The 55,413-nt window shown below is 70.2% G+C and carries 57 protein-coding genes (2 of these 57 running past the window's edge); 29 read left to right on the plus strand and 28 right to left on the minus strand.

The window, feature by feature from the left end; translation table 11 throughout:
• The 3 genes from VPH61_RS03550 to VPH61_RS03560 form a co-directional block, all read right to left on the minus strand.
• On the minus strand, positions 1-702 hold the 5' portion of the coding sequence (locus VPH61_RS03550; protein ID WP_332062133.1) for a polyprenol monophosphomannose synthase. The gene continues 78 nt to the left of window position 1, outside the view; the window shows 702 of its 780 coding nt (coding positions 1-702); it begins with the start codon at positions 700-702; the stop codon falls past the left edge of the window.
• Positions 703-764: 62 nt separating this feature from the next.
• Positions 765-2,288, minus strand: a complete 1,524-nt coding sequence (locus VPH61_RS03555) for a peptide MFS transporter (protein ID WP_332062134.1) — start codon at positions 2,286-2,288, stop codon at positions 765-767.
• 10 nt (positions 2,289-2,298) lie between these two features.
• Positions 2,299-2,814: a CGNR zinc finger domain-containing protein gene (locus tag VPH61_RS03560; RefSeq protein ID WP_332062135.1), complete on the minus strand. Its 516-nt coding sequence runs from the start codon at positions 2,812-2,814 to the stop codon at positions 2,299-2,301.
• A gap of 133 nt (positions 2,815-2,947) precedes the next feature.
• Here VPH61_RS03560 and VPH61_RS03565 point away from each other — a divergent pair, with 133 nt between their 5' ends.
• Both VPH61_RS03565 and VPH61_RS03570 read left to right on the plus strand, forming a co-directional pair.
• Positions 2,948-3,781 (plus strand): alpha/beta fold hydrolase, encoded by an 834-nt coding sequence (locus tag VPH61_RS03565; RefSeq protein WP_332062136.1) that lies wholly within the window; start codon positions 2,948-2,950, stop codon positions 3,779-3,781.
• 120 nt (positions 3,782-3,901) lie between these two features.
• The gene (locus tag VPH61_RS03570) at positions 3,902-4,642 is read left to right on the plus strand and encodes a DUF4097 family beta strand repeat-containing protein (protein ID WP_332062137.1); all 741 of its coding nucleotides are present in this window, start codon (positions 3,902-3,904) and stop codon (positions 4,640-4,642) included.
• Here the strand turns inward: VPH61_RS03570 and rocD are convergent.
• Positions 4,629-5,885 carry an ornithine--oxo-acid transaminase gene (gene rocD / locus VPH61_RS03575; RefSeq protein ID WP_332062138.1) on the minus strand — a complete coding sequence of 419 codons (1,257 nt, stop codon included), beginning with the start codon at positions 5,883-5,885 and terminating at the stop codon, positions 4,629-4,631. The two genes, VPH61_RS03570 and rocD, sit on opposite strands and share 14 nt — an antisense overlap.
• Positions 5,882-6,667, minus strand: coding sequence for a dimethylargininase (gene ddaH, locus VPH61_RS03580; protein ID WP_332062527.1), 786 nt, complete (start codon positions 6,665-6,667; stop codon positions 5,882-5,884). The genes rocD and ddaH overlap by 4 nt, the downstream gene beginning before the upstream one ends.
• A 455-nt stretch (positions 6,668-7,122) precedes the next feature.
• Here ddaH and VPH61_RS03585 point away from each other — a divergent pair, with 455 nt between their 5' ends.
• On the plus strand, positions 7,123-8,001 hold the full coding sequence (locus VPH61_RS03585) for a hypothetical protein (RefSeq protein WP_332062139.1): 879 nt from the start codon (positions 7,123-7,125) through the stop codon (positions 7,999-8,001).
• A complete protein-coding gene (locus VPH61_RS03590) occupies positions 7,998-8,756 on the plus strand; it encodes a hypothetical protein (protein ID WP_332062140.1) in 759 nt (252 codons plus the stop codon). Before VPH61_RS03585 ends, VPH61_RS03590 begins: the two co-directional genes overlap by 4 nt.
• Before the next feature lie 28 nt (positions 8,757-8,784).
• Here VPH61_RS03590 and VPH61_RS03595 read toward each other — a convergent pair whose 3' ends face one another.
• Positions 8,785-9,585: an LLM class F420-dependent oxidoreductase gene (locus tag VPH61_RS03595; protein WP_332062141.1), complete on the minus strand. Its 801-nt coding sequence runs from the start codon at positions 9,583-9,585 to the stop codon at positions 8,785-8,787.
• 125 nt (positions 9,586-9,710) lie between these two features.
• Here VPH61_RS03595 and VPH61_RS03600 point away from each other — a divergent pair, with 125 nt between their 5' ends.
• From VPH61_RS03600 to VPH61_RS03610, 3 genes are all read left to right on the plus strand, one after another.
• Positions 9,711-10,148, plus strand: a complete 438-nt coding sequence (locus VPH61_RS03600) for an Lrp/AsnC family transcriptional regulator (RefSeq protein ID WP_056655238.1) — start codon at positions 9,711-9,713, stop codon at positions 10,146-10,148.
• 64 nt (positions 10,149-10,212) lie between these two features.
• Positions 10,213-11,181 (plus strand): hypothetical protein, encoded by a 969-nt coding sequence (locus VPH61_RS03605; protein WP_332062142.1) that lies wholly within the window; start codon positions 10,213-10,215, stop codon positions 11,179-11,181.
• Complete coding sequence (locus VPH61_RS03610) at positions 11,181-11,543, plus strand: GntR family transcriptional regulator (protein ID WP_332062143.1); 363 nt, start codon at positions 11,181-11,183, stop codon at positions 11,541-11,543. The genes VPH61_RS03605 and VPH61_RS03610 overlap by 1 nt, the downstream gene beginning before the upstream one ends.
• A gap of 22 nt (positions 11,544-11,565) precedes the next feature.
• Here the strand turns inward: VPH61_RS03610 and rimK are convergent, their stop codons facing one another.
• Positions 11,566-12,756, minus strand: a complete 1,191-nt coding sequence (rimK, locus tag VPH61_RS03615) for a 30S ribosomal protein S6--L-glutamate ligase (protein ID WP_332062144.1) — start codon at positions 12,754-12,756, stop codon at positions 11,566-11,568.
• A gap of 25 nt (positions 12,757-12,781) precedes the next feature.
• Between rimK and VPH61_RS03620 the strand changes: the two genes are divergently transcribed.
• Together VPH61_RS03620 and VPH61_RS03625 are read left to right on the plus strand one after the other, a co-directional pair.
• On the plus strand, positions 12,782-13,273 hold the full coding sequence (locus tag VPH61_RS03620) for an ATP-dependent zinc protease family protein (RefSeq protein WP_332062145.1): 492 nt from the start codon (positions 12,782-12,784) through the stop codon (positions 13,271-13,273).
• Between the two features lie 3 nt (positions 13,274-13,276).
• Complete coding sequence (locus VPH61_RS03625; RefSeq protein ID WP_332062146.1) at positions 13,277-14,287, plus strand: hypothetical protein; 1,011 nt, start codon at positions 13,277-13,279, stop codon at positions 14,285-14,287.
• 68 nt (positions 14,288-14,355) lie between these two features.
• On the opposite strand, the gene VPH61_RS03630 is transcribed toward VPH61_RS03625, so the two are convergent.
• Positions 14,356-17,370, minus strand: coding sequence for an alpha-N-acetylglucosaminidase TIM-barrel domain-containing protein (locus VPH61_RS03630; protein ID WP_332062147.1), 3,015 nt, complete (start codon positions 17,368-17,370; stop codon positions 14,356-14,358).
• 169 nt (positions 17,371-17,539) lie between these two features.
• Here VPH61_RS03630 and VPH61_RS03635 point away from each other — a divergent pair, with 169 nt between their 5' ends.
• Complete coding sequence (locus VPH61_RS03635) at positions 17,540-18,760, plus strand: ROK family transcriptional regulator (RefSeq protein ID WP_332062148.1); 1,221 nt, start codon at positions 17,540-17,542, stop codon at positions 18,758-18,760.
• Positions 18,761-18,781: 21 nt separating this feature from the next.
• Here the strand turns inward: VPH61_RS03635 and VPH61_RS03640 are convergent, their stop codons facing one another.
• Positions 18,782-22,414 carry a bifunctional proline dehydrogenase/L-glutamate gamma-semialdehyde dehydrogenase gene (locus tag VPH61_RS03640; protein ID WP_332062149.1) on the minus strand — a complete coding sequence of 1,211 codons (3,633 nt, stop codon included), beginning with the start codon at positions 22,412-22,414 and terminating at the stop codon, positions 18,782-18,784.
• A gap of 154 nt (positions 22,415-22,568) precedes the next feature.
• On the opposite strand from VPH61_RS03640, the gene VPH61_RS03645 reads away from it, so the two are divergent.
• Both VPH61_RS03645 and VPH61_RS03650 read left to right on the plus strand, forming a co-directional pair.
• Complete coding sequence (locus VPH61_RS03645) at positions 22,569-23,555, plus strand: LysR family transcriptional regulator (RefSeq protein ID WP_332062150.1); 987 nt, start codon at positions 22,569-22,571, stop codon at positions 23,553-23,555.
• Between the two features lie 25 nt (positions 23,556-23,580).
• Positions 23,581-24,318: an META domain-containing protein gene (locus tag VPH61_RS03650; RefSeq protein WP_332062151.1), complete on the plus strand. Its 738-nt coding sequence runs from the start codon at positions 23,581-23,583 to the stop codon at positions 24,316-24,318.
• Between the two features lie 3 nt (positions 24,319-24,321).
• On the opposite strand, the gene VPH61_RS03655 is transcribed toward VPH61_RS03650, so the two are convergent.
• Positions 24,322-25,314, minus strand: coding sequence for a helix-turn-helix transcriptional regulator (locus tag VPH61_RS03655; protein ID WP_332062152.1), 993 nt, complete (start codon positions 25,312-25,314; stop codon positions 24,322-24,324).
• A 60-nt stretch (positions 25,315-25,374) separates the two neighbouring features.
• Between VPH61_RS03655 and VPH61_RS03660 the strand changes: the two genes are divergently transcribed.
• The 6 genes from VPH61_RS03660 to VPH61_RS03685 all read left to right on the plus strand — a co-directional run bounded on the left by VPH61_RS03660 (position 25,375) and on the right by VPH61_RS03685 (position 31,045).
• Positions 25,375-26,361 (plus strand): ATP-binding cassette domain-containing protein, encoded by a 987-nt coding sequence (locus VPH61_RS03660; protein ID WP_332062153.1) that lies wholly within the window; start codon positions 25,375-25,377, stop codon positions 26,359-26,361.
• Between the two features lie 121 nt (positions 26,362-26,482).
• Positions 26,483-27,265 (plus strand): ABC transporter permease, encoded by a 783-nt coding sequence (locus VPH61_RS03665; protein WP_332062154.1) that lies wholly within the window; start codon positions 26,483-26,485, stop codon positions 27,263-27,265.
• 106 nt (positions 27,266-27,371) lie between these two features.
• Complete coding sequence (locus VPH61_RS03670; RefSeq protein ID WP_332062155.1) at positions 27,372-27,902, plus strand: VOC family protein; 531 nt, start codon at positions 27,372-27,374, stop codon at positions 27,900-27,902.
• Positions 27,899-28,711 carry a MerR family transcriptional regulator gene (locus VPH61_RS03675; protein WP_332062156.1) on the plus strand — a complete coding sequence of 271 codons (813 nt, stop codon included), beginning with the start codon at positions 27,899-27,901 and terminating at the stop codon, positions 28,709-28,711. Before VPH61_RS03670 ends, VPH61_RS03675 begins: the two co-directional genes overlap by 4 nt.
• Positions 28,712-28,778: 67 nt before the next feature.
• The gene (locus VPH61_RS03680; RefSeq protein ID WP_332062157.1) at positions 28,779-30,443 is read left to right on the plus strand and encodes a phytoene desaturase family protein; all 1,665 of its coding nucleotides are present in this window, start codon (positions 28,779-28,781) and stop codon (positions 30,441-30,443) included.
• A gap of 38 nt (positions 30,444-30,481) precedes the next feature.
• Positions 30,482-31,045 carry a TetR/AcrR family transcriptional regulator gene (locus VPH61_RS03685; protein ID WP_332062158.1) on the plus strand — a complete coding sequence of 188 codons (564 nt, stop codon included), beginning with the start codon at positions 30,482-30,484 and terminating at the stop codon, positions 31,043-31,045.
• Positions 31,046-31,058: 13 nt separating this feature from the next.
• Here the strand turns inward: VPH61_RS03685 and VPH61_RS03690 are convergent, their stop codons facing one another.
• The 3 genes from VPH61_RS03690 to VPH61_RS03700 all read right to left on the minus strand — a co-directional run bounded on the left by VPH61_RS03690 (position 31,059) and on the right by VPH61_RS03700 (position 32,483).
• Positions 31,059-31,418 (minus strand): DoxX family protein, encoded by a 360-nt coding sequence (locus VPH61_RS03690; protein WP_332062159.1) that lies wholly within the window; start codon positions 31,416-31,418, stop codon positions 31,059-31,061.
• A 76-nt stretch (positions 31,419-31,494) separates the two neighbouring features.
• Positions 31,495-31,854: a DoxX family protein gene (locus VPH61_RS03695; protein ID WP_332062160.1), complete on the minus strand. Its 360-nt coding sequence runs from the start codon at positions 31,852-31,854 to the stop codon at positions 31,495-31,497.
• A gap of 197 nt (positions 31,855-32,051) precedes the next feature.
• Positions 32,052-32,483 (minus strand): hypothetical protein, encoded by a 432-nt coding sequence (locus tag VPH61_RS03700; RefSeq protein ID WP_332062161.1) that lies wholly within the window; start codon positions 32,481-32,483, stop codon positions 32,052-32,054.
• An 86-nt stretch (positions 32,484-32,569) separates the two neighbouring features.
• Between VPH61_RS03700 and VPH61_RS03705 the strand changes: the two genes are divergently transcribed.
• Both VPH61_RS03705 and VPH61_RS03710 read left to right on the plus strand, forming a co-directional pair.
• Positions 32,570-33,124: an SRPBCC domain-containing protein gene (locus VPH61_RS03705; RefSeq protein ID WP_332062162.1), complete on the plus strand. Its 555-nt coding sequence runs from the start codon at positions 32,570-32,572 to the stop codon at positions 33,122-33,124.
• 9 nt (positions 33,125-33,133) lie between these two features.
• Complete coding sequence (locus tag VPH61_RS03710) at positions 33,134-34,243, plus strand: AI-2E family transporter (RefSeq protein ID WP_332062163.1); 1,110 nt, start codon at positions 33,134-33,136, stop codon at positions 34,241-34,243.
• Positions 34,244-34,288: 45 nt separating this feature from the next.
• On the opposite strand, the gene VPH61_RS03715 is transcribed toward VPH61_RS03710, so the two are convergent.
• Together VPH61_RS03715 and VPH61_RS03720 are read right to left on the minus strand one after the other, a co-directional pair.
• Positions 34,289-34,645 carry a PRC-barrel domain-containing protein gene (locus tag VPH61_RS03715; protein ID WP_332062164.1) on the minus strand — a complete coding sequence of 119 codons (357 nt, stop codon included), beginning with the start codon at positions 34,643-34,645 and terminating at the stop codon, positions 34,289-34,291.
• 119 nt (positions 34,646-34,764) lie between these two features.
• The gene (locus VPH61_RS03720) at positions 34,765-35,322 is read right to left on the minus strand and encodes an acyl-CoA thioesterase (protein ID WP_332062165.1); all 558 of its coding nucleotides are present in this window, start codon (positions 35,320-35,322) and stop codon (positions 34,765-34,767) included.
• A gap of 126 nt (positions 35,323-35,448) precedes the next feature.
• Between VPH61_RS03720 and VPH61_RS03725 the strand changes: the two genes are divergently transcribed.
• The gene (locus tag VPH61_RS03725; RefSeq protein WP_332062528.1) at positions 35,449-36,894 is read left to right on the plus strand and encodes a hypothetical protein; all 1,446 of its coding nucleotides are present in this window, start codon (positions 35,449-35,451) and stop codon (positions 36,892-36,894) included.
• 380 nt (positions 36,895-37,274) lie between these two features.
• On the opposite strand, the gene VPH61_RS03730 is transcribed toward VPH61_RS03725, so the two are convergent.
• From VPH61_RS03730 to VPH61_RS03770, 9 genes are all read right to left on the minus strand, one after another.
• Positions 37,275-37,862, minus strand: coding sequence for a hypothetical protein (locus VPH61_RS03730; protein WP_332062166.1), 588 nt, complete (start codon positions 37,860-37,862; stop codon positions 37,275-37,277).
• Complete coding sequence (locus tag VPH61_RS03735) at positions 37,859-38,578, minus strand: hypothetical protein (RefSeq protein ID WP_332062167.1); 720 nt, start codon at positions 38,576-38,578, stop codon at positions 37,859-37,861. The genes VPH61_RS03730 and VPH61_RS03735 overlap by 4 nt, the downstream gene beginning before the upstream one ends.
• 50 nt (positions 38,579-38,628) lie before the next feature.
• Complete coding sequence (locus VPH61_RS03740; protein ID WP_332062168.1) at positions 38,629-39,777, minus strand: bifunctional 2-methylcitrate synthase/citrate synthase; 1,149 nt, start codon at positions 39,775-39,777, stop codon at positions 38,629-38,631.
• Positions 39,778-39,842: 65 nt separating this feature from the next.
• The gene (gene prpB, locus VPH61_RS03745; protein ID WP_332062169.1) at positions 39,843-40,754 is read right to left on the minus strand and encodes a methylisocitrate lyase; all 912 of its coding nucleotides are present in this window, start codon (positions 40,752-40,754) and stop codon (positions 39,843-39,845) included.
• Positions 40,754-42,292 (minus strand): MmgE/PrpD family protein, encoded by a 1,539-nt coding sequence (locus VPH61_RS03750; RefSeq protein WP_332062170.1) that lies wholly within the window; start codon positions 42,290-42,292, stop codon positions 40,754-40,756. Before VPH61_RS03750 ends, prpB begins: the two co-directional genes overlap by 1 nt.
• 31 nt (positions 42,293-42,323) lie before the next feature.
• Positions 42,324-42,989: a GntR family transcriptional regulator gene (locus VPH61_RS03755; protein ID WP_332062171.1), complete on the minus strand. Its 666-nt coding sequence runs from the start codon at positions 42,987-42,989 to the stop codon at positions 42,324-42,326.
• Positions 42,990-43,075: 86 nt separating this feature from the next.
• Entirely contained in the window at positions 43,076-44,227 is a 1,152-nt protein-coding gene (locus tag VPH61_RS03760; RefSeq protein ID WP_332062172.1) for an enoyl-CoA hydratase/isomerase family protein, read from the minus strand.
• Positions 44,228-44,274: 47 nt separating this feature from the next.
• Positions 44,275-45,021, minus strand: coding sequence for a TetR/AcrR family transcriptional regulator (locus VPH61_RS03765; protein ID WP_332062173.1), 747 nt, complete (start codon positions 45,019-45,021; stop codon positions 44,275-44,277).
• Positions 45,022-45,111: 90 nt separating this feature from the next.
• Complete coding sequence (locus VPH61_RS03770; RefSeq protein ID WP_332062174.1) at positions 45,112-45,870, minus strand: SDR family NAD(P)-dependent oxidoreductase; 759 nt, start codon at positions 45,868-45,870, stop codon at positions 45,112-45,114.
• A 130-nt stretch (positions 45,871-46,000) separates the two neighbouring features.
• Here VPH61_RS03770 and trhO point away from each other — a divergent pair, with 130 nt between their 5' ends.
• Positions 46,001-46,921: an oxygen-dependent tRNA uridine(34) hydroxylase TrhO gene (gene trhO / locus VPH61_RS03775; protein ID WP_332062175.1), complete on the plus strand. Its 921-nt coding sequence runs from the start codon at positions 46,001-46,003 to the stop codon at positions 46,919-46,921.
• A gap of 48 nt (positions 46,922-46,969) precedes the next feature.
• On the opposite strand, the gene VPH61_RS03780 is transcribed toward trhO, so the two are convergent.
• Positions 46,970-47,488 carry a hypothetical protein gene (locus VPH61_RS03780; protein ID WP_332062176.1) on the minus strand — a complete coding sequence of 173 codons (519 nt, stop codon included), beginning with the start codon at positions 47,486-47,488 and terminating at the stop codon, positions 46,970-46,972.
• Positions 47,485-48,423: an LssY C-terminal domain-containing protein gene (locus VPH61_RS03785; RefSeq protein ID WP_332062177.1), complete on the minus strand. Its 939-nt coding sequence runs from the start codon at positions 48,421-48,423 to the stop codon at positions 47,485-47,487. Before VPH61_RS03785 ends, VPH61_RS03780 begins: the two co-directional genes overlap by 4 nt.
• 50 nt (positions 48,424-48,473) lie before the next feature.
• Here VPH61_RS03785 and VPH61_RS03790 point away from each other — a divergent pair, with 50 nt between their 5' ends.
• The 5 genes from VPH61_RS03790 (at position 48,474) to VPH61_RS03810 (ending at position 53,596) form a co-directional block, all read left to right on the plus strand.
• On the plus strand, positions 48,474-49,688 hold the full coding sequence (locus VPH61_RS03790) for a cysteine desulfurase-like protein (RefSeq protein WP_332062178.1): 1,215 nt from the start codon (positions 48,474-48,476) through the stop codon (positions 49,686-49,688).
• 96 nt (positions 49,689-49,784) lie between these two features.
• On the plus strand, positions 49,785-50,558 hold the full coding sequence (locus VPH61_RS03795) for an isocitrate lyase/PEP mutase family protein (RefSeq protein WP_332062179.1): 774 nt from the start codon (positions 49,785-49,787) through the stop codon (positions 50,556-50,558).
• Positions 50,559-50,712: 154 nt separating this feature from the next.
• The gene (locus tag VPH61_RS03800) at positions 50,713-51,612 is read left to right on the plus strand and encodes an ATP-binding cassette domain-containing protein (RefSeq protein WP_332062180.1); all 900 of its coding nucleotides are present in this window, start codon (positions 50,713-50,715) and stop codon (positions 51,610-51,612) included.
• Positions 51,609-52,439 (plus strand): ABC transporter permease, encoded by an 831-nt coding sequence (locus VPH61_RS03805; protein WP_332062181.1) that lies wholly within the window; start codon positions 51,609-51,611, stop codon positions 52,437-52,439. The genes VPH61_RS03800 and VPH61_RS03805 overlap by 4 nt, the downstream gene beginning before the upstream one ends.
• 2 nt (positions 52,440-52,441) lie before the next feature.
• The gene (locus VPH61_RS03810) at positions 52,442-53,596 is read left to right on the plus strand and encodes a winged helix DNA-binding domain-containing protein (protein ID WP_332062182.1); all 1,155 of its coding nucleotides are present in this window, start codon (positions 52,442-52,444) and stop codon (positions 53,594-53,596) included.
• Positions 53,597-53,621: 25 nt separating this feature from the next.
• On the opposite strand, the gene VPH61_RS03815 is transcribed toward VPH61_RS03810, so the two are convergent.
• A complete protein-coding gene (locus VPH61_RS03815) occupies positions 53,622-54,011 on the minus strand; it encodes a winged helix-turn-helix transcriptional regulator (protein ID WP_332062183.1) in 390 nt (129 codons plus the stop codon).
• A gap of 165 nt (positions 54,012-54,176) precedes the next feature.
• Between VPH61_RS03815 and VPH61_RS03820 the strand changes: the two genes are divergently transcribed.
• Positions 54,177-54,827: an FMN-dependent NADH-azoreductase gene (locus VPH61_RS03820; RefSeq protein ID WP_332062184.1), complete on the plus strand. Its 651-nt coding sequence runs from the start codon at positions 54,177-54,179 to the stop codon at positions 54,825-54,827.
• A gap of 127 nt (positions 54,828-54,954) precedes the next feature.
• Complete coding sequence (locus VPH61_RS03825; protein ID WP_332062185.1) at positions 54,955-55,335, plus strand: DUF1304 domain-containing protein; 381 nt, start codon at positions 54,955-54,957, stop codon at positions 55,333-55,335.
• 44 nt (positions 55,336-55,379) lie between these two features.
• Here VPH61_RS03825 and VPH61_RS03830 read toward each other — a convergent pair whose 3' ends face one another.
• Positions 55,380-55,413, minus strand: the end of a protein-coding gene (locus tag VPH61_RS03830) for a hypothetical protein (RefSeq protein ID WP_332062186.1). It continues 341 nt past the right edge of the window; 34 of the gene's 375 nt are visible here — the last part of the coding sequence; its start codon lies beyond the right edge, outside the window; the stop codon is at positions 55,380-55,382.

A 55,413-nucleotide genomic window follows, 5' to 3' on the forward strand; every position in this document is an offset into this window, starting at 1 on the left:
GCCCCAGCCGGTCACCCGCATCATCGCCTCGATCACGATGCCGGCGCTCATCTTCGACCTGCCGCGCGCGCGCTCGACGAAGGTGACGGGCACCTCGACGACGACGAGCCCGGCTTCACGCGCGTGCCAGAGCATGTCGACCTGGAATCCGTAGCCGCGCGTGTGCACGTCGTCGAGCCGGATGCGTCGCAGCGCGTCGGCGCGGAACGCACGGTACCCCGCCGTCGCATCCCTCGTCGGCAGCCGCAGCACCCAGCGCGCGTAGGCGCTGCCGCCGCGGGAGAGCCACTGGCGGCGGCGCGGCCAGTTCTCGATCGACCCGCCGTCGATCCAGCGCGACCCGATGACGAGGTCGACGGGGGTCTCGACGTCCGCGAGGGCGTCGAGCAGGCGGGTGAGCTGCTCGGGCTGATGCGAGCCGTCGGCGTCCATCTGCACGATCGGGTCGAACCCCTCGGCGAGCGCCCACGCGAACGCGTCGAGGTAGGCCGCCCCGAGGCCGCTCTTCTCGGTGCGATGCAGCACGCGCACCGAGGCATCCGCTGCCGCCAGCTCGTCGGCGATCACGCCGGTGCCGTCGGGCGAGGAGTCGTCGACCACGAGCACGGATGCCGCGGGCACGGCGGTGCGCACACGGGAGACGATCGCGGCGATGTTCTCGCGCTCGTTGTAGGTGGGAATCACCACCAGGGCTCGGGTCATCACTCGAATCGTAGTCGCCCGCGGGCCACCCCCGCGTCAGCGGGTCGACCGCTGCGGCCGGGTCAGCGCACGCCGGCCATGAGCTTCAGCACGCCGCGACTGCCGACCGCGAGCGCGATGCCGAGCACGATCGCGATGCCGCCGAGCGCGCCGAAGTACACGACCTCGGTGTCAGCCGAGTAGAAGGTCGCGAGCTGGCCCGAGATCGCCGTACCGAGCGAGACCGAGAGGAAGAACAGCGCCACCATCTGGGTGTGGAACACCTTCGGTGCGAGCTTCGTGGTCACCGAGAGACCGACCGGCGAGAGCAGCAGCTCGGCCACCGTGAAGACGAACAGGATGCCGATGATCGCGAGCAATGGCGTCGAGTTGGCAGCTCCGCCCGCGAAGGGGATGAAGAGCAGGAACGCCACGCCCATGATCGCGGTGCCGAGCGCGAACTTGATCGGCGTCGACGGCTGGCGGTCGCCGAGCTTGGTCCAGATCGCCGCGAACACGCCCGACAGGATGATGATGAAGATCGGGTTGATCGACTGCACCCACGAGACGGGCATCTCCCAGCCGAAGAGGTCGCGGTTCAGCTGCTTGTCGGAGTAGATCGTGAGCACCGTGAACTGCTGCTGGTACAGCGACCAGAACGCGACGCTCGCGACGAACAGCGGGATGAAGCCGAACACCCGGCTGCGCTCGACGGTCGTGATGCGCTTGCTCGAGAGGATCACCGCGAAGTACGCCACTGCGGCGACGATCACCGAGCCGATCACCCAGGTGACGAGGTTCGTCGCGGTGATGAGTCCCGTGACGACGAGCACGACGACGACCGCGACGGCCGCCACCGCGAGGCCGATCACGAGGCCGATGCGCTCGCGCGGCAGCGGGTTCGGCACGACGGATGCCTCGGCGGGCAGTCGCTTGCGCCCGAACGAGTACTGGGTGAGGCCGATCGCCATGCCCACCGCCGCGAGGCCGAAGCCCCAGTGGAAGCCGAGCGTGGAAGCGAGGAGCCCGGTGAGGATCGGGCCGAAGAACGCGCCGAGGTTGATGCCGAGGTAGAAGATCGAGAACCCGGCGTCACGGCGCGGGTCGTGCTCGGAGTAGAGCGTGCCGACGACGCTCGTGGCGTTCGCCTTCAGTCCGCCCGAGCCGAAGGCGACGAGCACGAGGCCGACGCCGACGCCGACGAACCCGGGCAGCAGGGCGAGCGCGATGTGGCCGGCCATGATGACGATGGCGCTGTAGAACAGCACCTTCTCGCTGCCGAGCACGCGGTCGGCGAGCCAGGCGCCGAGGATCGTCGAGAGGTACACCCCGCCGCCGTAGGCGCCGACGATGCCGGCCGCCGCGGTCTCCTCCATGCCGAGGCCGCCCTCGACCGCGGTGTAGTACAGGTAGATCAGCAGGATCCCCTGCATGCCATAGAAGCTGAACCGCTCCCACATCTCGACGCCGAAGATGTTCGCGAGTGATCTCGGCTGCCCGAAGAAGCCGTGGTCGCCCCGAGTGTCGCGTGACGAGTCGCCGTCGCCGGTTCCCCTCGGCTCGGGCGGCCCGTACTCCCCCGGGGCAGGTTCGGTGATGCTGCCCATGCCGGCCAGACTACTCCGCGTCGCCTCCCGGCAGCACGGCGAGCTTCGACTTCGCGTAGTACCTGCGAGCCTTCGCCCGGTTGCCGCAGGTCTCCATCGAATGCCACTTGCGGGCGTTCGCACGGCTCTCGTCGATGAGGAAGTGCTGGCAGTCGTGCGCTGCGCACGGCCGGATGCGCGAGCCCTGCTCGCCCTGCAGCGCCGCCCACTCGCCGAGTGCCCGCGCCCCGACGGCCCGCGCGGGGTCGACCTCGTCGACCCATTCGAGTCCGCGATCGCCGACACGGGCGCGCTTGCGCATCGCGTCGACCCACGGCTCGAGCGCCGCGGCATCCGCTTCGCCTCTGAGGAAGGGCACGAGCACGGCACGCACCATGCGCGCATCGGCGATCTCGGCCGGTGAGCCGGACGCGCCGTGCGCTCGCAACCAGGCCGACGCCTCGGCGTCGCCGGCGAGTTCGTCATGCACCTCGTCGCCCATGACGAGCCGCGAGTTCACGAGGTCGAGCAACAGGGAGGTGGACATGCGCTCTCGATTCTGAACGGGAAGTTATAACCATCATAACTCGGTAGACAGGTTGGAATCTTCGCGCTATGGTTTCGTTATAACCAACACACCGAACCACACCGGTTAGGTAGAACCTCACGAGGAGCACGACATGTCGACCATCACCGTCGGAACCGAGAACAGCACCCCCATCGAGCTGTACTACGAAGACCACGGCACCGGGCAGCCCGTCGTGCTGATCCACGGCTACCCGCTCAACGGCCGCTCGTGGGAGAAGCAGTCGGCGGCACTCCTCGACGCCGGCTACCGGGTCATCACCTACGACCGCCGCGGGTTCGGGCTCTCGAGCCAGCCGACCACGGGGTACGACTACGACACCTTCGCCGCCGACCTGAACACCGTGCTCGAGACGCTCGACGTGCGGGATGCCGTGCTCGTCGGCTTCTCGATGGGCACCGGCGAGGTCGCCCGCTACCTGAGCACCTACGGCAGCGAGCGCGTGGCGAAGGCTGCGTTCCTCGCATCGCTCGAACCGTTCCTGCTGCAGACCGACGACAACGCGCCGGGCGTGCCCGCCTCGGTCTTCGAGGGTATCGAGCAGACGGCCAAGGCCGACCGCTACGCCTGGTTCGACGACTTCTTCCAGAACTTCTACAACCTCGACGAGACCCTCGGCTCGCGCATCAGCGAAGGGGCGGTCCGCGCCAGTTGGAACGTCGCGGCGAGCTCATCGTGGTTCGCCTCCTCGGCGGTCGTGCAGTCGTGGCTCACCGACTTCCGCGGCGACATCGAGAAGGTCGACGTGCCCTCGCTCATCCTGCACGGCACGGCCGACCGCATCCTGCCGATCGACGCGACCGCACGCGAGTTCACGAAGCGCCTGCCCGCCGCCGACTACGTCGAACTCGAGGGTGCACCGCACGGCCTGCTCTGGACCCACGGCGCCGAGGTCAACGAGGCACTGCTCGCCTTCCTCGCGAAGTAGCGCGGCCGCGCCTGCACGGGGCACCCCGGCACGGGGATGCGGGGGCATGCCCCCGTGCAGGCTTGGCGACGACCTCGTTATGGTCGCATGAGGGGCGAAACGAGCGCCCGAGGGGGAATCATGAATCGCACATCACGCTCGATCGCCATCGCCGCCGTCACCGCGGCGGCGGCACTCGCCCTGAGCGGATGCGGCCTCCTCACGCCGCCCGAACGGTTCAGTGACGACGCGACCCTCGACGAGCAGGTGCACACGATCGAGATCGACCAGCCCGCCGGCAGCGTCGTCGTGCAGGGCGACGCCGACGCGACGGAGGTCGAAGTGTCGCGCACGGTCTCGTACCACGGCGATCGCGAGATCGGCTCGACGTTCGAGGTCGACGACGGTGTGCTCGTGCTCAGCGGGTGCGGTCGCCACTGCACGGTCGAATACACGATCGAGCTGCCGCCCGGCGTCGACGTGCGCGGTGCCACGTCGAACGGCGCGATCGAGCTCACGAAGGTGAACGAGGTCGACGTCGCGACGAACAACGGTCGCGTCGAACTCGACGACGTCACCGGCACGGTCGAGGTCGAGACCAGCAACGGACGCATCGAGGGTCGGGGCCTCGCCGGCACCGGTGTGCGGGCATCGACCTCGAACGGCGGAATCGAACTCCGGCTCGATGCCCCGCAAGACGTCGAGGCGCGCACCTCCAACGGCGCGATCGACCTCGCAGTGCCGGTCGGCGATGCCGGCTACCGCGTCACGACAGACACGTCGAACGGCTCGGTCGACGTCGGCATCGACGAGGACTCCGACGGCGAGTTCGAGCTCGACCTCGCGACCTCGAACGGGTCGATCCGCGTCACCGGTCGCTGAGCGCGAGCTCGCCCAGCACCTCGACCAGCTGATCGACGGCCCAGTCGAGATCGGCCTGCTCGATCACGATCGGCGGCGCCAGCCGGATGGTCGAGCCGTGCGTGTCCTTCGCGAGCACGCCGCGGCGCATGAGCGCTTCGCAGGCCTCGCGTCCGGTCGCGAGCGCGGGGTCGATGTCGATGCCGGCCCAGAGCCCGGCCCCGCGAACCTCGACGACACCGTGCCCGACGAGCGTGCTCAGGCGGGATCGCAGGTGGGTGCCGAGCACCCGGGCGCGCTCCTGCGGCTCACCGCTCGCGAGCATGCGCACCACTTCGAGGCCGACGGATGCCGCGAGCGGATTGCCCCCGAAGGTCGACCCGTGCTCGCCGGGGCGGAGCACCCCGAGCACGTCGCGGTCGCCGACGACCGCCGAGACCGGCACGATGCCCCCGCCGAGCGCCTTGCCCAGCAGGTACAGGTCGGGCACGACGCCGACGAGGTCGCACGCGAACGTCGCACCCACGCGACCGAGCCCCGACTGGATCTCGTCGGCGATGAGCAGCACCTGGCGCTCCGTGCAGAGTGCGCGGAGCGTCGGAAGGAACCCGGCGGGCGGCACGACGATGCCGGCCTCGCCCTGGATCGGCTCGACGAGCACGGCGACCGTGTTCTCGTCGATCGTCGCGGCGACCGCGTCGGCGTCGCCGTACGGGACGGTGCGGAAGCCCGGCGTGTACGGCCCGAAGTCGTCGCGAGCGTCGGGGTCGTCGCTGAACGAGATGATCGTCGTCGTGCGGCCGTGGAAGTTACCGGCCATCACGACGATGTTCGCCGCGTCGGCCGCGACGCCCTTCACGCGGTAGCCCCAGGCGCGCGCGACCTTGACGGCCGACTCCACGGCCTCGCCGCCCGTGTTCATGGGCAGCACCATGTCTTTACCGCAGAGTGCGGCGAGCTCGGTGACGAACGGGCCGAGGCGGTCGTTGTGGAAGGCTCGGCTCGTGAGCGTGATGCGGCCGAGCTGCTCGCGCGCGGCCTCGACGAGGCGCGGGTTGCCGTGGCCGAAGTTGACCGCCGAGTACGCGGCGAGGCAGTCGAGGTAGCGGCGCCCCTCGACATCCGTCACCCAGGCGCCCTCGCCCGACGCGACGACGACGGGCAGCGGATGGTAGTTGTGCGCCGCGTGCTCGTCCTCCTCGTGGATGGCAGCGGCAGTCGCAGTACCTGCTCCCTGAGCCGGTTGAAGGGTCGTGGTGGTCATCGGCGCAGCTCCAGGGTGCAGCATTTGACGCCGCCCCCGCCGAGCAGCAGCTCGGAGAGGTCGACGCCGATCGGGTGGTATCCGTGTTCGCGCAGTTGCCGTTCGAAGTGGCTCGCCCGCGAGGCGATCACCACGTGATACCCGTCGCTGAAGGAGTTCAGGCCGAGCACCGCGGCATCCGTCTCGTTCACGATGATCGCGTCGGGGTAGCGCGCCTGCAGGAGGGCGACGGATACCTCGTCGAACGCGCTCGGCAGGTAGGCGATGTGCTCCTGGCCGGGCGTCGGGTCGAGCACGGCGATGGCCGTGTCCAGGTGGTAGAAGCTCGGGTCGACGAGCTTCAGGGTCACGACCTCGCGGCCGAAGATCACGGCGAGCTCCTCGTGCGAGCGCGAGTCGCTGCGGAACCCGGTGCCGGCGAGGATCGCGTCGCCGACGAGCAGGAAATCGCCCTCGCCCTCGTTGATCTCCACGGGCTCGCGCACCTCGAAGCCGGCGTCGCGGAACCACTCCATGTAGGCGGGGCCCTCGGGCTGCCGCTCGGGATACGTGAACTTCGCGCCGTAGGCGACGCCGTCGATCACGAAGCCGCCGTTGGCGGCGTAGACCATGTCGGGCAGGCCCTCGATCGGTTCGATGAGCTGCACGTCGTATCCGAGGCCCACGAAGGTGTCGTGCAGCACCTGCCACTGCGCGAGCGCGAGCGACGTGTCGGTCGGCTCAGCCGGGTTCATCCACGGATTGATGCGGTAGACGACGGTGAAGTGCTCGGGGCGGCACATGAGCACGCTGCGAGCGGTCGGCCGGCGCTCCTGGCGCTCGACGGCCCGCTCAGCGGGGTGCTCGCCCGGCTGGCCGCCGGTCGCGATCATCGTCGACATCTCACTCCTTCGAAGGGGAGCGGATGCCGCTTGGGGGCCTGCGGCATCCGCTCCGTGCATCGTCGGCGTACCGACTCGCTGTATGCGAGTCCGACGACGGCGTTTCGGGTCCGCCGCCGCCGGGTCGCCTGATTCAAGTGTGCGGGCATTCACGGCGTGGTTGGTGGCGTGTTGCGCAACATTCATGCCCGTTCGGCGCTGTCGCGCGGCATCCGTGCGTGAACGGGCGATCGGATGCCGCGTCCGGCGCGCTGCCCGGACCGGTTGCCCCTGACGGCGGCCTGAGGCATGCTGAGAGCGAGCCGGACCGCGCGCCCCGAAGCACCGCCGGCCTGGGCGGAGCGACGGAGACCGGCATGACTGACCTCGACGACCGGTCCTCCGAGGACTCGCTCGATCTCGGCACTCGCGACGCGAGGGATGCCGCCGCGAACGCGGCCCGCACCGCCGAACTGCAGCGCACCGTCTTCGGCGCCGACGCCTCCGAGGCGGAGCGGCACGAGGCGGCCGCCGAGCTGGAGCGGCGTGCCGAAGCGGCTGCCGCGACGGCGCGCGAAGCCCGGTCGGCTCCCGTCGCCGCTGGAGCGCCCGGGAAGGCGTTCGCCGGCCTCCGCGAGGACTCATCCGACGCCACTGACGCGGCGACGGCGTTCGCGCCACTCGCCGTCTCGGAGCGACCGGATGCCCGCGGCATCCGCTGGGCGATCGGGGCCGGGGTCGTCGCGCTCGCGCTCGGACTCGGCATCGGCTGGCAGGTCGGCGGACGATCGGTGCCGCCGCCCTCGGAGGCCGTGAAGACGGCGGATCCGGGTGCCTTGGCCGCCATTCCGACCGTGCCGGCGACGGTGCCGCTCAGCGAGACCTCGATGCTCGCCTCGCTCGACCGGGCTCAGGCGGACTCCGACCTTCTCGACCCCGAGTTCATGCAGCGGTACCTGCTCGACGGCGAGAGCGCCCGACGGCTGCTCAGCGTGCCCGCCGGGCTCGTCGTCTACTCGGCGGTTCGCGACGGCGACCTCTGCCTCATCGCCAGCTGGACGGCCGGCGCGGAGGACGGCGCACCGGCCTGTACCACCGGTCAGATCGTGAACGGCAAGGGGCTCCGCACGACGGTCATGAACGGGGAGACGGTGACGACCGTGCACTGGCGACGCGACGGCGCCGTGGAACTGACTCCGGCGCCCGAGCCGGCTGCGGAGCCGGCGGGCGCCGATGAGGCGGAGGGCGCGGAATGACCGCGGACCGCGCCGATCTCGAGCGACTCGCCTACGGCTCCGGCGCGAGTGACGACGAGCGCGAGGCCGCCGTTCGCGAACTGCTCGAGCTACGGGCGTCTGCGGCACAGGAGGCGGCAGCCGCAGCCACTGGCTCGATGAACGTTCCGACCGAGCTGTCGGGCATCGACGGGGCCGGAACCGACGGAGTCGACGACCTGGGACTCGAGGTGCCGATCGCCGGGTCCACCGCCGACCCACGCCGCCGGCTGCGCCGCGTGATCATCGTCGCGACCGCGGCGCTCGTCGTCGGCGTGCTCACCGGCTGGCAGCTCGGCGCTCGAGAGGCCGAGCAGCAGGCTGAGCTCGCCGCCGCCGCAGGCCCGGCGTTCCCGGGGCCGCGCACGCAAGCGGAGTTCCTCGCATCGCAACCGCTCGCAGCCGAGTCCGCTGCGGCTGAGACGTTCCTCCAGCCCGCGACCGACGCCGACGCGCCGCCGGCCGACATGCTTCCCGACTTCGGTAACGGACCGATGGAGACCCGCTTGCTCGCGACCCGCGTCGACGGCTCGCTCGTCTTCGCCGGGCGCGACGATTCGGAGTTCTGCCTCATCCTCGCCATGGGCAACGGCCTGGGCGGGGCTGGCACCTGCACGACCGAGGGCCGGTTCCCGCACGACGGGCTGAGCGTCGGCTGGTCGAGCTCAGGCGCGGTGACGAGCCTCGACGTGACCTGGCAGGCGGATGGATCGCTGACCGTGTCGACGGCCCGCTAGCTCGTCGGCGTCCGGGCGCCGCGACAGCTCAGCCGTTCTTCGCGTCGCGCCACGCGAGCCAGCGCCGCACCGGGTCGAGGTCGTAGGCCGGGCCGCCGATGCCGATCGTGAACAGTCGCACGCCGCCGGCGAATAGCGCGTCGGCGTGCTCGACGTCGTGGCCCGCGCGGTCGAGCTCGTTCGAGACGGTGATCTCCGAGACATCCCGCCCGACCTCGTCGCCCCAGCGGGCGAGCACGTCGAGTTTGTGCCGCAGCTCATCGGGTGCGACGAAGGAGTGCCAGATGTCGGCGTGCCGGGCGACGATGCGCAGCGTCTTCTGCTCGCCCTTGCCGCCGATCATCACGGGGATGCGCCGAGTCGGCGGCGGGTTCAGCTTCGCCCAGCGAGCCTCGATGCGCGGCATGGCGTCGGCGAGCGCGTTCAGCCGCGAACCGCGGGTGCCGAACTCGTAGCCGTACTCGTCGTAGTCGCGCTCGAACCAGCCCGAGCCGGTGCCGAAGATGAACCGGCCGGTGCCGCCCTTCGCGCTGATGTGGTCGAGGGTGCGGGCCATGTCGGCCTGCAGGTCGGCACCGCGGTACGAGTTGCAGTTCACGAGCGTGCCGAACTCGATGCGCTCGGTCTGCTCGGCCCACGCGCCGAGCATGGTCCACGCCTCGAAGTGCAGGCCGTCGCGGTCGCCCGTCAGCGGGAAGAAGTGGTCCCAGTTGAACACGACGTCGACGCCGAGCTCTTCGAGGCGCAACACGGTGTCACGAATCGCGGGGTACTCGGCATGCTGCGGCTGCACCTGCACGGCCAGACGCACGGGGGAATCGAGAGACATCCGAACAGCCTACGGCCGACGCGTTTCACGCTCGTGACATACACAACTGATCAAGAGCGTCAAGGGGCGCATGAAAACTGCGTCACGTGGTGCCTCGACGCAACCGATCGGCATACAATCCGAGAATGGACAACCTCGATCGCGCCATCCTCGACCTGCTCCGGCAGAACTCCCGGGCGGGGTACGGCGACATCGGATCCTCGGTCGGCCTCTCCGCGTCAGCCGTCAAGCGACGTGTCGACCGGCTCGTCGCCGACGGGGTCATCCGCTCGTTCACGATCCAGGTCGACCCGACCGTCGACGGCATGTCGACCGAGGCCTACGTCGAACTCTTCTGCCGCGGCACCGTCGCGCCCGACGAGCTCCAACGCATCCTGCAGGGCGTGCCCGAGGTCGTCTACGCGGGCACCGTGACCGGCAGTGCCGACGCGATCGTGCACATGCGCGCCCGTGACATCGCCTCCCTCGAAGACGCACTCGAGCGCGTGCGCATCGCACCGAACGTCGACCACACGCGCAGCGCGATCGTGCTGTCGCGGCTCGTCAACCGCAACCGGGACTGATCCGGCCGTCAGGCGATGCGCATCCGAGCTTGACGTCGCACCTTTGTAGTAATACATTAACGGCATGTCGCTCGAATCGCCCGAATGGTCCCTGCTCGGCATGCTGGCGGTCTTCGTCGCCATCGCCGCCGTCACTCCGCTCTGGATGTCGCGGCCGTCGCAGATCGGACGGTTCGCGCGCACTGTCGGTCTCCCCCTCGGGGGCGATGTCGAGCTCGAGCGCACGATCGGCGCACGGCTCCGAATCCGTGCGCGTTGGGGTGCGCTCGGCATGGTCGTCGCAGCCGTCGTCGGGGTGCTGCTCGTGCTGAGCGGCGCCCTGACCGCGCAGCACGAGTGGGGCGCGACCGCCGCACCGATCTCGGGGCTCGCGCTCGCCGGCATCGTGCTCACCGGGCGGGGCATCGGCACAGCCATCTCGATCCTGCCCGCACCGCCCGAGGTGCAGCGCCATGGTGCACGCATCGCACGTCTGCCGCGACCGACCGTGGCCGACTACGTCGCGCCGATCGAGCGCATCGGGGCCCGCATCTTCGTCGGCTTCGGTGGCCTGGTGGCCGTCGCCGTGGTCTTCCTGCCGGCACCCGCCGAATCCCGTCTGCTCATCGGCGCCACTGCCGTCACGGCGATCGCAGCGCTCGCAGGCGCCGAGTGGGTCTCGTCGGCACTCGTGTCACGACCGCAGCCCGCGGTGAGCGAGCAGCTCCTCCGTTGGGACGACGCGCTGCGCGCCCAGACACTCCGCGACCTCGTCTCGGTGCCGCTCATGGCCGGGGGCATCGTCGTCGTCGCAGCGATCTTCGCATTTCCGGATTGGCCCGCGTTCGCGGGAACCGTCGGCCACGTGATCGGAAGCATCGTCGCCTACGCCGTACTGATCGCCCTGATCGGGGTCGCCGTCGTCTCGATCGCGATGGAGCCGGCCCGCTATTACTTGAAGCGCCTCTGGCCGGCGCAGTACGCCGAGACGCAGACCCCCGCCTACGGTTCGCCGGCCGCGACGCCATCTGCGCCCTCGGCCGAAGGCGCATGATGCTGCTCGAACTCGACCCCGAGTCATCCGTTCCGCCGTACGAGCAATTGCGCCGAGCCGTGATCGACGGCGTGCGCGACGGCACCCTCGTGGCCGGCACGCGGCTGCCACCCGTGCGCACGCTCGCCGCCGAGCTCGGCCTCGCCGCCAATACCGTCGCTCGCGCCTACCGCGAGCTCGAGCGCGACGACGTCATCGAGACGCGCGGTCGCAACGGCTCGTTCATCGCGGCGACCGGAGACGCGACCGAGCAGCAGGCGCAGCTCGCGGCATCCGCCTATGCCGATCGCATCGCCCAGCTCGGCCTCGATGCGGAACAGGCGCTCACGATCGTGCGCGCCGCCCTGCAGAGCCGGGGCTGACGCCGCGATCAACCCGTCGAGATCATTCCTCGGGGATCGGCTGCTTCGGGAGCTTGCGCACCTTCGACCGGCGGCGACGGCGCTCGGGAATCATCGAACGCATCTCCTCGAGCTTGCCGAAGCAGAGCAGTCGGTCTTCGCCCTCGAGCACGACGCCCTTGCGCGGGTTCGGGATCACGGTCGTGCCGCGGTGGAGGGTCAGCACCGTGATGTCGCGCTCCCAGAGGCCCGACTCGCCGAGCGTCGTGCCCACGAGGTCGGCGCCGCCGTGCACCAGGAGCTCGGCCACGCCGTACCCGGTCGACACGGTGAGCCGCTGGCGCACGTCGATCTCGGGAAAGGCGACCTGGTTCGCGATGTGGTCGATGATCGCGCCGGCGACGTCGAGCTTCGTGGCGGTCTCGATGCCCTCGAGGCCGGGCGAGGAGTTGACCTCCATGACGAGCGGGCCGTCGTCGCCTTCGAGCATGTCGACGCCCGCGACGCGCAGGCCCATGATCTGCGCCGACCGCACCGCCGCCTGCTCGTACTCGGGCGTCAGCTCGACCGCCTCGACGGTGCCGCCGCGATGCACGTTCGAACGGAACTCGTCGCCGCTCGCACTGCGTCGCATCGCCGCGACAACGCGGTCGCCGACGACGAGGGCACGGATGTCGCGGCCCCTGCTCTCCTTGATGAAGCGCTGGATCAGCACGTTCTGCTTCGTCGAGTGCAGCGTCTCGATGATCGCCTCGGCGACCTTGACCTCGGGAGCGAGGATCACGCCGATTCCCTGCGTGCCCTCGAGCAGCTTGATGACGACAGGCGCTCCCCCGACCCGTTCGATCGCGGGCCGCACGTCGGCGCGATTGCGCACGAACGCCGTCGCGGGCATGCCGATGTTGTGGCGGGAGAGGATCTGGTTCGCGCGCAGCTTGTCGCGCGAGTTCGTGATGCCGTTCGCGGTGTTCGGCGTGTAGACGTCCATCTGCTCGAACTGCCGCACGACCGCGGTGCCGAAGTAGGTCACCGAGTTGCCGATGCGCGGCAGCACGGCGTCGTAGTCGGAGAGCCGGCGACCGCGGTACTGCAGGTCGGGTTCCGGCCCCGAGAGGTCGATGGCGAAGCGCAGCGTGTCGAGCACCTTGACCTCGTGACCGCGCTGCTGGGCGGCCGTGCGGAGTCGTTGGGTGGAGTACGCCTGCGGGGCGCGCGAGAGGATCGCCAGTTTCATCGTGTGCCCCTGCGAAGATGGTGGAGTGATCGAGCCCGTCTATTCAAACACCATCGCAGGATGGCGCGAATGGGTGAGCCTGCCCGGAGCTGGAGTTCCCTGGATCAAAGCGAAGCTCGACACGGGTGCGCGCACCTCGTCGCTGCACGCCTTCGACCTCGAAGAGGTGCAGCGGGGCGCCGGGTCGATCGTGCGATTCGGGGTGCACCCGTGGCAGAACTCCGACGAAGACGCCGTCGTCGTCGAGTGCCCCGTGCACGACCGGCGATCGGTGCGCAGCTCCTCGGGCCACACCGAAGAGCGCATCGTCGTGCTCATGGACGTCGTGCTCATGGGCCGCACCATGACGGCGGAGGTGACGCTCACCAACCGCGACGAGATGGGCTTCCGCATGCTCATCGGGCGCGAGGCGCTGCGGCAGGGCTTCATCGTCGACTCGGCCCGCTCCTTCGTCGGCGGGCGCGCGCCCCGCGGCATCCGTCGGCGCAATCGCGGCCGCACCACTGCGAACGCCTGAGCCGTGACCGCTCCCCCTGCGGTGGCCGTCGCCGCTCGCGCCCCTCGCTGGCGCCGACTCGTCGGCAGCCCGCTCGCGTGGGCGGCGATCTGCCTCGCACTCGTCGTGCCGTGGGCGCTCGCCGGCCAGGTGATGGAACTGATCCCGTACCTGCTCATGCTCGTCGGCGGCTGGCTGTGCGGCTTCTCATTCGTCAATGCGACGTTGCGAATGACACCGGTGCGTCGAGGCGTGATGGTGCACGTGATCGGCGCGATCGTGGTCGCGGTGTTCGTCGTGACAGCCGTCGAGTTCGGCGGGTCGTTGCTCTCGACGGCGCCGGCGTGGGCCCGCAGTTCGTTCGTGATCGTGCAGTTCGCCGCGATCCCCGCGGCGGGCTGGATCTGGCTCGGCCTGATCTCCCGCATCTCCACCGCCGCGGGATCCCCGAAGGCGAAGCCCACGGCGGTGACGCCCGAGTGGGTGCGCGCTGAGGGCGGCCACGGCTCCGAGGTGCGATTCTCAGCAGTGCCGATCACAATGCGCGCCCTCACGACCGCCATCGTCGTCATCGTCGCCGTCATGAGCAGTGTCGCGGCTCTCGCGCTCATCGCGGCGGGCGACCTCGTCTACGTCTTCGGTGCGAGATTCGCGATCATCATCGTCGGGGTCGTCTTCGCTCTTCCGGCCTACTTCGTCTTCGTCACGATCACGCGGCGACGCACTGTCAAGGGCACCGTGGGCTTCGGCAACGATCGGCTCTGGCTCACGATCGGCGGCGATGCGACGACGGTCGTCCCGTTCGGCGACCTCGAGCGTCTCGTCTGGCGATGCCGCAGCGACTATGCCCGTCTCGAGGTGCGCGGGGCGGGCATCGACGTCTCACTCGTCACGGGCATCGCCAAGCCGGCGCCGGGCACGACCGCCGAGCTCCCCGCCCTGCCCCGCCGGGTGCTCGGCCGACTGCACGACGACGGGTTGGTGGTCGAACGCACTCGTCGGGGTGAGGTGCTCACGTTCCGTCGATCCGGCTGAACCGGTCGAGCGACATCGGATGCCCCGAATCGCAGGATTCGGGGCACCCGATTTCGAGGTGTCAACGATCAGCCGCAGCTGCGCGCCTCATAGGCGACGATGGTCGTCGCGGTCACGCCGTCGGACAGTCGCTCGGCCTCGACGGTCACCGTACCGGCCGGCACGGCCACGTCACGGACGTTGAACGCTGAGGTCGCGAACTTCCCCGCGGCGACACTCGCGAACTCCTTCTCGCCGTACGCGGAACGGACGGTGAGCGCGATCGGTCCGGACTCGCCGTTGCCGACGCGCACGGCGACGAACGCCTTCGACGCGATGCATCGGGTCTCGACGACCGCGTCGACCTCGAGCGTCGGTTCGGGTTCACCGCAGTCCAGCTCGGCATCGGCCCAGTCCGCTCGGTCCCACCATTCCGCCTGACCGGCAGGCGAACCGGCGGCGTTCGGATCGACCTCGAGCGAGAGGATGCCGACGCCGGTCGTATCGACGCTGACGGCCTTGGCCTGGCCCTTGAGCATGGCTCCGCTGTCGAAGAGCACCTCGCCATCGGCCGTGACCCTGAAGATCACGTTCGGGCTCGCGCCGGCCTTGTTCATGATGTCGTCGATGCCGACGACCGCGGTGAACGCACTGCATCGTCCGCCGAGGTTGAACGCGACCGTCGTCGGCGAGTTCACGCCGAGGCCCTTCTCGTACTGGACCCCGGCGAGCCGGATCGGCGCTCCATCGCCGGCGGCGGGCTCGCCGATCTCGGTGTCCCGCTCGATCGGTCCATACGCCGAATTGAGCTTCACCGAGGCGAACGGCAGATCCGATAGGAAGTGGGTTCCTGCGGAGGGAGGCTCTGGAAGCTCGGCGGCCGCGGCGTCGTGTGCTGCCTGCGCCCGGCCCGCGAGCGCGACGATGTCGCCCTCGGGCTCGGTCAGGAACGCCGACGTGTCGGTCGAGCCGGTGAACTCGGCGCCGACGGCGTACCAGTCGATGGACTGCGGGGCGTTCCCGGTTTCGAACGACGTCTGGATGCTCTGGAAGAAGCGCTCCCAGCGATCCGTGTAGTAGGTGCCGACGAGGCCTTGCCACTCACGGTTCGCGTAGTCGTTCAGGCCGGCGTTCACGGCGCTTCGATCGCCCCAGGTGGTGACCACGGCGCGAGCATCGAACTCGAGCCGATCCGCTTCGGCTTCGTCGGCGGCAGCTGCACGGGCATCCGCGATCCAGCGCCCGAACAGCATCTGCGGCTGGGTGCCCGAGATGTCGTCGAGGAGCTGCATGTTCGCGAGCCACTCCTCGCTCAACTGGGTGAATGCGGTGCGATCGCGGTTGCCGTATGCCTGCTGCAGCTGCGGAAGCAGGGTTCGCGAGGTGTTGGCGGTCACCTGTCGCGCCACATCCATCAGGTCGTACCGGTAGCTCGGAAGATCCGATGCGGCCGGTGCTGCGGCGAGCAGGTGATCGAGCGCCTCGGCGAACCGCTCGGGGTCGTAGGCGAAACCGGTCGGCGACCACGACGCCGCGGCTGCGGCCGAGAGCGAGGGTTGGTCGGCGTACAGGCTGTCCTGCGCCTCGGCGAAGCTGTCGTTCGTGGGCAGCGTGTACGCCGTCTCGGCGAGGATGCGCCACGCGGCCTTCAGCTCGGGGTCGTCAGTGCCGTAGCGACGCTCGGTCCACTCGTCGAACCAGGCGTTCACATCGACCGGGTCATCTCGCCAGGCCAGGCCGGCGAAGAACTCGATCGCGACCGGGTTGTTGAGCCCGCCCTCGGGAAGCGCGGCGATGCCGTCGAGCTTGCTGCCCGCCTTGGTGCGCAACTGCGTGAACCGCTCGTTCCAGACCTTCACCTCCGCGCCCATGGTCGTGTGGCCGCCGTAGTTCCAGATCGTGCCGAAGGCGTACGGGATGCCACTCCACTGCGACTCGAGGTTGTCGCGGATCCCGTATCGGTCGGAGAGCCCGTCGACGATGAACGTCGTCTCGGGGTCGACTGCTGCGGCGACATCGGCGGGCGGGTTGCTCTGCCAACCGAGCAGCACCCACGTCGCACCGGGCTGCGCGGTCTGCAGCGCCGTCTCGATGGCGCGCGAAGCGGCGGGCACGTCCACCTGGCCGCGTTGCCCGCCCTCGTGCAGCACGTCCATCTTGTAGGCGGTCGATGCGCCGAGCAGTCGTTCAGAGGCGCCGTAGAACGCGTCGGCCACGGCCGGGAACACCGGCGAGTTCGGGTCGAGCCAGCCCGGGCGCTGGAAGCCGACCCAGCCGCCCTGCGGCTCGACCCGCGAGCCGGCGTTGCGTGCGGCGAAGTCGGTCGGCACCGTGCCGAAGTAGCCGGGGAGCACCGGCGTGATGTCGAGCTCGCGGAGCCGGTCGGCGATCTTGCGCCCGAGCTCGGTGCGCTGCTCGAGCAGTGCGTCGCTCGTGCCGGCCGGATAGCTCGACATGTTCTGCAGCAGCCACCACGGCTGGTGCGACGGCAGTGGGATCCAGGAGCGTGCCTCATCGGCCGAGTAGCCGAACTGCTGCAGCACCTCGAAGTACACCGCCTCGGACCCGACCGGCATGAACACCTCGTTGAAGCCGAGCGCGGCGAGCTCGTCGATCTCGCGCTCCCACTGCTCCCAACTGCGGTACGCCCCCGTGTAGCCGTCTTCCGTGTCGTTGCCGTAGAAGCGGTGGCTCACGTTCGCCGTCGACGAGATGGGCTGTTGCGGGAGCGGCAGCTCGGCATCCCGGTCGACGTTACGAATGTTCCAGGAGACGTTCTGGCCGATGCTGCCGAGGTAGGCGTTCAGGCCGGCGAGCGCGGTGCCCGATGTCGTCGCGGCGATGCGGATCCGTCCGTCGACGGTGCTGACCTCGTAGCGGTCGGCGCCGTCGACCGGTGCGAGCGAAGTGAAGTCGATGCCATCGGCTCCCGTGCCGATCAGACGTGCCGCAGCGTCGCGAGCTGGTGCGAAGCCGTCGTCGGTGACGATCGGACCGGCCGTCGTCGCCGGTCGCTCGTGCGCGCTGGCGGACGCGGCGAACGCGGATGAGGCGACGAGTGGAGCGACGAGCAACGCTGCAGTCAGCACAGCGACCAGACTCACTCGACGTTGAGTGGAGGGGAACATCAGATTCGGGCCCTTTCGAGAGATCGCATGGGAAGCCGACGGCGGGATGCTACGACGCAATGGAATCAGCTGGGCACGAATAACGCAAGGACAATTTTAAATTGACGGTGCGATATAATTCATCGTGGATCTGGAGGGTGCGGCCATGACAGTCGTCAGAACGGGCGGCACATCGATCGTCAAGCGGGTCAACACCGGGCGAGTCCTGGCAGACCTTCGCCGGCGCGAGGCCCCGGCGCGCATCATCGAGATCGCCGAGGCCATCGGGCTCGCCCGACCGACCGTCGCCCAGATCGTCGATGACCTCGTCACCACCGGTTGGCTTCACATGCACGAGAGCCTCGAGACGGTCGGTCGCCCCGCTGTCAGGGTCTCGCTCAACGTCAGGCGAGTGACCTCCCTCGGCCTCGACGTCGGACCGCATCGCATCGTCGCGCAGGTGCGCGATGGGTCCGGGCAGCTGCTCGGCGGGGCAGAACTGCGGCACGACGTCCGCGAAGGTCGTGCCCTCCTCGACCTCGCACTGAAGGTCGTCGCAGAGACGCTCGAGTCCGCAGGAATCGCGCCGACCGACCTCGCGGCAGCCTGCGTCGCGAGCATCGGCGTCGTCGACCATGCCACTGGTCGCATCCACGTCGTCCGCGAGATCGACGGGTGGGAGCAGATCGATGTCGGCGCCGAGCTCGGTGCCGTGCTCGGTTGCGCCGTCCGCGTCGACAATGACGCGAACCTCGCGGCCCGCGCGATGCTCGCACTCGATGAGACGCCCGCATCGTTCATGACGATGCAATGGGGCGAGCGGGTGGGCGCAGGTCTCGTGCTCGATCGGCGCCTGTTCAGGGGCGGGAACTCGGCCGCCGGGGAGATCGGCTCCTTGCCGGTGCGCGACCCGTGGGCGGGCGAATGGGCGAGCCTCGAGCAGGTGATCGGTTCGAAGCGCATCGGAGAGATCGCCCGTCTCTTCGCCGCGCGCGACCCGGATGGTTCGTTCGCGGCCGGAGTCGATGACGTCGATCCCACCGAGTACGTGTTCCGGAAGGCCGCGGAGGGCAACCGGACCGCCGAGCTCATCATCGACGAGATCGCCGACGTCGCGATCGGGGCGATCGCCCCGATCGCGCTCGCACTCGACCTGAACTGCATCTACGTCACGGGCGGTATCGCGCGCGGAGGCGCGGTGCTCGCGGGCGCACTCGAACGCCGGTTGCACGGCAAGACCCTGGTTCCGATCGGAGTCAGGATCTCACCGTTCGCCGAAGACACGGTCGTTCGTGGTGCCGGTTCGGCCGCCGCCGACGATGCCTGGAATCGGGTCCTCACCGAAGAGCTCGGCGCCGTCGCGCTTCAGTCGGCTGCCGGGGCCTGACCCCGACAGCCTCCCGTCGAATCAGATCACGCCGTCGGAGAGTGCCGTCGGGTTGCCGAAGCGGTGGTTGGTAATCGAGATCGCCTGCTCGTGCAGGAACGGCAGCAGCTCGACACGGCCCGAGGGCGTGACGGGGTGCGCCCACACCGCGACATCCGGAGTGCCGTCGATCGCCTCGGCCAAGGCGGATGCCCCGCCGCCGACGAGTCGCACGCGCGGCGTCGTGATGCCGCCCTTGGCCGCGCGGCCGAGCCACGCGGAGTCACCCTCGCGCACGACGCGGAAGTCGCGCGCCGAGAGCAGCGTGCGCACACCCTTCGGCAGCTCAACCGCGGTCGAGACCGTGAGGGGCGACTTCGCGAGCAGGCCGGCCGCGATGACGCGGAGTCCCTCGGCGAGGCTCGCCTGCTCGCCGATGCGCACGGTCACGGGCAGCGGCCGGTAGCGGAAGAGATTGCGTTCGACACCGACGCCCGACACGTCCTTCACGACGCCGTACTCCTCGGCCCACGCGAGCTCGTCCGAGAGCGCCGAGCGGCGCAGCACGTCGAACGCGTCGTAGTCGAGCGCCGACTGCGACGCCTCGATGAGCTCGGCGACGCGCTTCTCGAGCCCGCGCAGGTGCAGGGTGCTCGATGACGTGCCGTGCTGCGGCAGCCACTCGCCGAGGCCGAACAGGTAGTTCGGGCCACCGGCCTTCGCGCCCGCGCCGACCGCTGAGCGCTTCCAGCCGCCGAAGGGCTGGCGCTCGACGATCGCGCCGGTGATGCCGCGGTTGACGTAGAGGTTGCCGGCCTCGACCCGGTCGAACCAAGTGCCGAGCTCGTGCGCGTCGAGCGAGTGCAGGCCGGCGGTCAGGCCGTAGTCGACGGCGTTCTGCAGGCGGATGGCCTCGTCGAGGTCCTTCGCGTGCATGATGCCGAGCACGGGGCCGAAGAACTCGGTGAGGTGGAAGTACGAGCCGGGCGCGACGCCAGTGCGGATGCCCGGCGACCAGAGCCGGCCGGTGTCGTCGAGCTGCTGCGGCTCGACGAGCCATTCCTCGCCGATGCCGAGCTGGGTGAGCGCGTGCAGCAGCTTGCCGTTCGCGGGCTCGACGATGGGGCCCATCTGGCTCGTCGCCTGCTCGGGCCAGCCGACCCGCAGCGAGCGGGTGGCGTCGACGAGCTGGCGGCGGAACCGCTCGGACTTCGCGACGGAGCTCACGAGGATCACGAGCGAAGCGGCCGAGCACTTCTGGCCGGCGTGGCCGAAGGCACTCTTCACGACATCGGATGCCGCCAGGTCGAGGTCGGCCGACGGCGTCACGATGATCGCGTTCTTGCCGCTCGTCTCGGCGAGCAGCGGCAGGTCCTTGCGGAACGAGCGGAAGAGCTGCGCCGTCTCGTACGCACCCGTGAGGATCACCCGGTCGACCGCGGGGTGGGAGACGAGCTCCTTGCCGAGTTCGCGTTCGCCGATGTCGACGAGCGTGAGGAGCTCGCGCGGGATGCCGGCCTCCCACAGCGCCTCGACCATGACCGCACCCGAACGCTGGGCGAGCTTCGCGGGCTTGATGATGACGCCCGAGCCCGCGGCGAGCGCGGAGAGCACGCCGCCGGCCGGGATCGCGACCGGGAAGTTCCACGGAGGCGTGATGACCGTGAGCTTCGAGGGCACGAAGACGGCGCCCTGCACGTGGTCGAGCTCGCGGGCGCGCTCGGCGTAGTAGTGCGCGAAGTCGATCGCCTCGCTGATCTCGGGGTCCGACTCGGCGATCGTCTTGCCGGTCTCTGCGGCCATGACCTCGATCAGCCGATCGCGGTTCGCGGCGAGCGCGTAGCCTGCGCGGTGCAGCACGGCGGCTCGCTCGGCCCCGGGCAGCTGACCCCACGCGCGGCCGCGGGCGGCGACGGTCTGCACGACCCGCTCCAAGGTCGCGGCGTCGTCGATGCGCGCAGCAGCGATCGTCGCGACGCCGAGCGTCGACCCGGGCACCCGCTCGAGGATGCGGCGGCCCCACTCTCGGTTGGCCGCGAGGGCCGGGTCGGTGTCGGGCTCGTTGCGGAAGCCGGGCGTCACGCCATAGCCGGCGGGGGCAGCGGATGCCGCGGCATCCGTCAGCTCGGCGCCGTCGATGCCGGAGGATCCGCGAGTGATGCCGAGCACGACGCTCGTGAGCGAGGCGTCGTCGTCGTTCGGGAGACCGGGCGCCGGGGCATCCGGAATCGTCATCGCGGCCGCGAGCGTCTCGTCGGTCCACTCGGTGTGGCGGTTCTGGGTGCGGTTCGGCGCGGGCGCCTGGGCGACCGTCGGCTCGAGCGCCGCGAGCGAGGCGAGGTAGCGGGCCTGCTCGCGCTGGAACAGCGGCTCGCTCGCGGCGAGCTCGAACACGGCCGACATGAAGTTCTCCTGGCTCGCGTTCTCTTCGAGGCGGCGGATCAGGTAGGCGATGGCCACGTCGAACTCGCTCGGGTTCACGACGGGCGTGTAGAGCAGCAGATTGCCGACGTCACGGCGCACGGCCTCGGCCTGGCCGGTCGCCATGCCGAGCAGCATCTCGAACTCGACACGCGACTCGACACCGCGCTCGCGGGCGGTGAGCCAGGCGTGAGCGACGTCGAAGAGGTTGTGGCCGGCGACGCCGAGCTTGACCGCGTCGGTGCGCTCAGGCGTCATCGACCAGTCGAGCACGCGCTTGTAGTTGGTGTCGGAGTCCTGCTTCGAGTCGTAGGTCGCGAGCGGCCAGCCGTGCACGGCCGCGTCGACGTGCTCCATGGCGAGGTTCGCACCCTTGACGACGCGCACCTTGATGGGGGCGCCGCCCTGTGCGCGACGGTTCTTCGCCCACGCCGTGAGCTCCTGCATCGCGCCGAGCGCGTCGGGCAGGTAGGTCTGCAGCACGATGCCGGCCTCGAGCCCGCGCAGCTGCGGCTGGTCGAGCAGGGTCGTGAAGACCGCGATCGTCAGGTCGAGGTCGCGGTACTCCTCCATGTCGAGGTTGATGAACTTGCCTCTGCTGGCTGAGCCTGTCGAAGCCTTCGCCGCGAGCTCGTAGAGCGGGGTGAGCTTCGCGACGACCTTCGCGACGGCCTCGTCGAACGACCACATCGAGAGCTGGCTGACGACGCTCGAGACCTTGATCGACACGTAGTCGACGTCGTCGCGGGCGAGGAACTCGTAGGTGCCCGCGAGTCGCCGATCCGCTTCCTCTTCACCGAGCACGGCCTCGCCGAGCAGGTTCAGGTTCAGGCGGTTGCCCGACTCGCGGAGCGTCGCGATCGCCGGGCCGAGCTTGTCGGGCGTGGCGTCGAGCACGAGGTGGCCGACCATGGCGCGCAGCACCCGTCGGGCGATCGGGATGACGATCCACGGCAGCACCGGCGCGACGACGCCGCCGACGCGGATCGCGGCCTTCAAGTACCAGGGCAGGAACTTCGGCGTGAGCTTCGCGACCTGCTCGAGGTTGCGGCCGGCGACGCCGAGGTCTTCGGGGCGCATGACGCCGTCGACGAAGCCGACCGTGAAGTCGAGCCCGCGCGGGTCCTTCAGCACGCCGGCGAGGCGCTCGGCGGCCGGATCGGCGGGGTGGTCCGCGCTCTCGGCCAGCCAGCGGCGCACGAGGGCGACGACGTGATCGGTGTTCGGCCGGGCGAGCGCGTCGACATTCGACATGGTCACGAGGGTACTGTCCTTTGCTTCGTGCGCGCCGGGGGGTCACGCGCCTGTCGGGTTCAGTATGCGCCGCGACATCCGTTCGGTAAAGCGAATGAATCTGAACGATACTGTTCAGAAGAGCCGAAAGATTACGGATGTCCCGGAGGTACCCATGCTCGACGTGCGAAGACTGCGGCTGCTCGTGGAACTCAGCGACCGCGGCACGCTCTCGGCCGTTGCCGATGCGCTCTCGTACAGCCCGTCGTCGGTGTCGCAGCAGCTCAGCCAGCTCGAGCGCGAAGCCGGGGTGCCGCTGCTCGTGCAGGTCGGGCGCCGTGTGCAGCTGACCCCGCAGGCCGAGGTGCTCGTGGGGCATGCCCGCGCCGTGCTCGACCGGCTCGAGGAGGCCGAATCCGAGGTGGCGCGCTCGCTCACCACGGTCGGCGGCACCGTGCGCATCGCCGTGTTCCAGTCGGCGGCGCACGCCGTGGTGCCGCAGGCGCTCACCCTGCTGCGCGCCGAGCATCCCGACCTGCGGGTCGAGGTCACCGAGCGCGAACCCGACGTCGGCCTGTTCGAGGTGTCGGCGCGCGACTTCGATCTCGTGATCGCCGAGCAGTACCCCGGCCACACGCGCGCGCACCGCGAGGAGCTCGACCGCGTGCACCTCGTCGCCGACGCGATCCGGCTCGCGCTGCCGCCGCATCCGTCGCGCGGGCTGAGGACGCCACTTGTCGGAATGCCCGACGCAGAGCGACCACATGCGTCGTCTCGACGGGGAACCGGTCCTGCGGAACCATCGCCGCTCGCCGCGGCATCCGGCATGCCCTGGGTGCTCGAACCCGTGGGCACGGCCTCGCGCGACTGGGCGGAGCAGCTCTGCCGCGACGCGGGCTTCGAGCCCGACGTACGGTTCGAGACGGCCGACCTCATGGCGCACATCCGCCTGATCCGCTCGGGCAACGCGGTGGGCCTTCTGCCCGACCTCGTGTGGGCGGGTGAGGCGCCGAGCGTGACGCTCGTCGACCTGCCGGGGCATCCCGAGCGCGAGGTGTTCACCTCGACCCGGCTCGCGGCGGCCGCTCGACCGGCCGTCGTCGCCTGCCGAGACGCCCTCGTGCGTGCCGCACGCGCGACGGCGACGCCTTCGGCCCACTGACGCCTTCGGTGGATACGCTGTGCGCATGTCACGAACGCTGCAGCGCCTCGCACTGTCCGGCACGATCCTGCTCGCGGCGACGTTGCTCACCGCGTGCGCCGGCAACCCGGGCGGCGAACCGACCGAGCCGGTCGACCCCGTCGGCACCTGGGGCGATGCCGCCACGGCCGACGAGCCCTCGCTCGTGCTCGGCGACGACGGCGCGCTGACCGGCACCGACGGCTGCAACCGCCTGATCGGCACGTGGACCGCCGAGGCCGACACGGTCACCTTCGTCGAGGTCGCCTCGACGCGCATGATGTGCGAGGGCGTCGACACGTGGCTCTCGGCGCTCGCGACCGGCACGGTCGACGGCGACACGCTCACGGTCTTCGACGAGTCGGGCGAGGAGATCGGCACGCTCGAACGCGCGAGCGCCGACGAGGCGACCCCTGATGCCTCGATCACGCCCTCCGCCGACCCTGCCCTGTTCATCGGCACCTGGGGCACCGCGACCACCGACACCGCCCCGGGCGAGCCCTTCATCGTCATCGCCGAAGACGGCACCGCGACCGGCAGCGACGGCTGCAACGGGTTCGGCGGCATGACCTGGACCGTCGACGGCGCCACGATCACGTTCACCGGTGGCGCGATGACCCTCATGGCCTGCGAGGGCGTCGACCAATGGTTGAACCAGCGCTCGACGGCAACGGTCGACGGCGACACGATGACGTTCTTCGACGAGTCGGGCGCCGAGATCGGCACGCTGCCCCGCACGGCGTAGCGGTCACCCCCGAGCGGATGCCTCCGCGAAGCGCTCGGCCTGCATCGCGAGGAAGTCGAGCACCTCGGCAGGCCCCTCGACGCGGTAGCGCACGCCGCGCGGCATCCACATGAGGGCCATCGAGAGGTTCTCGACCGAGTCGGCCTCGAGCGGCCACGCGCAGTGCCCGCCGTCGATCGCCACGACGTCGCGCCCGTACCAGCCGAGGTGCTCGACGAGCTCCGCCTGCGGCAGCTCGGCGATGACGCGTGCCTTGACGCTCCGGTCGCGCCAGCGCACCGCAGCTTCGACCCGCGCCCGAGCATCGTCGTCGCTCACCGGCCGCGGCTCGAACCGCACCCGCGTCGGGAAGACGTCGCTCATGCGGTCGAGCCGGAACGTGCGCCAGTCCTCGCGCTGGCGATCCCACGCGAGCAGGTACCAGCGCCGGGCCACCGGCACGAGCCGGTACGGCTCGACCACTCGGGCCGACGCCTCGCCGGTGGCACCCGTGTAGGTGAAGCGCAGCCGCTCGGAGTCGCGGCAGCCGAGGGCGAGGAGGCCGAGCAGTTCGGCGTCGACCTCGGGGGTCGGGCGGCGCGAGCGCGCCGACCCGGGCCCGCCGGCCCCCGTCGCCGCGTGCGACTGCAACGCCTCGATGCGGCGGCGCAGGGCGGGCGGCAGCACCTGCTCGATCTTCGCGAGGGCACTGATGGTCGTGTGCTCGGCCCCGCGCAGCCCCGCCGTCGCCTGGGAGCGAAGGCCGACGGCGATCGCGACCCCTTCGTCGTCGCTCAGCAGCAGGGGCGGCAGCCCGGTGCCGGCCTCGAGGCGGTAGCCGCCGGCCGAGCCGCGCGCCGACTCGATGCCGTAGCCGAGCTCGCGCAGCCGGTCGACGTCGCGCCGCAGCGTGCGGTCGGAGACGCCGAGGCGGTCGACGAGTTCGCGCGCCGACCAGTGCCGGTGGCTCTGCAGCAGGGAGAGCAGTTCGAGGGTTCGCGAGGTCGTTGCGGCCATGCTCCAAGTTTCTCATTCATGCGGACAGAAACTGACCGGATGCCTCGAGAAACTGAGGTCATGACGAACCAGATGATCTCCGCTCAGGGCCTCACGAAGACGTTCCCCGCCAAGGGGAAGGTCGTCGAGGCCGTCCGTTCCGTCGACCTCGAGGTCGGCGCCGGCGAGCTCGTCGCCTTCCTCGGCCCGAACGGCGCCGGCAAGTCGACGACGCTTCGCATGCTCACGACCCTGCTGCCGCCGACGAGCGGCGAGGCGATGGTCGCGGGCTCCGACATCCGCCGCGACCCCGCCGGCGTGCGCCGCCGCATCGGCTATGTCGGGCAGGGCAGCTCGGGCGGCCACACCCAGCGTGTGCGCGACGAACTGTACGCCCAGGGCGCCTTCTACGGCATGGGCCGCCGCGAGACGCGGGCGCGCGCCGCCGAGCTCATCGAGTCGCTCGAGCTCGGCCAGGTCGCCGGCCGGCAGGTGCAGTCGCTCTCGGGCGGCCAGAAGCGCCGGCTCGACATCGCGCTCGGCCTCATCCACCGGCCCGAGCTGCTCTTCCTCGACGAGCCGTCGACGGGCCTCGACCCGCACAGCCGTGCGAACCTGTGGGAGCACATCGTCGACCTCCGCCGCGAGACGGGCACGACGATCTTCCTGACGACCCACTACCTCGACGAGGCCGACCAGCTCGCCGAGCGCGTGATGGTGATGGATCACGGCCAGGTCATCGCCGACGACACCGCCTGGGCGCTCAAGGAGTCGCTCGCGGGCGACCGCGTGAGCCTCGCCTTCGAGACGGCGGCGGATGCCGCGGCAGCCGCCGCCCGCATCGGCGGCGAGGCCTCGGGGCCGATCGTCACGGTGACCGCTCCCGGCGGCGATCGGGCACTGCCCCGCTACATCCGCTCGCTCGGCGATGCCGGACTCGACGTCGTCGCGGCGACCCACCGACAGCCGACCCTCGACGACGTGTTCCTCGCCCTCACCGGCCGCACGCTCCGCGAGGCCGCGCACGCCGAGCCCGCGGCGGCCGAGCCCGCGGCACTCGCTGGTTGAGGAACGCCCGACGAAGGAGGACGTGTCTCGAAACCCACCCCGATCAACAAGAGGTTTCGAGACGGCCCTGGCGGGCCTCCTCAACCCGCGATTCCACCAACGACACGAAGGAGCAACTCCCATGACCACCATCGACACCACCGCCCGCCCCACCGGATTCGTGCGCGACACCGCCGCGGTCTTCGTGCGCGAATCCCGACCGCTCGTGCGCGACCCGTTCAGCGTGATGTTCTCGCTCGTGCAGCCGCTCGTCTTCCTCGGCCTGTTCGGCCCGCTGCTCATCGGCGCCTCGGGCGGCGACGCCGCGGGCACGCTGCAGTGGTTCGTGCCGGGCATCCTCGTCATGGTCGCGCTGTTCGGCACGGCCTCGACGGGCGCGAACCTGCTGTTCGAGATGCAGACCGGCTCGCACGAGCGCACGCTCGTGGCGCCGCTCTCGCGCAGCGCCCTGCTCGTCGGCCGTGCGCTCAAGGAGGTCGTGCCGCTCGTCATCCAGGGCACGATCGTCGTGCTCGTCGCCGTGCCGTTCGGCTTCTCGCTCGACGTGCCGGGCCTCGTCGCCGGCCTCGCGGTGCTCGCCGTCTTCGGCATCGGCTTCGGGGCACTCAGTTACTCGCTCGCCCTCGCCTGCCGCAACCGCGACTGGATGTTCTGGATGGTGCACCAGACGCTGCTGTTCCCGCTGATGATCCTCTCGGGCATGCTGCTGCCGCTCGAGGACGGCCCCGCCTGGATGCAGGTCGCCGCGGCGATCAATCCGCTGAGCTACCTCGTCGGCGCCGAGCGGGCGCTGCTCTCGGGCGATTTCGGCGCTCCCGCCGTCGTCGGCGGCGCGATCGCGGCCGCCGTGACGTGCGCGATCGGCATCGTAGTCGGGGTGCGGGCGATGAAGCGCGCGGCCTGAGGCCCCTGCAGCGAGGGCGAGCGGATGCCGCATCTGCTCGCCCTCGTCGTGCTCCCGGTCGCGTGAGTTTGACCCTCACGCGACGTGAGGATTCAGGCTGTCTCACATGCCTGATTACTTCGATGCATTCGAGATGAGCCCCGTTCCCGACGGCCCCGACGCGGTCGCGCCGGATCCCTTCCTCGGCATCTATGCGATGCCCATGTTCGTGAAGATCCCGACGAGAGACCTGCGCGCGTCGACCGAGTTCTGGGTCGACGGGCTCGGCTTCGTCGAGCTGTTCAGCGTTCCCGGGCAGATCGTGCATCTGCGACGGTGGGCGTTCCAGGACGTCCTGCTCGTTCCGGCGGACGACGATGCGGCCCCGTCAGCGGCGCCGACGGTGCACGTGTTCGTCTCCTGCGTCCTCGGTCAGCTCGAGTCGGTCGCCGACGCTTGCCGAGAGCTGTCACCGGATTCGGTGACCGGGCCGTACGACACGGCGTGGAGAACGCGCGACATCGCGGTCGTCACCCCTGAGGGGGCGCACGTCACGTTCACGGCGGCGACGCCGTTCACGCCCGACAGCGACGTGGGGCGCGATTTCGCATCCGTCGGGATCTTCGCCCCGGGCGACGCCGAAGGAGGAGCACAATGACAACGATGGTTCACAACGAGACCGATGAGGATGCCACGGTCGGCGTCGCCGCCGACCTCCTCGGACTGACCGTGCGCACGCTCCACCACTGGGACGAGATCGGTCTCGCATCGCCGTCTCACCGCACGCCCGCCGGCTATCGCCTCTACACCTGGGACGATCTCGAGCGTCTCAGCAGGGTCGTGGCGTACCGCGAGGCCGGCCTCACGCTCGACGCGATTCGCGACGTGCTCGATGACGCGACCGCGGAGATCGGAGACACGCTGCGCGAGCAGCGGGCGCAGCTGGCCGAGCGGATCCACGATCTGCAGCAGCTCGACGAACGGCTCGAGCGTATGACCGACGCGCACGAGCGCGGCATCCTGATGGGCGACGACGAGCAGCGCGAGGTCTTCGGCGACGACTGGGATCCGCAGCAATCGCGCGCGGCCCGCTTCGTCTGGGGAGGCTCGCGGCAATGGGCGCAGTTCGCGGAGCGTTCCGCCTCCCGCTCGAAGAGCCAGTGGCGTGAGCTCTCCGAGTCCATGTCCGCGCTCCAGCGAGACCTCGCCGATGCGGTGGGCCGTGGCGTCGAGCCGGCAAGCGAGGAGGCCGATGAACTCGTCGAGCGCCATCGGGAGTTGTTCTCGAACTTCTTCCCGCTGACGCGGCAGATGCAGGTGTGCCTGGGCCGGATGTTCGAGGCCGACGAAGGATTCTCGTCGTACTACAACGGGATCGGAGACGGCCTCGCGACCTGGTTCTGTCAGAGCATCGACGAATCGGCGCGCCACCACGGCATCGACCCCGAGACCGCGACCTGGGAGTAGCTCGCGGTCGCCCACCTGCAGGGCGCGCGCCGCACCGCTGGTCGGGGCGTTCGCCTACGCTCGTGACATGCCCCTCCCCTGCACCGAGCACGACGTCGTGATCCTCGGCGGTGGCCACAACGGCCTGACCGCAGCCGCCTATCTCGCCCGCGCCGGCAAGCGGGTGCTGCTGCTCGAGCGCAGCGACCATCTCGGCGGCGCCGCCGTCTCGGCCGAGGCGTTCGAGGGCGTCGATGCGCGCCTCTCGCGCTACTCGTATCTCGTGAGCCTGCTGCCCCCGCGCATCATCGACGACCTGAGTCTCGACGTGCGGCTCGTGCGTCGCCGCTTCTCGTCGTACACGCCCGACCCGGCCGACCCCGCGCGCGGCCTGCTCGTCGACAACGAGGCCCCGCCGACGGGCCCGGGAAGCACGGCGGCCGCCTTCGCCCGCATCGACGCCGAGCCCGATTCCGCGGCGTGGCAGGCGTTCTACGCCGACACCGCCAGGGTGGCCGAGCGTCTCTTCCCGACCCTCACCGAACCGCTGCCGACCCGCGCCGAGGCGCGAGAGCTGTTCGCTGATGAACGGCTCTGGCGGGAGTTCGTCGAGCGGCCGCTCGGCGAGGTGATCGACGCCCGCTTCACGAGCGACCTCGTGCGCGGCGTCGTCGCGACCGACGGGCTCATCGGCACCTTCACCGAGCTCGACGACCCGTCGCTCGATGCGAACCGCTGCTTCCTGTACCACGTGATCGGCGGCGGCACTGGCGACTGGGACGTGCCGGTCGGCGGCATGGGCGCGGTCACGGGCGAGCTCGCACGAGCGGCCCGCGAGGCCGGTGCCGAGCTCGTCACCGGCGCCCAGGTCGTCGCGGTCGACCCCGCGGGCGGCGAGGTGCGCTGGCGACAGGCCGGCGACGAAGTCGAGCGGATGTCGCAGGCCCACGTCGTCCTCGCGAACGTCGCGCCGGCCGTGCTCGACCGGCTGGTCGAGGCGGGCGCGAAGGCGTCGCCCGACGGCGTGACGGCTGCGTCGGGCGGCGTGCCCTCGGTCGTGCGCGAGCGCCTTCGACACCTCGACGCCCCCGAGGGCGCCCAGGTGAAGGTGAACCTGCTGCTCACCCGGTTGCCGAGGCTGCGCGACGCCGAGGTCGCACCCGAGGCCGCGTTCGCGGGCACCTTCCACATCAACGAACTCGAATCGCAGCTCGCGACGGCGTACGGCGAGGCCTCGCGTGGCCGGGTCCCGTCGCGACTGCCGTGCGAGATCTACTGCCACACCCTGAGCGACCCGTCGATCCTCTCGCCCGAGCTCGCGGCATCCGGTGCCCACACGCTGACCGTCTTCGGCTTGCACGTGCCGCACCGCCTGCTCGAGCGCTTCGGCAACGATGAGCTGCGGGAGCAGTTGCAGGCCGCCGTGCTCGCCTCGCTGAACTCGGTGCTCGCCGAGCCCATCGAGGGCGTGATCGCGACGGATGCCTCAGGCCGCCCCTGCATCGAGACGAAGACGACCCTCGACCTCGAGGAGGCGCTCGCGATGCCGGGCGGCAACATCTTCCACGGCAGGCTCTCGTGGCCGTGGGCCGAGCCGGGCGCCGCACTCTCGACGCCCGCCGAACGCTGGGGCGTGGCGACCGCCCACCCGCGTGTGCTGCTCTGCGGGTCGGGAGCCGTGCGCGGCGGAGCGGTGAGCGGCATCGGCGGTCACAATGCGGCGATGGCGGTGCTCGAGGCATCCGTCGCCTGACGAACGCGCTCGGGTCGGAGCCCCGATATGGTGACGGCATGGCGATCACGCGCACCGACTGGCTCGATGCCGGGCTCGACGTGCTCGCGCGCGAGGGCGCCGATGGCCTCCGGATCGATCGCCTCGCGAGCCGCCTCGGCGTGACGAAGGGCTCGTTCCACCACCACTTCGCCGGCGCCGCGGGCTACCGCACGGCGCTGCTCGATCACTACGAGCAGTTGACACTGCAGGCGCTCGACGCCGCGGTCGAGGCTCGGCAGCAGCAGGGCACGCGAGCGACCCTCGAATGGCTCGTGGAACTCGCGACCGACGAGCCGTCGTCGATCCGTCGCGCCGAGCTCGATCGCGCGGTTCGCGCGTGGGCGAACTCCGACCCCGAAGCGCGCGCGACCCAGGCTCGCATCGACGCCCGGGTCATCGAACTGCTGCAGACGGCCTGGCGGCCGGCGAGCGAATCGGATGCCGCGGCGCGCACGGCAGCCCTCGTGCCCTACCTGGTGTCGCTCGGCGCTGCGGTCACCGTGCCGCCGATCTCCGCGGCGGAGTTGCGCGCGGTGTACGAACTGCTCCTCGGCGCGGTGCCGGGCGCTGCGACCGACTGAGTCGCCGCGCGCCTCAGAGCACGAAGCAGAACAGCCCCACGGCGATACAGCTGACGAGCATGCCCGTGGCGTTCACGAAGAGGTTGCGCCCGAAGTCGCGAGCAGCGAAGTGCATGCCGATCGCGACCACGAAGTAGGCGACGAGCGCCGCACAGGTGACGAGTCCGAGCCACGGCACCCAGATGCCGAGGACGAGGCCCGCCGCCGCCGCGAACTTGACGGGGGCGAGCACCCACCACCATCGGCGCGGGAAATGCACGTCGTCGAGGCATTTCGCGATGAACGGGAGCGGAATCGCGCTCATGACACCGTCGGCGACTTGGATCAGCGCCAGGACCACCACCGGCCACACGGGATCCGGAATGACTTCCATACGGCATACCATACCGTATGGTACGCCGAATGAACATCCCGGTTCAGGGTCGCCCGATCGGGCCGGCAGATCGGGGTCAGCCGAGCAGCACCCAGGCGACGCCCACGACGAGGGCGACGATGCCGAGCACGAGGCTCGGCAGGAACGACTCCTTGCGCTTCACGTGCAGGGCGACGGCGACAGCCATCGTGATCGCGAGCGCGAAGGCCGCAACCGGCGTGAGCCACGGCAGGATGCCCGTCGCCGCGGGCAGCACGAGACCGATGGCACCGAGCACCTCGACCAGGCCGATCGCCTTCAGCTGGCCGGCGCTCACGTCTTCGACCCAGGGCATGTTCGCGAGCACGGCCTCACGCGACTTCGTGGCCTTCATGGTGCCGGCCATGCCGAACATGAGGGCGAGCAGCCCGGTGACGATCCACAGTGCGATGAGCAAGGTCTCTCCAGAGTTTGTTAGTTACTGTTCGTGCGTAACGCACGAACGGTGACACTAACGCATGGAGGCCGCGCACTTCACCGTGCGTCACGCACCCGGAGGTGCGTAACGGGCAGCACGAATCTGCTGGTCGAGCCTGTCGAGACGTGGTCGAGGCGTGTCGAAACCTGGTTTCGACACGCTCGACCCGTCGAGCGTCAGAAGACGAAGACCTGGCCGAGCACCATGATGGCGATCACGAAGAGCACGATGATCGCGCCGACGATCGACAGCGACTTCACCGAGAGCTTCGCGACGCCGTAGCCGACGAGGAACGGCAGTGCGAAGAGGAAGATCGTGACGGTCCACCAGAAGAACTGGTACCCGCCCTGCGTCGCCTCGGAGAGTCGACCGGCGAAGAGCTGCTGCGAGTGCGGGGTCGTCGCGAACGTGAATGCGGCCGACAACGGGATGGCGATGAGCGAGAAGACGATGAGGCCGGCGAGGGATCCCCAGAGCCCGGCCTTGTTGTTCTCGGGGTCGATGTTGAGCGCCTGCTCTCTCGCCGCCGATTGCCCGCCCGACGACGTCTTCACGCCCGATGACGACTGCCCACTCGACACACGCTTGCGTCCACCACTCGATCCCATGGCGACACTCTAGTGGGCGGCGGGCCGCTCTGGCGGTTGGCGCGCAGCGGGATTAGCCTGAAGGAACGAGCGAACGGGGGCCGACGATGACCGCGAGACCGACCGGGCACTACGTGCTGAAGGACGACGGCCTGTACCTGCAGTTCGACCGCCTCTTCTACGCCCCCATCGAAGACGTCTGGTTCAGCCTCACGAACCCGAACGCCATGCGCGCCTGGATCGGCACCTACACGGGCAGCCCCGCGACGGGCGGCGTGCGGTTCCGCATGGAGGCCGAGGGCGAAGGCGAGTGGCAGAACGTCACGATCCTCGAGTGCGCCGCCCCGCATCGGTTCACCGCCGACTCCGGTTCGGGCCCGACCGGCATCCGCCTCTTCTGCCATCTCGTCGAGGGCGGCGGCATGACGACGCTCACGCTCGGGCAGCGTCTCCACGACCGCGCCGAGTCGGCCGACATGGGGCCCGGCTGGGACTACTACCTCGACCGTCTCGCCGCGGCGCGGGCCGGCACGCCGCAACCCGCGTGGGAGACCTACTATCCCGCCTTCTCGCGGCACTACCGCGAGCTCGAGGTGCCGACGCGACGCGCCGGCGAAGGTGCGCCCGGAGTGCTCCGCGATGCCGCTGCACGCCAGCCCTAGACTGACGCAGTGAAGAGCATCGAGCGTCAGGCCCGCGAGACCACTGAAGCGTCGGGCTGGCGCGCGCGCCACGCGAACCTGATGGCCGACAAGCCCTTCCAGTGGGCATTCGTCGCGACCCTCGGCGTCGTCGTCGCGCTCGGCATCGCCGCCGCCTTCGCGAGCATCTCGAGCGTCGTCTTCTCGGTGCTCGCCGCAGCGTTCATCACCCTCGGACTCGACCCGCTCGTGCGCTGGTTCGAGCGCCGCGGCCTGAAGCGCGGCGCCGCCATCGTCACCGTCATCATCCTGTTCGTGCTCGTGATCATCGGCATGCTCTGGCTGGTGCTGCCGATCGTCATCACCCAGGCCTCGGCCTTCGTCAAGGGCCTCCCGGCCATGTACCAGGAGCTCGAGACCCAGGACTGGTTCCAAGACGTGCAGTCCGGTTCCGGCGGAGTGCTCGGTGCGGTCTACACGTGGGTCGTCGACACCATCAGCGACCCGAACTTCTGGGCGACCGTCGGAGGCGGTGCGCTGAACGTCGGCTTCGCGATCATCGGCGGCCTCTCGAGCGCGTTCTTCATCTTCATCCTGACGATCTACTTCACCGCGACGCTCGACACCTCGAAGCGGGCGATCTACACCCTCATCTCGGCATCGCACCGCGAGCGCGTCGTCGGCTACGCCGAGCGCATCATGCAGAACGTCGGCCGCTACCTCAGCGGCATGGTCGTGCTCGCGTTCTTCAACGCCGTGTACAGCTTCATCCTGCTGTTCCTCGTCGGCGTGCCGTTCGCGCTCGTGATCTCGGTGGCGGCGTTCTTCATCACGCTCATCCCCCTCATCGGCACCGTGCTCACCACGGCGGTCATGACGGTGATCGCATTGTTCGTCTCGCCGACTGCGGGGCTCATCGTGCTCGTCGCGATGCTCGTCTACATGCAGGTCGAGGCGTACGTGCTCACTCCGAAGGTGATGAGCAAGGCCGTGCAGGTGCCCGGCTCGATCGTGCTCATCGCGGCGCTCGCGGGCGGCACGCTCGCCGGACTGCCGGGCGCGCTCGTCGCGATCCCCGTCGCCGCCGGCATCCTGCTGATCATCAAAGAGGTCGTCGTGCCGAGGAAGGCACGCTCCTAGGGGTCGGCGCTCGGTGCCCGGCCTGCAGCCGGGCACCGAACGGGATCACTCGTAGAATCCGCCGTAGTAGTTCCCGAGGCGGTCTCGGGAGTCGGGGCCGAAGGTCGTGGCCTCGTCCAGCTCCGGGGAGTTCTTGATCTGGTCCTTGGTCAGGTCGACGTAGACCTTCTCCTCGTCGTCGTCGACGCGTTCCACGGTGCCGGCCGGAAGGATCACCCTCCGTCCGAAGATCCACGGGCCCGTGTCGACGACGATCCGGCTGGTGCCGACCTCGTCACTGGCTTCGTCGATCTTGCCGATGTCGCCATCCGTGGCGTGCACGCGGTACCCGACCATTCCGGCGGCACCTGGCGTGCGAGCGGCCGACTCGCGGTAGGACCATGGTTCCCATGACGCGCTCATCTCTGCTCCTCCTTTGTCATCGCCTGCCACGCTACGCGCGTGTTCGCGGCGGATTCGACCCCTAGCCAAACCCCGCGAAGAGGCGTAATACAGGGAGAGGCGCGGATGCGGCGAGCGGGCTAGCTCCAGCTCGACGGCGCAGCAGCGCGGGTGGCGGGCAGTGCGACATCCGCTCCCCACCGTTCGATCCACTCCGGGATCCGATCGGCGTCCGAGACACCGAGCGCCTCGACGATGTCGGCCATCGGCACCGTGCCGCCGCCCTTCTTGAGGAACCGCGCGCGGATGAACCCCTGCGCGTAGATCTCGGGCTCGCCGTCGGCACCCGGCCGCACGTAGCGCTGCTCCATGTAGACGGCCTTGTCGTCGTGTCCGACGAGTCGTGACTCGATCGTGAACCGGTCCCAGAGCTGCAGCGACTTGCGGAACGTGATGGTCTCGCTCGCGACGACGGGGTACCAGTTCTTCTCACGCATCATCGCCCAGACGCCGTTGCGCACGAGCATGTCGAAGCGCGCGACATCCATGATCGAGAAGTAGACGCCGTTGTTCATGTGCCGGTTGATGTCGAGGTCGGTCGGCAGGGTGATGAAGTTCGTGCGGGCGACGTCCCAGTGCCCGAGGTCGGGCTTGCGCCGCGAGAGGAACAGCACGTGGAGCAGGGTGCGGAAGAACATGTGCATGATCCACGAGCGTAAGCGGCTTCCGCCCGGCCGGGCATCCATTTGGTACTGCTCACAGTCGACGCGCGGATGCCTCGGCCTCCCTTTGTCCGGAACCGCTACCGTGGTCTCGTGCGAGCCATGCTGAAGACGACCGGCCGGCTGCTGCTCGCCCACTGGCCGGCGCTCGTCGCATGGTTCCTCGCGGGTCAGCTCGCCGGGTACCTGCTCCTCGAGGGTGCCGGCTTCGTCGCGGCGTACGCTCCGACCGCCGGGCTGCTGCTCGTTCCGCTCGGCATCCTCGCCCAGCTCATCTCCTTCGTCGCGATGTTCCTCGTGCTGCGCGACGGCTTGCCGGAGCTGCAACGCCTCTCCCCGCGACCCGCGGATGCCCGAGAGCGACGCCGCGAGTTCCTCGACGCCCTGCTCGGAGGCATCCTGCCCTTCTTCGCCGTGTACGCGGCCTGGGGGTATCTGCGCAACGACATGTCGGCGTACGCCGCGCGTGCGCTCGAGGTGCGCTCGGGCATCGGGTGGGCCGAGCTCGCCGAGAAGGTCGAGCGGGGTGACCTCTCGCCGAGCGAGGCGGTCGCTGGTCCCGACTACACCGGCTTCGCGCTCGAACCGCTCACGATCGTGATCCTGGTGCTGGCCTTCGCCGCCCGCTGGGCGCTGAAGCGCTCCTCCGAGCGGGTGCCCAGATGGATGAACGTGGTCTCGGTGTACCTCGAGGCGGTCTGGGTGTTCCTCACTGTGAGCGTGATCGCCGACCTGCTCGGTCAGCTCGGCGGCTGGGTCGACAGCCGTCAGGCGATCGCCTGGCTCGCCGACGCGCGCGAGTGGCTGGCCGAGCACCTGCTGGCCATCACCTGGGTGTGGGAGGCGATCGAGTGGTTCCTCGGTGAACTCGGCGGCGTCGTGCTGCTGCCCATCGCCTGGCTGACGATCGCCGGTGTGCTCTACGGGCAGGCCGTCGCAGCGGCGGCCCCGCAGCTGAGCAGCCCGACCGTGCAGGCGGCGCGAGGGCGCTGGGCCCGGTTGCCCGGCGGCGTGCGCCGACGACTCGCCGACCTCTGGGACGAGTTCGCCGGCCGGTTCCGCCCGATCGGGCGCGTGCTGGTGCTCATGTGGCGAGCCGGGCCGCTCCTCATCGGCGGGTACATCCTGCTCTACACCGTCGTGCTCGCGCTGCAGCAATTGCTGCGCCTCGGCCTCACCCGCGCCCTCGGGCCGAACGAGTTCACCTCGTTCTGGCTGGTCGCCGACGCGGTGATCCTGCTCATCGTGCCGCTCGTGATCGAGCCGTTGCGCATCGCCTTCATCGGCGGCGCCTACGATGCGGTGCTCGGTCGGCTGAGATCAGCGGATGCCTCGGCCCTGACGGATCCGAATGGCGACCTGTCGGAGCTCGGTGAGGCCGGCGCCGAGGCCTCAGGGCTCGAAGCCTCAGGGCTCGACGACGAGTCGCGGGAAGGCCGGGATCAGGTCGACGCCCTCGATGTCGACCGCGAAGGGGCCGACAGCGTCGGCGGGCACCAGGTAGGGCACGACGATCGTGAACGGCTCCGTCGCATCGATGGGGCATGAGTCCCACGAGTCCGCGCCACCCGCCCAGTCCACCTCGTAGCTGCCGCTCCCCCACTCGCGCTGTGCACCCTGGAGCTCGTGCAGGCTCGGCGGGAGGCACGTGACCGCCTCCTCGGCCGGTCGCACCTCGATCGTGACCCGGTAGACGACGGCGTCGGCCGGCAGCTCGGCATCGGCCGGCGGATCGAGCTGCTCGATGCTCGCCGGTCCCCACGTGACCCCGTTCAGCTCGACCGACTCGCCCGGCCGGGCGGTCATGGGCTGCGTGGGGCGACCCGAGAAGTAGTCGTTCCACTCGCTGCCGCCGATGATGAGGAACGTCGCCGGCAGCAGCACGGCGGTGGCGACGAGCGGCACGGCATTGCGTCGCCACCAGCCGCTCACGAGTCACCCCAGGCTTCGGGGGCGAGCTCGACCGTCGCCTCGGACTCGAGGGTGCCGAGGTCGACCGTCAGCTCGATGAGCGAGTCGAGGCGGATCTCGCGATCGACCGCGAAGGAGAGGACGGCCTCGGCCGGTCCGTCGACCCTGGCCTCGTCGAGCGTGCCCTCGGGCAGCTCGAAGGCGATCGCTCCCGCGCGCGCGAGCCCGGTCGACAGCGGCAGGCCGAAGATCGTGTTCGGCGGTCGCTCGCTCGCCTGGTACCTGCGGTCCCCCAGCTGCAGCGACGCCCAGCTGAACAGCACGCCGCTCTCTGAGCGAACCGACTCGATGTCGAGCTCGACGACGACCCAGTCGCCGTCGGCCTCCCAGCCCTGATCGCGGAGGGTCTCGGCGGCGACGACCCGGTCGACGGTGACGGCGATGTTGCGGCCCTCTGCGCGTTCGCCGAGCTGCGAGACGACGACGAACGGCGCCTCCGTCGCGTCGTCGCTCGGGGTGACCGCCATGACCACCCAGGCGAGCGCGACGAGACCGCACCCCGCGAGCGCGAGAAGCCACCGTGCGGAGCGTGCGCGCCCGGTCATCCGGCTGCCCCTTCCGTGTCGTCCGCCGGGGCGGTGGCGTCCGCAGCCGTGGCGTCGTCCGCCTCCTCGGTGTCTGCCCCGGCACCGACGTCTTCGATCGCCACGGCGAGGGTGACCGCGGGAACCGGATCGGTCCACGAGCTCCCGGCACTGACGAAGCTCGCGGTGTACAGCGACTGGTCGTTCAGCACGACGGTCAGCCGGTCGCCGTCGGCGAACTCCTCGGCGTCGACGGCCCAGGTGATGACGACCTCGAGCGGCACGCCGGGCTGCATCCATGGCGCGTACGTGGCGTCGTCGACGCGCGCGACCGATGTGCCGCGCGGGAGGCCGTCGATCGTGACGGCGTCGAGCAACCCGCCCCCGAGCGTCGCGCGCAGCGGCTCGCTCCACAGGTTCTCGGCCTCGACGACGAGGGCGAGCACGCGCTGCCCCTCCTCGAGACTGATGCCCGCATCGGAGAGTTCGTCGATGAGCACCGCGCGCTCCACGGTCAACGCGTACTGGTCGTTGCGGTACTCATCGCCGGCCTCGATTTCGCCCGGCCCCGGCGCCTCGACCGCGGCCAGCCCGCCGAACCCGGCCGTCACGACGAGCACGAGCACCGTACCGATGCCGGCGAACCACCTCGTCGGCACCCGGTCGCTCGCCGCGCGCAGCCACGCGAACCGACGCTCGGGCGCGTCGTGCGCCTGCTCTTCGGTTCCCGGTGCCACGCACAGCAGCTTAGGCGGGCGGGCGTCTCAGCACGGTCGACATCCGTGGGCTACTTCGACGGCACGTGCCGCTCGTCGACGCCGTTGTAGACCGACAGCGGCCGGATGAGCGCGTTCGACGCCGCCTGCTCCATGATGTGCGCGGTCCACCCGGTGATGCGGCTCGCGACGAACAGGGGCGTGAAGGTCAGGGTGTCGAAGCCCATGAGGTGGTAGACCGGGCCGGCCGGGTAGTCGAGGTTGGGCTTGATGCCCTTGCGCTCGCCCATCGCCTGCTCGAGGGCGACGTAGAGCTCGAGCAGGTCGGGTCGTTCGTAGTACTCGACCATGCGCTCGAGGGCGTCGCGCATCGTGGGCACGCGGGAGTCGCCGTTCTTGTAGACGCGGTGACCGAAGCCCATGATCTTGCGCTTCTCGGCGAGCGCCGTGTCGAGCCACGCGACCGCCCGATCGGCACCGCCGGGGCCCGCGCCGATCTCGTCGAACGTGTGCATGACCGCCTCGTTGGCGCCCCCGTGCAGCGCACCCTTCAGCGCACCGATCGCTCCGGTCACGGCCGAGTAGAGGTCGGCGAGCGTCGAGGTGATGACCCGGGCGGTGAAGGTCGAGGCGTTGAACGAGTGCTCGGCGTAGAGGATCATCGACACGTCGAAGGCACTCACGACCGGAAGCTCGGGCAGTTCGCCGAACGTCTGCCAGAGGAAGTTCGCCGAGAAGCCGAGGTCGGCCCGCGGCTCGACGAACTCGAGTTCGTGCCGGCGACGCTGGTCGTAGGAGACGATCGACGGCAGCTTCGCGAGCAGGCGGATCGACTTGTCGAGGTTGGCCTCGCGGCTGTCGTCGGGGGTCGCGGGATCGCTCGCGCCGATCACCGAGACGGCGGTGCGCACGACGTCCATCGGGTGGGCGGTGAGGGGCAGCTCGTCGATGATGCGCTTGACCTCGTGGTCGAGGCCTCGCAGCGAGCGCTCGCGCTCCTCGAACTCGGCCAGCTGCGCGTCATTCGGCAGCTCGCCGTTCCACAGCAGGTAGGCGACCTCCTCGAACGTGGCGGAGGCGGCGAGTTCCTGCACCGGGTAGCCGCGGTAGAGCAGCGAGTTCGACTCGGGATTCACCTTCGAGATCGCGGTGTAATCGACCGGCACGCCGGCCAGGCCCTTGTAGATCTCGGGCGGTACTGCGATCTCCTGCTCAGCCACGGATGCTCCTTTGCGTTGACGGGTCTGTGTGCCCGGGCCACGTGACCCGGGATCGGGACACTCGGCTATTCGACCGGCGTCTTGCTGACGGTGAAGTTGAAGATACCCGTATCGAACCGGTTGTAGCCCTCGTAGTCGATGAGTTCGTAGAGATCGGCGCGGTGCTGCATCTCGTCGAGCTTGCCGACGAGCGAGCCCGTCGCCTCGATCTCGTCGAGGCCGCGCACGGCAGACCCCATCGCGAGGCGCAGCAGCGAGACCGGCCAGATGACGATGTTCATGCCGACGTCGGCGAGCTGGCGCACGGTGAAGAGCTCGCTCTTGCCGAACTCGGTCATGTTCGCGAGCAGCGGCACGTCGACCGCGGCGCGCACCGCCTCGAACTCGGCGAGCGAACGCATCGCCTCAGGGAAGATCGCGTCGGCGCCGGCGTCGACGAGCGCCTTCGCACGATCGACCGCGGCGTCGAGACCGTCGACCGCGGCGATGTCGGTGCGCGCCATGACGAGGAAGTTCGGGTCGCGACGCGCATCGACCGCGGCACGGATGCGCTGCAGCGCCGTCGACTCGTCGACGACCTGCTTGCCGTCGAGGTGGCCGCACCGCTTCGGGTTGACCTGGTCCTCGATGTGGAGGCCCGCGAGGCCCGCGTCCTCCATCTCCTGCACGGTACGGGCGACGTTCATAGGCTCGCCGAAGCCGGTGTCGGCGTCGATGATCGCCGGCAGCTCGGTCATCCGGGTGATCTGCTTGCCACGCCCCGCGACCTCGGTGAGCGTCGTGAGTCCGATGTCGGGCAGGCCGAGGTCGGCCGAGAGCACGGCGCCCGAGATGTAGACGCCCTCGAAGCCCTTCTGCTCGATGAGCCTCGCCGAGAGCGGGTTGAACGCCCCGGGGAAGCGCATGATCTCACCGGTCGCGAGCCGCTCGCGGAAGAGCCGGCGCTTCTCGGCGGGGGTGGTCGTGGCGTACAGCATCAGAAGAGTCCTTCGGGGATCTCGACGCCGACGAGCGCGCCGGGCGCCACGTTGAACGTGAGGCCGCCGAGCTCGTCGGGGCCGAGCTCGGGCAGGCGCTGCGCGACGTCGAGGAAGCGCTCGATCTCTTCGGGCGTGAGCGCCCACTCGGCGAGCGTGCGGAACTTCGCCACGTACTGCTCACGCGCGAACGGCCGGGCGCCGAGCGGATGCGCGTCGGCCACGGCGATCTCGTCGACGATCTCGCCGCCGTCGGCGAGCTTGATGACGACGCGGCCGCCGAACGCCTTCTCGGCGATGTCGTTCGAGTGGTAGCGGCGCGTCCACTCCTCGTCTTCGAGCGTCGTGACCTTCTTCCACAGCTCGACGGTGTCGGCGCGGTGGGCGCGCTCGGGCGAGTACGAGTCGGCGTGATGCCATGAGCCGTCCTGCAGGGCGACGGTGAAGATGTACGGGATCGAGTGGTCGAGCGTCTCGCGCGAGGCATCCGGATCGTATTTCTGCGGGTCGTTGGCCCCGGAGCCGATGACGTAGTGCGTGTGGTGCGAGGTGTGCAGCACGATCGACTCGATGCGCGACGGGTCGTCGAGGATCAGCGGGTACTCCTCGTGCAGCTTCCGTGCGAGGTCGATCCACGCTTGCGCCTGGTACTCGGCCGAGTGCTCCTTCGTGTACGAGTCGAGGATGGCTCGCTTGGCCTCCCCCACCTCGGGCAGCGGCACCTCGTACGAGGCATCCGGGCCGTCGAGGAGCCAGGCGATGACGCCGTCTTCGCCCTCGTAGATCGGCACGGGGCTCGTCTGGCCGCGCATCGCGCGGTCGACCGACTCGACGGCCATCTTGCCGGCGAACGCGGGGGCGTGCGCCTTCCACGTCGAGATCTCGCCCTTGCGCGACTGCCGCGTGGCGGTCGTCGTGTGCAGCGCCTGGCCGATGGCCTGGAAGATCGTCTCCTGGTCGAGACCGAGCAGGGTGCCGATGCCGGCGGCGGCCGACGGGCCGAGGTGGGCCACGTGGTCGATCTTGTGCTGGTGCAGCGAGATCGCCTTCACGAGGTCGATCTGGATCTCGTAGCCCGTCGCGATGCCGCGCACGACGTCGCGCCCGGTGAGGCCGCGGTTCGCTGCGAGGTGCTGGGCGACGGCGACGATCGGGGGGATGTTGTCGCCCGGGTGCGAGTACTCGGCCGACAGGAAGGTGTCGTGGAAGTCGAGTTCGCGAACCGCGACCCCGTTGGCCCACGCGGCCCACTCGGGCGAGGTGCGGCGCGCGGCATCCGCACCGAAGACGGTGGCGCCGTCGCCGCCGATCGAGACCGGGTGGGCGAGCGCCTGGCTGCGCGCCGAGACCACGGGGCCACGGGCGATCGAGGCGGCCGCGACGGCCGCGTTGTCGATCACGCGGTTCACCACCATGTCGACGACGTCGTCGTCGAGCTCGACCGGGTCGGTCGCGACGCTCGCGAGCTTCCAGGCGAGCTGGCCCTCGCGGGCGAGGTTCTCGTCGCTGCGGTGCGTGCGAAGGTGGTGGAGGTGCATGTTGACGGCCCTTTCAGAACTGTTCCAACGGTCAGGCTACGCGGTGCCCATCGGACTGACGAGACTCGATGGACGCGAGTGCGTGACGAAGGCTCATGTGCAGGTGCACATGGCTGGCATGGGCGGCGAGCGAGGCGTCGCCGGCGATGATCGCCTCGACGATCAAGAGGTGCTCGGATGCCGCAGCGCGGAGCCGCTCGGGATTGTGACGGGCGAGCCGCCGCACCCTGGCCGAGTGCAGGCGTGCACTGCGCAGCGCTGAGACGAGCATCGGGTTCGCGGTCGCCGCGTCGATCTCCCCGTCGAGCGCGTCGACGGTGTCGTAGTAGGTGCGGAGTCCCTCGTCGCCGTCGTCGAGCAGTTGCGGCGCTGCCGTGAGCCGCTCGTGGAGCTCGGCGAATCGCGCAGGATCGCGCCGCGTCGCCGCGAGGCGGGCCGCCTGCTCTTCGAGGGCCTCGCGCAGTTCGTAGAGGGCGACGATGCTCGCGGGCGAGAGCTCGCTCACCTGCAGCACTCGCGCCGAGGCGGCCGTGGCGAGGCCGTCGGCCTCGAGGCGGGCGAGGGCCTCGCGCACCGGCGTGCGGGAGACGCCGAGGCGGTTCGCCTGCTCGACCTCGGCGAGCGCGGTGCCGGGCGCGAGCACGCCGTCGAGGATCTCCTCGCGGAGCTCCTGATATGCGCGCTCACTGGCTCTCATGCTCATCCCTCCCCCACTTATGTATACGCTTCAGCGCGGGATCTCGCAAACTCAGGCCCAGTCGAGACTTTGTGTATACACAACGGCTAGGCGGACCACACCGGGTCGAAGCGCGCCTCATCGAGCACCCGCGCCGCGAGTCGGGGATCGACCTCGGCGAGCGTGGCCGGGTTCCAGCGCGGGTTGCGGTCCTTGTCGATGACCTGCGCGCGGATGCCCTCGCGCAGGTCGTGCTGTTCGATGAACCACGAGACGAGGCGGAACTCCTGCTCGAGCGCATCTTCGAGGCTCCGCAGCGTGCGCGCCCGCCGCACCGATTCGAGCGTCACGGTGAGCGCGGTCGGCGAGAGGGTCTCGAGCTCGTCGGCAGCGGCGGCCGCGTAGGCGGTCGCGCCGGGGTCGAGCGGATGCTGCGGGAACGCGCTTGCGCTCGACGAGGTGCTCCCGGTCTCGAGACGCTCGCTGCGCTCGCTCCTCGACCCACGATCGCCTGCGAAGGCGCGCAGGCGCTCGATGATCTCGGTGACGGTCGGCGCCGAATAGCAGGCATCGACCCAGTCGCGAGCGAGCGCGAGGGCCGACGGACCGGGCGTCTCGTCGAAGAGCATGACGATCTCGGCCGGGCTGCCGGGGTCGGCGCGCTCGGCGAGTGCCTGGATGACGTGCGGCAGCCGCTCGGAGGGCACGAACGAGTCCGCGAAGCCGGCGTGCAGCGCGTCGGCGGCATCCATCGTGCGGGAGTTGAGGGCCAGGTGCACGCCGAGCTCGCCGGGGGCCTTCGCGAGCAGCCAGCTGCCCCCGACATCCGGAGTGAAGCCGATGCGGGTCTCGGGCATCGCGATGCGTGATCGTTCGGTGACGATGCGGATCGAGGCGTGGCCGGCGAGGCCGATGCCGCCGCCCATCGTGATGCCGTCCATGAGCGCGACGACGGGCTTCGGGTAGCGCGCGATCATCGCATCGAGCCGGTACTCGGCGCGGAAGAACTCCCGGGCCTCGGCATGATCGTCGTTCGTGGCGTAGGTGTAGAGCTCGCGAACATCGCCGCCCGCGCAGAACCCGCGCTCCCCCGCGCCGTCGAGCACGACGACGCCGACCTCGGTGTCGCTGCGCCAGAGCTCGAAGATCGCGGCGAGTTCGCGGATCATCTCGTAGCTGAGTGCGTTCAGGGCCTGCGGACGGTCGAGCGTGACGTGGCCGACTCCGTCGGCGACGCTCGCGGAGATGTGGTCGCTCACGAGTGCCACCGTAGCCGCATCTCCACGGATGCGCGTCGCGGCCTGTCTCAGGCCGACCGGCTGAGATATTCGGCGACGCCGTCGAGCAGTCGTGCGAGACCGAAGTCGAAGTTGCCGAAGGAGTCGTCGACCAGCGCGCCGCTGCCGAGCGTGGCATGAAGTTCGGGGAACCGGTCTTCGGTGACGAGCCGTCCGAGCAGTCGCGCTTCGGAGACCACGATGCCCGAGAGCTGCTCTCCCGCATCATCGGCACGGTCGGCGTACCCGCGCTCGACGAGCGCACGGAACCTGGCGTGCCCGCTGACCTGCAGCACGACGGCGACCCGCTCTTCCCGCGACAGCGCGGTGCCTGCGAGCACAGCCAGACCCGCCTCCATCCAGGCGAGGTTGTTCGGCGTGCTCGCGACGCCCGTGATCGCGATGTCCAGCATCCACGGGTGACGTCGGTAAACGGCGCCGGATGCCTCGGCGTACGCCTCGAGCCCCGACCTCCACCCCTGCGCATCGGAGACCGAGCCGGGGGGAAGGCCCATGCCCCGGTCCTGGAGCAGGAGCATGAGCGTCTCCTTCGAGGAGACGTATCGGTAGAGCGACATCGCCGTGAGCCCGAGGGCCTTGGCCACGGCCGGCATCGTCACGGCGTCGATGCCGTCGGCGTCGGCGAGATCGACGGCGACATCGAGCACCTGCTCGAGGCTGAACTCGCGCTTCGGTCCGCGCTGGGGCGACGGCACCGCGCCCCAGGCCAGCGCGATCGCCCTCGGCAACTCCGGGATCGCCGTGTCGTCGGTCACTGCCGCCCCTTCCGCTCGAGCTCCAGCCAGCCTAGGTGCGCGACGGGGCCGGGTCGCGACACTGGCGCCGACCCGGCCCCGCGGCCACCGTCAGACGGCCGACCAGCCGCCGTCCGAAGCGAGGATCACGCCGTTGATGTTGGCCGCCTCGTCACTGGCGAGCCAGGCCACCGTGCCGGCGATCTGCTCGGCGGAGGTGGGAGCCGACATCGTCGCCTGCAACACCGGCCCGGTGCGCGAGACACCGTATTCGGATCGCCACGACACGTCGAGCCCGGTCATGACCGCTCCCGGCGCCACCGCGTTCGTGCGGATGCCCTGCGGCCCGTACATGAACGCCGTGCTCTTCGTCAGGCCGACGACGGCGTGCTTCGACGCGGTGTAGGCGGCGCCGCCCACCGACCCGCGGAAGGATGCCTCGGAGGCGAGGTTGACGATCGAGCCCGCTCCGCGCTCCCGCATCAGCGGAACGACGGCACGCGTCGTGCGGAGCACGGCGGTGACGTTGAGGTCGAACACCCGCTGCCAGGTCTCGTCGTCGACCTCATCGGCCGGCACGACCCCGTCCATGATGCCCGCGATATTGGCGAGGATATCGACCCTGCCCTCCGCCGCGTCGACGAGCTCGCGGACGGTCGACTCCCGGGTCACGTCGCCGGCGACGATGCGCACGTCGAACGCGCTCAGCTCTCCGCCGAGTTCCTGCAGTCGATCGGCGGCGATGTCCGAGGCGATCACCGTGGCCCCTTCGGCGGCGAGAACTCGGGTCGTGGCCCGGCCGATGCCCGAGCCGGCGCCCGTGATGATGGCGGTGCGGCCGGCGAAGCGGGGTGCTGCGTAATCGGTCATCGAGGTGCTCCTTCGTGTGCGTTGAATTACTAGTACTTACATAAACAGTATATGAAAGTACTAGTTAAGCAATGCAGCAGCCACTCACCGCTCCCGGCGACCACGCGGCATCCGCCCGTATGATCTCGGGGTGGCCGTCGCCAAGATCCTCCTCTACTACGTCTTCACCCCGCTCGCCGACCCCGACGCCGTGCGGCTCTGGCAGCGCGACCTCGCCGAGTCGCTGGGGCTCCGCGGGCGGATCCTGATCTCGGAGCACGGCCTGAACGGCACGCTCGGCGGCGAGATGAAGGCGCTGAAGCGCTACGTGCGGAAGACGCGGGAGTATCCCGCGTTCAAGCACATCGACTTCAAGTGGAGCGAGGGCACCGGCCTCGACGAGCACGGCACGAGCACCGACTTCCCGAAGCTGAGTGTCAAGGTGCGCGACGAGATCGTCTCGTTCGGCGCACCCGGCGAGCTCTCCGTCGACGAGCAGGGCGTCGTCGGCGGCGGCACGAAGCTGAGCCCCGAGGCACTGCACGAACTCATGGCCGAGCGCGGCGACGACGTCGTCTTCTTCGACGGGCGCAACGCGCTCGAGGCCGCGATCGGCCGCTTCGCCGGCGCGGTCGTGCCCGACGTCGAGACGACCCGCGACTTCGTCGAAGAACTCGACTCCGGGAGGTACGACGATCTGAAGGGCAAGCCCGTCGTCACCTACTGCACCGGCGGCATCCGATGCGAGGTGCTCTCGAGCCTCATGACGAGCCGCGGGTTCGGCGAGGTGTACCAGCTCGAGGGCGGCATCGTGCGCTACGGCGAGCGGTTCGGCGACGACGGCCTCTGGCAGGGCTCGCTCTACGTCTTCGACCGGCGCGGCTCGATCGACTTCAGCGACCACGCCGCCGTCATCGGCACGTGCGCGCGCTGCGGCACGGCGACGAACCGCACCGCCAATTGCACGGATGCCTCGTGCGACGCCGAGTTCGTGCTGTGCGAGTCATGCGGCGCAACGACCTGCGAGGCGCACGCCGCGACGTCACCGGTCGAGTCGTTCCTTCACCGCTGAGGTGACGTGAATCGACCCTGTCGGGGGTGCATGAGGTCGCGATTCGCCTCACATCGCCCGGTCCCGCGGGCGCCGCGCATAGGCGCGGGCGTTGCGGCTCGAGAGCGCGAGCAGCACGAGGATGTCGAGCGCGAGCGTGACGAGCGTCGTGCGCAGGGTGATCTCGGCGTCGGCGCCGAAGTAGTCGAACGCCGACCCCGTGATGCTGAGCGTCGCGAAGACCATCACGGTGATGCGAGCCCAGTTGCTGCCTCGGTAGATGAGGAGCGCGAGCACCAGCTCGACGGCGAGCACGATGGCGCCGAGGGCGAGCACGACCATGAGCACGGCGTTCGAGCCGGCATCCGCTTCGGCATCGGAGTCGAGCGGGATGCCGAGGTCTTCGACGAGGGTCTTCCGCCACAGGAGCCCGAGGGAGATCAGCCAGATGACGCCGGCGAGCACGCGCAGCACCACGAGCACGGCCCCGAAGGTCGTGGCCACCGGGCGCCGCATCATGGGCGGCGTCGCGTCGGGACGCACGAGCACCGTGGGCGGTTCGAAAGCAGGCCGCTTCTCGACGCTCATCGGGCGACCTCCGATCGGTCGGGTGCCGACTCGGCCGGCGCGGCCGGCACCGCACTGACGTCGACGACCGGCAGGTCGCCGTCGGTGCTGATGGTGTCTCCCCCGCCGTTCCTCGAGTGATACCCCGTCGAGAAGTCGGCGAGCACCGCGACGCGGGCCTCGGGGTTCGCGGCGATCACGGTGTCGACGATGTGGTCGCGCTCGATGTCGATGTCGGCGTCGATCTTGTGCGTGATCTGCAGGGTGAAGAGCGAGAAGCCCACGGCGCGGTCGAAGGTGCCCGCCGCGAGCCAGTCGACGCGGCGTCCGCCGGGCAGCAGCCAGCCGTCGGGCGTGCGCCAGAACCGCACGTGATGGCGCTTGGCCGGGTTGCCCGCCACCTCCTGCTGGTAGGCGAAGTCCTGCTGCCGGCCGAAGAGGAAGAGCGGGCTGACCGGTGCCTCGTCGTAGCTGCGCCGGGTGATCGTCGAGGCGATGATGCGCCAGCTCGACGCGCCGTTCACGTCGTCGGCCCGCGTCCAGCCTGCGCGTTCGAGAGCCGCGTGCAACGTCGCCTCGTCGCCGTCGAAGGCGAGGTTCACCGGGTCGCCGAGCAGCCCGTCGCTCGTGCGCGCCCGCCCGATGAAGTAGTCGGGCACGTAGATCGTCGTGAGGATCCGGTGCAGTCGCGGCAGCACGAGGTAGGCGAGCACGATCCAGAAGGCGATGAAGAACAGGATGCCGAACCAGCCGAACGCGAACGACTCGGTGAGCACGAGCCACGCGAGCCAGATCGCAGCGATGCCCGCGTACACGAAGAAGAAGCCGTCGAACAGGGCGTTGAACGAGAACCGGCGCCGACGTGCGACGGGCATCGGCACCCCACCGGTCGGCGCCCCACCGGCCGGCTGTCCGCCGATCGGGTCACCGGATGCCTCGGCTCCCACCTCGCCCATGTGTGCATGCTATCCGTGCGGGGTGATCCGAGGGTCGTTATCCTCGCTCCATGGCCTACGACGTCACGCGCATCCGTTCGGAGTTCCCGTCGCTCGAGAGCGGGTGGGCGCAGTTCGACGGCCCTGGTGGCACGCAGACGCCGCGGTCGGTGGGCGACGCGGTGGCATCCGTGCTCACCGGCCCGCTCTCGAACCGCGGCACGACCGGCGTCTCGGAGGAGCGCGCCGAGGCCGCGGTGCACGGGTTCCGGCTCGCGATGGCCGATCTCGTCGACGGGCACCCGCGCGGCATCGTGCAGGGCCGCAGCGCCACCCAGCTCGCCTACGACTTCTCACGGCACCTCTCGAAGCAGTGGGCCGCCGGCCACGAGGTCGTCGTCACGCGGCTCGACCACGACTCGAACGTGCGCCCGTGGGTGCAGGCCGCCGAGCGCGTCGGCGCCGTGGTGCGCTGGGCCGACTTCGACCCCGCCACGGGCGAACTGCCGGCCGAGGCCGTCACCGCGCTGCTGTCGAACCGAACCCGGCTCGTCGCCGTCACCGCGGCCTCGAACCTCATCGGCACGATGCCCGACATCCCGGCCATCGCCGCGGCCGCGCACGCCGTCGGCGCCCTCGTCTACGTCGACGGCGTGCACTACACGGCGCACGAGCTGCCCGCCATCGGAACGCTCGGCGCCGACTTCTTCACGTGCTCGCCGTACAAGTTCCTCGGGCCGCACTTCGGCGTGCTCGCGGCCGACCCCGAGCTGCTCGAGTCGATCGCGCCCGACAAGCTCGCGCCCTCGACGAACGTCGTGCCCGAGCGGTTCGAGTTCGGCACCCTGCCCTACGAGCTGCTCGCGGGCGGCACGGCCGCGATCGACGCCCTGGCGGGCCTCGCCGGTGACGGCGAAGCGGATGCCGCGGGCTCACGCCGTGCGCGGCTCGTCGCGTCGTACGCGGCACTGCACGAACACGAGGAGACCCTGCGCACCCGCCTCGACGCCGGGCTCGCCGAGCTGCCCGGAGTCACCGTGTGGTCGCGGGCGGCACGCCGAACTCCCACGCTCCTGATGACGTTCTCGGGCCACGAGGCATCCGTCGTCACGAAGCGGCTCGCCGAGGGAAAGGTGCTCGCGCCGAGCAGCAACTTCTACGCACTCGAGGCGTCGCGGCGGCTCGGGCTCGGCGACGCCGGCGGCCTTCGGGTCGGGCTCGCGCCGTACAACGACGCGAACGACGTCGAGCGACTGCTCGACGGACTCGCCGCGGCGCTCGCCTGACCCGCGACCGCCTGACCCGCTCGCCTGGCGCGCGGGAATCGGACCCGACCCGGTGACCCGGCGACACGCGTCATCGAGCCGCCATACGCTGGCATCATGACTCTCGCCGAAACCGCCGCCGAACTCCGCCGCCTGCACACCGACCCCGAACTGCTCCAGGTGGTGAACGTCTGGGACGTCGTGAGCGCCACCGCGGTCGCCGCCCTGCCGCAGACCCGCGCGCTGGCGACCGCGAGCCACTCCATCGCCGCGTCGTTCGGCTACGCCGACGGCGAGCAGATCCCGATCGAGCTCATGCTCGACATGTGCGGTCGCATCGCGCGCGCCGTCGACGTGCCCGTGAGCGCCGACCTCGAAGCGGGCTACGGCGACGCCGGCGACACCATCCGCCGCGCGATCGGCGAGGGCATCGCCGGTGCGAACCTCGAAGACCAGCTGAAGCCGCTCGCCGACTCGGTCGCCGCCGTGACCGCCGCAGTGGCCGCTGCCGACGCCGAAGGCGTGCCGTTCGCCCTGAACGCCCGCACCGACGCATTCCTCCGCGGGCGCGAGCGCCCGCTCGAGGTCAACGTCGCCGACGCGATCGAGCGCGGCCGCGCCTACCTCGACGCCGGCGCGACGAGCGTCTTCGTGCCCGGCATGTTCGGCGAAGAGGTGGTGACCCAGCTCGTGGCAGGCATCGGCGAGCTGAAGGTCACGCTCATCGGCCTGCCCGGCGTGCCGGCGCCCGCACGCCTGCAAGAGGTCGGCGTCTCCCGCGTCTCGTACGGGCCCACGACGCAGCGCGTCGCCCTCGGCGCCCTGCAGGACCTCGCGACGAATCTCTACGACGGCGGCGTGCTGCCCGAGGGCATCCGGCCGCTCAACTGACGACCGCGATCTCGCGCCAATCCGCGAATCCCCCGTGCGACGGATGCATCCGGCCCCGCTTGCTCGCTAGGGTGAGCGCAAGGCGGCCTGGCTGCCCGGGTCGTGCGGGGGTACGACCTGTGCGCTCGAGCCCGCCCCCACGTGAGGAGAGCGCATGGCGAGCGGCATCCCGATCGAGATCTCGGGGCTCAGCAAGCATTTCGGCCCGGTGACCGCGGTCGACGACCTGAGTTTCACGGTGCAGCCGGGCAAGGTCACCGGGTTCCTCGGCCCGAACGGGGCCGGCAAGACGACGACGCTGCGGGTGCTGCTCGGCCTCGAGCGCGCGAGTGCCGGCACCGCGACCTTCGACGGCACCCCGTACTCCGCGCTGCCTCGGCCGCTCGAGACGGTGGGCGCGGCACTCGACGCGAACTTCCATCCGGGCCGCACGGCACGCAACCACCTCAAGGTGTACGCGACCGCCGCGGGCCTCTCCGTGGCCCGCGTGCCGGCCGTGCTCGAGCAAGTGGGCATGTCGGAGTACGCCGACCGCCGCGTCGGCGGCTACTCCCTCGGCATGCGGCAGCGCCTCGCCCTCGCGTACACGCTGCTCGGCGACCCCGGCGTCTTCGTGCTCGACGAGCCGATCAACGGCCTCGACCCCGAGGGCATCAAGTGGATCCGCGGGTTCCTGCAGAACCTCGCCCGCGAGGGTCGCACGGTGCTCGTCTCCTCGCACCTGCTCAGCGAGGTGCAGCAGAGCGTCGACGAGGTCGTCATCATCGCGAAGGGCCGGCTCATGAAGAGCGGCACCCTCGCGAGCCTCGAACTCGACTCGGCGCCGCGCACGATCGCCGACTCGCCCGACCGGCCGGCGCTCGCCGCCGCGCTCGACGCGGCGGGCCTCGCCTACACCGAGGGTCGCAGCGGCTTCATCGTCGATGAACCCGATCCCGCGAAGGTCGGCCACGCGGCGTTCGTCGGCGGGGTCGAGCTCGCCGCCCTCCATCGCCTGAAATCCGGCCTCGAGGAGTCCTTCCTCTCGCTCGTCGGCGGGGGTGAGGAGTCGTGAACCTCGTGCGCGCGATCGGCTCCGAATTCCAGAAGGTCTTCACCACCCGCATGTGGTGGCTCCTCGCGATCCTCCTCGCCGCCTACGTCGCGTTCATGTCGGGCGGGCTCGGCGCCTTCCTGGGCTGGGCCTCCGAGAATCCGGATGCCGCGGCCTCCGCCGGCGGCAACACGACGCTGCCGCCCGGGGCCACCCTGGCCCCGCTGATCTACAGCTTCGCGTCATCGGTCGGCTACGTCTTCCCGGTGCTGCTCGGTGCCCTCGCCGTGACCGGGGAGTTCCGCCACAAGACGCTCACGCCGACCTTCCTCGCCGAGCCGCACCGAACGGTCGTGCTCAGCGCGAAATTCCTGTCGCAGCTCGTGATCGGCGCGGGCCTCGGCGTCATCGCGTTCGCGGTCTCCGTCGGCACCGGCTCGGCGGCGCTCGCCGCCTTCGGCCTCGACACGGGCCTCGATTCGAGCGACACGTGGGCGCTCATCGGCCGAGGCGTGCTCGCCATGGCCCTGTGGGGCGCGATCGGCGTCGGCCTCGGCGTGCTCGTGGTCAACCAGGTGGCGGCGATCGTCATCGTGATCGCGTTCACCCAATTCCTCGAGCCGATCCTGCGGCTCGTCGCCTCGCTCAGCGACGTCACCGCGTCGATCGGCCGGTTCCTGCCGGGCGCCGCGAGCGACGCGCTCGTCGGGGCATCCTTCTACAACATGGCGTCGCTCGGTTCGACCGACACCCTCGACTGGTGGCAGGGCGGACTCGTGCTGCTCGGCATCGCGGTCGTCGCGACCGTGATCGGCGGGGCGACGACCTGGCGACGGGACGTGTCGTAGGGGTGCAGCTCGCCGAGCTCCGACGCATCCGCTTGCACGTGCAGGGGTTGCGTGCGGTGCGCGCGGGCGCGATCACCGACGTCGTGCGCGACTTCGTCGCCGTGCAGTCGCAGGAGTTCGTGCCGGCGCAGTGGGGGCTCGCGATGCGGGTGCCGGCCGGGCCCGACCGGCCCGACCTGGCCGGCGTCACCGCGGCGCTCGATCGCGGGGAGATACTGCGCACGCACGTGCTGCGACCGACGTGGCACTTCGTCGACCCGGCCGATGCCCGGTGGCTCATGGAGCTCTCGGCCGAGCGCGTGCATCGCGCGAACGCGACGTACTACCGCCGCACGGGCGTCGACGGCGAGACAGGCGTGCGCGCCCTCGACGTCGTCGCTGCCTCACTCGAGGGCGGCCACCGCACCCGGGCGGAGCTCGCTGCGGCGCTCGGGGCGGCCGGGCAGCCGTCGACCGGGCTCGGCTTCACCTACGTGCTCATGCTCGCGGAGCTCGAACGGGTCGCGATCAGCGGCGCGAACGTGGGCAAGCAGCGCACCTACGCGGCCTTCGACGAGCGCGTGCCGGCGTCGGCCCCGAAGCCGCGTGAGGAGGCGCTCGTCGAGCTCGCGGCACGATTCATCCGCTCGCGCGGGCCGGTGACCGATCGCGACTTCGCGGCGTGGTCGGGTTTCACGCTCGGCGACACGCGGCGGGCGTTCGCGGCGGTCGTCGCCGGCGACGGTGGCGGTGGCAGCGGCAGCGGCGGCCCTGCGGAGACGATCGAGATCGACGGCGCGACACACTGGCACGACGTCGAGACGACGGCATCGGCGCTCGACGCTCCGCCCCCACTGACCGGCACGGTCGACCTGCTGCAGGCCTACGACGAATACATCATGGGCTACGCCGCGCGGCGTTCCTACCTGCTGCCCGATGGCATCGAGGCCGTGCACGCCGAGACGTCGCTGCACGCGCTCATGATCGACGGCGTGATGGCGGGTCGGTGGGCTCCGGTCGTGCAGCCGAAGCGCGCTGTCGTGCGGCTCGTGCCGTGGCGCACGTTCTCCGCCGACGAGGAGCGCGGGCTCGCGGCATCCGTCGCCGAGGTCGAGCGCTTTCTCGGGGTTCCGGCCACCATCGAGCGAGTGGAGTTCGGCACCGACCCGCAAGGCTGACTGCTCAGCTACGCGGCGTGCCCGTTCAACGCGCGGCGGCGCGGCGATTCGCCTCGACCTCGGCCATGTTCACCTCGGCCCAGTCCTTCATGTGCCAGAGGATCGGCATGAGGCTCTCGCCGAGCGGCGTGAGCGAATACTCGACGTGCGCCGGGAAGACCTGCTTCACCTCACGGGCCACGAAACCGTCGCGCTCGAGCAGCCGCAGGGTCTCCGTCAACATCTTCTGGCTCGCGCCCGCGATGCGGGCACGCAACTGCGAATGCCGCTTCGGCCCCTCGGCGAGCGGCAGCAGCACGAGCGTCGCCCACTTGGCTCCGAGGATGTCGAGCACTTGTCGCGACGGGCATTCGGCGAGATACGACGCGTAGGCGTCCTTCGCTGCGGCGCGCTGCTGTTCGGCGGTCAGGGTCACGGTGTCTCCAGAACTCGTTCGGCGACGGATGGATGGGCACCTCCGGCATCCCACGGCACTCGGAAGTGCCTGCTGGTGCCGGTTTCGCGGCGATGTGACGATCGAAACCGTCACGAGGCTCCATCCATTCCCGGATCCCCGCCGAACACCAGTGAAGGACACGAGATGACCCACCTGCTGCACGTCAACGCATCCGCCAGGGGCGAGGCCAGCCGCTCGCTCGAGCTGGCGACCCGTTTCGTCGACGAGCTCCGAGACGCCGACGGCGGGTTGACGGTCGACCGCCTCGACGTCTTCGACGGCTCGCTGCCCGAATTCGGCACTGTTGCGGCCGGCGCCAAGATGGCCGTCTTCGGCGGGCAGGAGCAGACCGCTGAACAACAGGATGCCTGGCGCGACGCGCGCGTGGTGTTCGACCGGTTCGACGCCGCCGACACTCTCGTCTTCAACGTGCCGTTCTGGAACGCCGGGGTGCCGTACCCGCTGAAGCAGCTCATCGACGTGATCACGCAGCCGGGATGGTCGTTCGCGTTCGACCCCGAGACCGGCTACCGCGGCCTGCTGCAGGGCAAGCGGGCCTTCGTGGTCTACACCAGCGGGGTCTACGCCGAATGGCTGCCCCCGGCGTTCGGGGCCGACTTCACGACCAACTTCTTCCGCGACTGGCTCGGCTTCATCGGCGTCGCCGAAGTCGAGGAGGTGCACTTCGCACCGACCGTGGTGAACTCCGACGTCGAGGGTTCGCGTCGAGTGGCGCTCGCGGCCACGCTCGACGCAGCGCAGCGGTTCGCCGAGGCCGAACGGTTCGCGGCGTGAGCTGACGGCGAGAGAGCCGCGTGCGCAACTTCGGAACGAGCGGCCGACACGCCGTCGTTCGCCGCCGCCGCGCGGCGTGTCGCCCCAAATCTCCGGAGTTGTGCACGCGGGCTCGTACGATCGCGGCATGGCCGTCATCGGAACCGTGTTCGTCGCCCTCGCCGCGCTGCTGCACGGCTACATCTTCCTCATGGAGAGCGTCTGGTGGACCCGGCCCTCGACCTGGAAGCGCTTCGGCGTCGCCGACCAGGCGGCCGCCGACGTCACGAAGCCCATGGCCTACAACCAGGGCTTCTACAACCTCTTCCTCGGCATCGGCGCGGCGCTCGGCCTCGCGATCTACTGGGCCGGCGCCATGCCCGTCGGCAAGACCCTCGTGCTCTTCACGACCGCGTGCATGGTGCTCGCAGCCGCGGTGCTGACGACGACGGGCCGCGGCTACCTGAAGCCCGCTCTCGTGCAGGGCACGCTGCCGCTCATCGGCTTCGTGCTGTTCGCCTTCGCCTGAGCCTGAGCCTGAGCCGATGCCGCGGCGCTCGGCGCTGGGAACGGTCAGTCGCCCTCGACGACGTCGGGCGTCGCGGTG

It is taken from the genome of Agromyces sp. CCNWLW203, assembly GCF_036576125.1.
GTDB lineage: Bacteria > Actinomycetota > Actinomycetes > Actinomycetales > Microbacteriaceae > Agromyces.

Coding starts and splice junctions, on each gene's coding strand:
- VPH61_RS03565 (WP_332062136.1), top strand. CDS start 2,948: ATGTCGACCATCACCGTCGGAACCGAGAACAGCACCCCCATCGAGCTG.
- VPH61_RS03785 (WP_332062177.1), bottom strand. CDS start 48,423: ATGGGCGAGGTGGGAGCCGAGGCATCCGGTGACCCGATCGGCGGACAG.
- VPH61_RS03610 (WP_332062143.1), top strand. CDS start 11,181: ATGCTGCTCGAACTCGACCCCGAGTCATCCGTTCCGCCGTACGAGCAA.
- VPH61_RS03645 (WP_332062150.1), top strand. CDS start 22,569: ATGCTCGACGTGCGAAGACTGCGGCTGCTCGTGGAACTCAGCGACCGC.
- VPH61_RS03705 (WP_332062162.1), top strand. CDS start 32,570: ATGACCGCGAGACCGACCGGGCACTACGTGCTGAAGGACGACGGCCTG.
- VPH61_RS03825 (WP_332062185.1), top strand. CDS start 54,955: ATGGCCGTCATCGGAACCGTGTTCGTCGCCCTCGCCGCGCTGCTGCAC.
- VPH61_RS03715 (WP_332062164.1), bottom strand. CDS start 34,645: ATGAGCGCGTCATGGGAACCATGGTCCTACCGCGAGTCGGCCGCTCGC.
- rocD (WP_332062138.1), bottom strand. CDS start 5,885: ATGACCACCACGACCCTTCAACCGGCTCAGGGAGCAGGTACTGCGACT.
- VPH61_RS03790 (WP_332062178.1), top strand. CDS start 48,474: ATGGCCTACGACGTCACGCGCATCCGTTCGGAGTTCCCGTCGCTCGAG.
- VPH61_RS03670 (WP_332062155.1), top strand. CDS start 27,372: ATGCCTGATTACTTCGATGCATTCGAGATGAGCCCCGTTCCCGACGGC.
- VPH61_RS03605 (WP_332062142.1), top strand. CDS start 10,213: ATGTCGCTCGAATCGCCCGAATGGTCCCTGCTCGGCATGCTGGCGGTC.
- VPH61_RS03690 (WP_332062159.1), bottom strand. CDS start 31,418: ATGGAAGTCATTCCGGATCCCGTGTGGCCGGTGGTGGTCCTGGCGCTG.
- VPH61_RS03675 (WP_332062156.1), top strand. CDS start 27,899: ATGACAACGATGGTTCACAACGAGACCGATGAGGATGCCACGGTCGGC.
- prpB (WP_332062169.1), bottom strand. CDS start 40,754: ATGCTGTACGCCACGACCACCCCCGCCGAGAAGCGCCGGCTCTTCCGC.
- rimK (WP_332062144.1), bottom strand. CDS start 12,756: ATGAAACTGGCGATCCTCTCGCGCGCCCCGCAGGCGTACTCCACCCAA.
- ddaH (WP_332062527.1), bottom strand. CDS start 6,667: ATGTGCCGCCCCGAGCACTTCACCGTCGTCTACCGCATCAATCCGTGG.
- VPH61_RS03585 (WP_332062139.1), top strand. CDS start 7,123: ATGACTGACCTCGACGACCGGTCCTCCGAGGACTCGCTCGATCTCGGC.
- VPH61_RS03595 (WP_332062141.1), bottom strand. CDS start 9,585: ATGTCTCTCGATTCCCCCGTGCGTCTGGCCGTGCAGGTGCAGCCGCAG.
- VPH61_RS03770 (WP_332062174.1), bottom strand. CDS start 45,870: ATGACCGATTACGCAGCACCCCGCTTCGCCGGCCGCACCGCCATCATC.
- VPH61_RS03720 (WP_332062165.1), bottom strand. CDS start 35,322: ATGTTCTTCCGCACCCTGCTCCACGTGCTGTTCCTCTCGCGGCGCAAG.
- VPH61_RS03590 (WP_332062140.1), top strand. CDS start 7,998: ATGACCGCGGACCGCGCCGATCTCGAGCGACTCGCCTACGGCTCCGGC.
- VPH61_RS03600 (WP_056655238.1), top strand. CDS start 9,711: ATGGACAACCTCGATCGCGCCATCCTCGACCTGCTCCGGCAGAACTCC.
- VPH61_RS03655 (WP_332062152.1), bottom strand. CDS start 25,314: ATGGCCGCAACGACCTCGCGAACCCTCGAACTGCTCTCCCTGCTGCAG.
- VPH61_RS03680 (WP_332062157.1), top strand. CDS start 28,779: ATGCCCCTCCCCTGCACCGAGCACGACGTCGTGATCCTCGGCGGTGGC.
- VPH61_RS03820 (WP_332062184.1), top strand. CDS start 54,177: ATGACCCACCTGCTGCACGTCAACGCATCCGCCAGGGGCGAGGCCAGC.
- VPH61_RS03635 (WP_332062148.1), top strand. CDS start 17,540: ATGACAGTCGTCAGAACGGGCGGCACATCGATCGTCAAGCGGGTCAAC.
- VPH61_RS03560 (WP_332062135.1), bottom strand. CDS start 2,814: ATGTCCACCTCCCTGTTGCTCGACCTCGTGAACTCGCGGCTCGTCATG.
- VPH61_RS03800 (WP_332062180.1), top strand. CDS start 50,713: ATGGCGAGCGGCATCCCGATCGAGATCTCGGGGCTCAGCAAGCATTTC.
- VPH61_RS03795 (WP_332062179.1), top strand. CDS start 49,785: ATGACTCTCGCCGAAACCGCCGCCGAACTCCGCCGCCTGCACACCGAC.
- VPH61_RS03555 (WP_332062134.1), bottom strand. CDS start 2,288: ATGGGCAGCATCACCGAACCTGCCCCGGGGGAGTACGGGCCGCCCGAG.
- VPH61_RS03660 (WP_332062153.1), top strand. CDS start 25,375: ATGACGAACCAGATGATCTCCGCTCAGGGCCTCACGAAGACGTTCCCC.
- VPH61_RS03755 (WP_332062171.1), bottom strand. CDS start 42,989: ATGAGAGCCAGTGAGCGCGCATATCAGGAGCTCCGCGAGGAGATCCTC.
- VPH61_RS03730 (WP_332062166.1), bottom strand. CDS start 37,862: ATGACCGGGCGCGCACGCTCCGCACGGTGGCTTCTCGCGCTCGCGGGG.
- VPH61_RS03570 (WP_332062137.1), top strand. CDS start 3,902: ATGAATCGCACATCACGCTCGATCGCCATCGCCGCCGTCACCGCGGCG.
- VPH61_RS03650 (WP_332062151.1), top strand. CDS start 23,581: ATGTCACGAACGCTGCAGCGCCTCGCACTGTCCGGCACGATCCTGCTC.
- VPH61_RS03685 (WP_332062158.1), top strand. CDS start 30,482: ATGGCGATCACGCGCACCGACTGGCTCGATGCCGGGCTCGACGTGCTC.
- VPH61_RS03725 (WP_332062528.1), top strand. CDS start 35,449: ATGCTGAAGACGACCGGCCGGCTGCTGCTCGCCCACTGGCCGGCGCTC.
- VPH61_RS03780 (WP_332062176.1), bottom strand. CDS start 47,488: ATGAGCGTCGAGAAGCGGCCTGCTTTCGAACCGCCCACGGTGCTCGTG.
- VPH61_RS03750 (WP_332062170.1), bottom strand. CDS start 42,292: ATGCACCTCCACCACCTTCGCACGCACCGCAGCGACGAGAACCTCGCC.
- VPH61_RS03665 (WP_332062154.1), top strand. CDS start 26,483: ATGACCACCATCGACACCACCGCCCGCCCCACCGGATTCGTGCGCGAC.
- VPH61_RS03700 (WP_332062161.1), bottom strand. CDS start 32,483: ATGGGATCGAGTGGTGGACGCAAGCGTGTGTCGAGTGGGCAGTCGTCA.
- VPH61_RS03640 (WP_332062149.1), bottom strand. CDS start 22,414: ATGTCGAATGTCGACGCGCTCGCCCGGCCGAACACCGATCACGTCGTC.